This window comes from Streptomyces cellostaticus (assembly GCF_023630175.1).
GTDB lineage: Bacteria > Actinomycetota > Actinomycetes > Streptomycetales > Streptomycetaceae > Streptomyces > Streptomyces cellostaticus_A.
The window spans coordinates 56,919-113,041 of the sequence record NZ_JALLIN010000013.1 but is presented as its reverse complement, the minus strand read 5'-3'; the positions used below and the strand labels follow the sequence as shown (position 1 = coordinate 113,041).

Annotated in this window: 52 protein-coding genes (2 of these 52 cut by a window edge); 15 read left to right on the top strand and 37 right to left on the bottom strand. The window is 73.4% G+C overall.

Annotation, left to right across the window (positions count from 1 at the left end):
- Together MXD57_RS11055 and MXD57_RS11050 are read right to left on the bottom strand one after the other, a co-directional pair.
- On the bottom strand, positions 1–1,111 hold the 5' portion of the coding sequence (locus tag MXD57_RS11055; protein WP_250401180.1) for a hypothetical protein. 794 nt of this gene lie to the left of the window's left edge; only the first 1,111 of its 1,905 coding nucleotides appear in the window; it begins with the start codon at positions 1,109–1,111; its stop codon lies beyond the left edge, outside the window.
- A 62-nt stretch (positions 1,112–1,173) separates the two neighbouring features.
- The gene (locus tag MXD57_RS11050) at positions 1,174–1,692 is read right to left on the bottom strand and encodes a tetratricopeptide repeat protein (protein WP_250401179.1); all 519 of its coding nucleotides are present in this window, start codon (positions 1,690–1,692) and stop codon (positions 1,174–1,176) included.
- A 119-nt stretch (positions 1,693–1,811) separates the two neighbouring features.
- On the opposite strand from MXD57_RS11050, the gene MXD57_RS11045 reads away from it, so the two are divergent.
- Entirely contained in the window at positions 1,812–2,204 is a 393-nt protein-coding gene (locus MXD57_RS11045) for a hypothetical protein (RefSeq protein WP_250401178.1), read from the top strand.
- A 106-nt stretch (positions 2,205–2,310) separates the two neighbouring features.
- On the opposite strand, the gene MXD57_RS11040 is transcribed toward MXD57_RS11045, so the two are convergent.
- From MXD57_RS11040 to MXD57_RS11010, 7 genes are all read right to left on the bottom strand, one after another.
- Positions 2,311–3,870, bottom strand: a complete 1,560-nt coding sequence (locus MXD57_RS11040) for a DUF1996 domain-containing protein (protein ID WP_250401177.1) — start codon at positions 3,868–3,870, stop codon at positions 2,311–2,313.
- Between the two features lie 174 nt (positions 3,871–4,044).
- The gene (locus MXD57_RS11035; protein ID WP_250401176.1) at positions 4,045–4,698 is read right to left on the bottom strand and encodes a LuxR C-terminal-related transcriptional regulator; all 654 of its coding nucleotides are present in this window, start codon (positions 4,696–4,698) and stop codon (positions 4,045–4,047) included.
- Positions 4,683–5,954 carry a sensor histidine kinase gene (locus MXD57_RS11030; protein ID WP_250401175.1) on the bottom strand — a complete coding sequence of 424 codons (1,272 nt, stop codon included), beginning with the start codon at positions 5,952–5,954 and terminating at the stop codon, positions 4,683–4,685. Before MXD57_RS11030 ends, MXD57_RS11035 begins: the two co-directional genes overlap by 16 nt.
- 51 nt (positions 5,955–6,005) lie before the next feature.
- Positions 6,006–7,031: an NAD-dependent epimerase/dehydratase family protein gene (locus tag MXD57_RS11025; RefSeq protein ID WP_250401174.1), complete on the bottom strand. Its 1,026-nt coding sequence runs from the start codon at positions 7,029–7,031 to the stop codon at positions 6,006–6,008.
- A 141-nt stretch (positions 7,032–7,172) separates the two neighbouring features.
- Positions 7,173–8,204, bottom strand: a complete 1,032-nt coding sequence (gene glnII / locus MXD57_RS11020; RefSeq protein WP_250401173.1) for a glutamine synthetase — start codon at positions 8,202–8,204, stop codon at positions 7,173–7,175.
- Between the two features lie 352 nt (positions 8,205–8,556).
- Positions 8,557–9,270, bottom strand: a complete 714-nt coding sequence (locus MXD57_RS11015) for a septal ring lytic transglycosylase RlpA family protein (RefSeq protein WP_250401172.1) — start codon at positions 9,268–9,270, stop codon at positions 8,557–8,559.
- A gap of 114 nt (positions 9,271–9,384) precedes the next feature.
- On the bottom strand, positions 9,385–9,759 hold the full coding sequence (locus tag MXD57_RS11010; protein ID WP_250401171.1) for an arsenate reductase family protein: 375 nt from the start codon (positions 9,757–9,759) through the stop codon (positions 9,385–9,387).
- Positions 9,760–10,018: 259 nt separating this feature from the next.
- On the opposite strand from MXD57_RS11010, the gene MXD57_RS11005 reads away from it, so the two are divergent.
- Entirely contained in the window at positions 10,019–10,324 is a 306-nt protein-coding gene (locus tag MXD57_RS11005; protein ID WP_250401170.1) for a hypothetical protein, read from the top strand.
- A 106-nt stretch (positions 10,325–10,430) separates the two neighbouring features.
- On the opposite strand, the gene MXD57_RS11000 is transcribed toward MXD57_RS11005, so the two are convergent.
- From MXD57_RS11000 to MXD57_RS10980, 5 genes are all read right to left on the bottom strand, one after another.
- Positions 10,431–11,612, bottom strand: a complete 1,182-nt coding sequence (locus MXD57_RS11000; RefSeq protein ID WP_250401169.1) for a winged helix DNA-binding domain-containing protein — start codon at positions 11,610–11,612, stop codon at positions 10,431–10,433.
- A 68-nt stretch (positions 11,613–11,680) separates the two neighbouring features.
- Positions 11,681–13,339, bottom strand: a complete 1,659-nt coding sequence (locus tag MXD57_RS10995) for an alpha/beta fold hydrolase (RefSeq protein ID WP_250401168.1) — start codon at positions 13,337–13,339, stop codon at positions 11,681–11,683.
- Between the two features lie 56 nt (positions 13,340–13,395).
- Complete coding sequence (pspAB, locus tag MXD57_RS10990; RefSeq protein WP_250401167.1) at positions 13,396–13,980, bottom strand: PspA-associated protein PspAB; 585 nt, start codon at positions 13,978–13,980, stop codon at positions 13,396–13,398.
- A gap of 2 nt (positions 13,981–13,982) precedes the next feature.
- Positions 13,983–14,903 carry a zinc metalloprotease HtpX gene (gene htpX / locus MXD57_RS10985; RefSeq protein ID WP_250401204.1) on the bottom strand — a complete coding sequence of 307 codons (921 nt, stop codon included), beginning with the start codon at positions 14,901–14,903 and terminating at the stop codon, positions 13,983–13,985.
- Positions 14,904–15,066: 163 nt separating this feature from the next.
- Positions 15,067–15,324 carry an SCO2583/SCO2584 N-terminal domain-containing protein gene (locus tag MXD57_RS10980; RefSeq protein WP_250401166.1) on the bottom strand — a complete coding sequence of 86 codons (258 nt, stop codon included), beginning with the start codon at positions 15,322–15,324 and terminating at the stop codon, positions 15,067–15,069.
- Between the two features lie 272 nt (positions 15,325–15,596).
- Here MXD57_RS10980 and MXD57_RS10975 point away from each other — a divergent pair, with 272 nt between their 5' ends.
- Positions 15,597–15,833, top strand: a complete 237-nt coding sequence (locus tag MXD57_RS10975) for a hypothetical protein (RefSeq protein WP_250401165.1) — start codon at positions 15,597–15,599, stop codon at positions 15,831–15,833.
- A gap of 156 nt (positions 15,834–15,989) precedes the next feature.
- Here MXD57_RS10975 and MXD57_RS10970 read toward each other — a convergent pair whose 3' ends face one another.
- Positions 15,990–17,423: a right-handed parallel beta-helix repeat-containing protein gene (locus tag MXD57_RS10970; protein WP_250401164.1), complete on the bottom strand. Its 1,434-nt coding sequence runs from the start codon at positions 17,421–17,423 to the stop codon at positions 15,990–15,992.
- A gap of 340 nt (positions 17,424–17,763) precedes the next feature.
- Positions 17,764–19,173, bottom strand: coding sequence for a type I glutamate--ammonia ligase (gene glnA / locus MXD57_RS10965; protein ID WP_250401163.1), 1,410 nt, complete (start codon positions 19,171–19,173; stop codon positions 17,764–17,766).
- Between the two features lie 209 nt (positions 19,174–19,382).
- Here glnA and MXD57_RS10960 point away from each other — a divergent pair, with 209 nt between their 5' ends.
- Positions 19,383–19,850 carry an RDD family protein gene (locus tag MXD57_RS10960; RefSeq protein ID WP_250401162.1) on the top strand — a complete coding sequence of 156 codons (468 nt, stop codon included), beginning with the start codon at positions 19,383–19,385 and terminating at the stop codon, positions 19,848–19,850.
- A 136-nt stretch (positions 19,851–19,986) separates the two neighbouring features.
- Here MXD57_RS10960 and MXD57_RS10955 read toward each other — a convergent pair whose 3' ends face one another.
- The 4 genes from MXD57_RS10955 to lipB all read right to left on the bottom strand — a co-directional run bounded on the left by MXD57_RS10955 (position 19,987) and on the right by lipB (position 23,045).
- Positions 19,987–20,688 (bottom strand): DUF4191 domain-containing protein, encoded by a 702-nt coding sequence (locus MXD57_RS10955; protein WP_250401161.1) that lies wholly within the window; start codon positions 20,686–20,688, stop codon positions 19,987–19,989.
- 61 nt (positions 20,689–20,749) lie between these two features.
- Positions 20,750–20,947, bottom strand: coding sequence for an SCO2195 family GlnR-regulated protein (locus tag MXD57_RS10950; RefSeq protein ID WP_250401160.1), 198 nt, complete (start codon positions 20,945–20,947; stop codon positions 20,750–20,752).
- A gap of 228 nt (positions 20,948–21,175) precedes the next feature.
- Entirely contained in the window at positions 21,176–22,141 is a 966-nt protein-coding gene (gene lipA, locus MXD57_RS10945; protein WP_250401159.1) for a lipoyl synthase, read from the bottom strand.
- Between the two features lie 106 nt (positions 22,142–22,247).
- Positions 22,248–23,045 carry a lipoyl(octanoyl) transferase LipB gene (gene lipB / locus MXD57_RS10940; RefSeq protein WP_250401158.1) on the bottom strand — a complete coding sequence of 266 codons (798 nt, stop codon included), beginning with the start codon at positions 23,043–23,045 and terminating at the stop codon, positions 22,248–22,250.
- A gap of 240 nt (positions 23,046–23,285) precedes the next feature.
- Between lipB and MXD57_RS10935 the strand changes: the two genes are divergently transcribed.
- Complete coding sequence (locus MXD57_RS10935; RefSeq protein ID WP_250401157.1) at positions 23,286–24,752, top strand: regulator; 1,467 nt, start codon at positions 23,286–23,288, stop codon at positions 24,750–24,752.
- Between the two features lie 172 nt (positions 24,753–24,924).
- On the opposite strand, the gene MXD57_RS10930 is transcribed toward MXD57_RS10935, so the two are convergent.
- Positions 24,925–26,292, bottom strand: coding sequence for an NAD(P)/FAD-dependent oxidoreductase (locus MXD57_RS10930; RefSeq protein ID WP_250401156.1), 1,368 nt, complete (start codon positions 26,290–26,292; stop codon positions 24,925–24,927).
- Between the two features lie 215 nt (positions 26,293–26,507).
- Positions 26,508–27,401 carry a TIGR01777 family oxidoreductase gene (locus MXD57_RS10925; RefSeq protein ID WP_250401155.1) on the bottom strand — a complete coding sequence of 298 codons (894 nt, stop codon included), beginning with the start codon at positions 27,399–27,401 and terminating at the stop codon, positions 26,508–26,510.
- 220 nt (positions 27,402–27,621) lie between these two features.
- Between MXD57_RS10925 and MXD57_RS10920 the strand changes: the two genes are divergently transcribed.
- Positions 27,622–28,104: a GNAT family N-acetyltransferase gene (locus MXD57_RS10920; protein ID WP_250401154.1), complete on the top strand. Its 483-nt coding sequence runs from the start codon at positions 27,622–27,624 to the stop codon at positions 28,102–28,104.
- Between the two features lie 221 nt (positions 28,105–28,325).
- Here the strand turns inward: MXD57_RS10920 and MXD57_RS10915 are convergent, their stop codons facing one another.
- Positions 28,326–29,519, bottom strand: coding sequence for a MarP family serine protease (locus MXD57_RS10915; RefSeq protein WP_250401153.1), 1,194 nt, complete (start codon positions 29,517–29,519; stop codon positions 28,326–28,328).
- 202 nt (positions 29,520–29,721) lie between these two features.
- Between MXD57_RS10915 and MXD57_RS10910 the strand changes: the two genes are divergently transcribed.
- Positions 29,722–30,549 carry a peptidoglycan recognition protein family protein gene (locus tag MXD57_RS10910; RefSeq protein ID WP_284505365.1) on the top strand — a complete coding sequence of 276 codons (828 nt, stop codon included), beginning with the start codon at positions 29,722–29,724 and terminating at the stop codon, positions 30,547–30,549.
- Positions 30,550–30,595: 46 nt separating this feature from the next.
- On the opposite strand, the gene MXD57_RS10905 is transcribed toward MXD57_RS10910, so the two are convergent.
- The 8 genes from MXD57_RS10905 to MXD57_RS10870 form a co-directional block, all read right to left on the bottom strand.
- On the bottom strand, positions 30,596–31,114 hold the full coding sequence (locus MXD57_RS10905; protein WP_250401202.1) for a DUF4240 domain-containing protein: 519 nt from the start codon (positions 31,112–31,114) through the stop codon (positions 30,596–30,598).
- A gap of 56 nt (positions 31,115–31,170) precedes the next feature.
- Positions 31,171–32,157 carry a helix-turn-helix transcriptional regulator gene (locus MXD57_RS10900; RefSeq protein ID WP_250401152.1) on the bottom strand — a complete coding sequence of 329 codons (987 nt, stop codon included), beginning with the start codon at positions 32,155–32,157 and terminating at the stop codon, positions 31,171–31,173.
- A 78-nt stretch (positions 32,158–32,235) separates the two neighbouring features.
- Positions 32,236–34,938 (bottom strand): pyruvate dehydrogenase (acetyl-transferring), homodimeric type, encoded by a 2,703-nt coding sequence (gene aceE, locus MXD57_RS10895; RefSeq protein ID WP_250401151.1) that lies wholly within the window; start codon positions 34,936–34,938, stop codon positions 32,236–32,238.
- 273 nt (positions 34,939–35,211) lie between these two features.
- Positions 35,212–35,835, bottom strand: coding sequence for a GntR family transcriptional regulator (locus MXD57_RS10890; RefSeq protein WP_250401150.1), 624 nt, complete (start codon positions 35,833–35,835; stop codon positions 35,212–35,214).
- Between the two features lie 177 nt (positions 35,836–36,012).
- A complete protein-coding gene (gene sucB, locus MXD57_RS10885) occupies positions 36,013–37,788 on the bottom strand; it encodes a 2-oxoglutarate dehydrogenase, E2 component, dihydrolipoamide succinyltransferase (RefSeq protein WP_250401149.1) in 1,776 nt (591 codons plus the stop codon).
- A gap of 62 nt (positions 37,789–37,850) precedes the next feature.
- Positions 37,851–39,239, bottom strand: a complete 1,389-nt coding sequence (lpdA, locus tag MXD57_RS10880; protein WP_250401148.1) for a dihydrolipoyl dehydrogenase — start codon at positions 39,237–39,239, stop codon at positions 37,851–37,853.
- Between the two features lie 282 nt (positions 39,240–39,521).
- On the bottom strand, positions 39,522–41,048 hold the full coding sequence (locus MXD57_RS10875) for a leucyl aminopeptidase (protein ID WP_250401147.1): 1,527 nt from the start codon (positions 41,046–41,048) through the stop codon (positions 39,522–39,524).
- A 731-nt stretch (positions 41,049–41,779) separates the two neighbouring features.
- Positions 41,780–42,565 carry an adenosylcobinamide-GDP ribazoletransferase gene (locus tag MXD57_RS10870; RefSeq protein WP_250401146.1) on the bottom strand — a complete coding sequence of 262 codons (786 nt, stop codon included), beginning with the start codon at positions 42,563–42,565 and terminating at the stop codon, positions 41,780–41,782.
- 91 nt (positions 42,566–42,656) lie between these two features.
- On the opposite strand from MXD57_RS10870, the gene MXD57_RS10865 reads away from it, so the two are divergent.
- Positions 42,657–43,421: a hypothetical protein gene (locus MXD57_RS10865; RefSeq protein ID WP_250401145.1), complete on the top strand. Its 765-nt coding sequence runs from the start codon at positions 42,657–42,659 to the stop codon at positions 43,419–43,421.
- Positions 43,422–43,522: 101 nt separating this feature from the next.
- On the opposite strand, the gene MXD57_RS10860 is transcribed toward MXD57_RS10865, so the two are convergent.
- The 3 genes from MXD57_RS10860 to cobT are packed head-to-tail and all read right to left on the bottom strand — an operon-like array spanning position 43,523 to position 47,418.
- Positions 43,523–44,236 carry a hypothetical protein gene (locus MXD57_RS10860; RefSeq protein WP_250401144.1) on the bottom strand — a complete coding sequence of 238 codons (714 nt, stop codon included), beginning with the start codon at positions 44,234–44,236 and terminating at the stop codon, positions 43,523–43,525.
- Between the two features lie 13 nt (positions 44,237–44,249).
- Positions 44,250–46,256, bottom strand: a complete 2,007-nt coding sequence (locus MXD57_RS10855; protein WP_250401143.1) for a phosphatidylglycerol lysyltransferase domain-containing protein — start codon at positions 46,254–46,256, stop codon at positions 44,250–44,252.
- Between the two features lie 55 nt (positions 46,257–46,311).
- Positions 46,312–47,418, bottom strand: coding sequence for a nicotinate-nucleotide--dimethylbenzimidazole phosphoribosyltransferase (cobT, locus tag MXD57_RS10850; protein ID WP_250401142.1), 1,107 nt, complete (start codon positions 47,416–47,418; stop codon positions 46,312–46,314).
- A 133-nt stretch (positions 47,419–47,551) separates the two neighbouring features.
- Here cobT and MXD57_RS10845 point away from each other — a divergent pair, with 133 nt between their 5' ends.
- The gene (locus MXD57_RS10845; RefSeq protein ID WP_250401141.1) at positions 47,552–48,556 is read left to right on the top strand and encodes a class I SAM-dependent methyltransferase; all 1,005 of its coding nucleotides are present in this window, start codon (positions 47,552–47,554) and stop codon (positions 48,554–48,556) included.
- Positions 48,557–48,716: 160 nt separating this feature from the next.
- Here MXD57_RS10845 and MXD57_RS10840 read toward each other — a convergent pair whose 3' ends face one another.
- A complete protein-coding gene (locus MXD57_RS10840) occupies positions 48,717–49,919 on the bottom strand; it encodes a bifunctional adenosylcobinamide kinase/adenosylcobinamide-phosphate guanylyltransferase (RefSeq protein ID WP_250401140.1) in 1,203 nt (400 codons plus the stop codon).
- An 80-nt stretch (positions 49,920–49,999) separates the two neighbouring features.
- Between MXD57_RS10840 and MXD57_RS10835 the strand changes: the two genes are divergently transcribed.
- On the top strand, positions 50,000–50,212 hold the full coding sequence (locus MXD57_RS10835; RefSeq protein ID WP_143639167.1) for a hypothetical protein: 213 nt from the start codon (positions 50,000–50,002) through the stop codon (positions 50,210–50,212).
- A 177-nt stretch (positions 50,213–50,389) separates the two neighbouring features.
- Here the strand turns inward: MXD57_RS10835 and MXD57_RS10830 are convergent, their stop codons facing one another.
- Both MXD57_RS10830 and MXD57_RS10825 read right to left on the bottom strand, forming a co-directional pair.
- A complete protein-coding gene (locus tag MXD57_RS10830; RefSeq protein ID WP_250401139.1) occupies positions 50,390–51,103 on the bottom strand; it encodes a methyltransferase domain-containing protein in 714 nt (237 codons plus the stop codon).
- Positions 51,104–51,210: 107 nt separating this feature from the next.
- The gene (locus tag MXD57_RS10825; protein ID WP_250401138.1) at positions 51,211–51,837 is read right to left on the bottom strand and encodes a DUF3043 domain-containing protein; all 627 of its coding nucleotides are present in this window, start codon (positions 51,835–51,837) and stop codon (positions 51,211–51,213) included.
- Positions 51,838–52,117: 280 nt separating this feature from the next.
- Between MXD57_RS10825 and MXD57_RS10820 the strand changes: the two genes are divergently transcribed.
- The 5 genes from MXD57_RS10820 to MXD57_RS10800 form a co-directional block, all read left to right on the top strand.
- Entirely contained in the window at positions 52,118–52,909 is a 792-nt protein-coding gene (locus MXD57_RS10820) for a PspA/IM30 family protein (RefSeq protein WP_199210260.1), read from the top strand.
- 34 nt (positions 52,910–52,943) lie between these two features.
- Positions 52,944–53,222 carry a PspA-associated protein PspAA gene (gene pspAA, locus MXD57_RS10815; protein WP_250401137.1) on the top strand — a complete coding sequence of 93 codons (279 nt, stop codon included), beginning with the start codon at positions 52,944–52,946 and terminating at the stop codon, positions 53,220–53,222.
- Positions 53,223–53,462: 240 nt separating this feature from the next.
- On the top strand, positions 53,463–54,683 hold the full coding sequence (locus MXD57_RS10810) for a sensor histidine kinase (RefSeq protein WP_250401136.1): 1,221 nt from the start codon (positions 53,463–53,465) through the stop codon (positions 54,681–54,683).
- Positions 54,680–55,357, top strand: a complete 678-nt coding sequence (locus tag MXD57_RS10805) for a response regulator (RefSeq protein ID WP_250401135.1) — start codon at positions 54,680–54,682, stop codon at positions 55,355–55,357. Before MXD57_RS10810 ends, MXD57_RS10805 begins: the two co-directional genes overlap by 4 nt.
- Positions 55,358–55,516: 159 nt before the next feature.
- Positions 55,517–56,123: the 5' portion of an efflux RND transporter permease subunit gene (locus MXD57_RS10800; RefSeq protein ID WP_250401134.1), read on the top strand. Its footprint extends 2,492 nt past the window's final position; the window shows 607 of its 3,099 coding nt (coding positions 1–607); it begins with the start codon at positions 55,517–55,519; its stop codon lies beyond the right edge, outside the window.

The following is a 56,123-nucleotide window of genomic DNA, read 5'->3' as shown; positions in this document are numbered from 1 at the left end:
CGACCCGGGCGAAGTCCAGGGCCGCGCCCACGGTGCCGTCCCTGGGCTCGGCGTAGCGGGCGATGCGCAGCCCGTCGTAGAGGATCACCACGCGCGCGCTGTCCACCTCGCCCGCGTACAGCAGTTGGGGCGGGCCCGCCGGACCGCCGGTCTGGGTGCCCGGGGTCGCCGAGACGCGGACCGTCCCGCCCGGCCGGGCCCAGACGGCGAGCGCGCGGCGCAGCAGCGACCGGTCTCCGGTGAGGGTGCCGCGCGCCGGCCACACGGAGAAGTCGGAGCGGGCGGAGGAGCGCCAGGCGGCCGGGCCGATCCGGACCAGCTTGCCGGGATCCAGGGCGGCCTCGGCGGCCGGGTTCTCCGCGTACAGCGGCGCGGCGGCGCCGTCGGGGCCCCAGCCGCCGCCCGGCAGGGTCACCAGCGCCCCGCACACCGCGAGCGCGGCCGCCGCGGCGAGCGCCGCCTTGGTGTGCTGGCGGCGGCGCACCAGGTCGGTGGGCCTCGCCTGCAGCGAGCAGGGGTCGAACTCCGGCGACCAGAGCAGGGCGTCCTGCGTGGGTACCCCGTTGGCCTCGGACAGCGCGGCGCCGGGCTGGTCGACCCCGGCGGACGCGAGGATCCCGCGGACGGCGGAGTCCGGCAGCCGCTCCAGACCGCGCAGCACGTACGCGGCGCGGGCCGGGCCGGACAGGACGGACAGCCGCTCGTCCAGCGCGAGTTCGTCGGCCCCGCCGGAGCGCGGGAACAGCCTGAGACCCCACACCCGGGGGAGCGGCGGGGACAGCCGCGGCCGGCCCCCACGGGTGCGGGCCGCCGTCAGCGCCGTGCGCACGACCTCCTGACGGACGAACACGTACCCCGGGTCGCCGTCCCGGCCGGCGGACTGGGCCGGGATCACGGGCTTGCGCCGGCGGCCGCGGGGCAGGGCCCGCTGGACGAGGGCGTGTGCCGTCAGCACCCGGCGGCTGCGGGCGAGGCCGGGTGGCAGGATCAGGTAGGCGAGGCGGACGAGCCGCGGGTAGTGCTCGACGAGCGCGGCCTCGGCCTGGTCGACACCGACGTCGGGACCGGCGGCGTTCTTCGTGTGTCGCGGGGCTACATGCTGTGACTGCACAACCCGGTGAACGAGCGAGCTGTCGGCAGGTCACCGCCGGGCGGGCGGCTCGCCCGGGTGGCTCACTCCTCCGGTTCGACCAGCAGGCGCGCGTAGTTGGCCATCGACCGCTGGTAGCGGGGCAGATGCGGGGCGAGGGCGCCGAGCACCAGGGACAGTCCCTCGCGGTCGCGGCCCAGGCCGGACAGGCACAGGGCCAGACAGGCCCGCACCGCGTCGTCCAACTCGTCCGACGGGCCGTCGAGTTCGGGGGTGAGCAGGGCCACGCCCTCCTCCGGGTGCCCGGTGTTCCGCAGCGAGCTGGCGAGCTGGATCCGCGTCCGGCGGCCCCGGTAGCCGTCGAGGCCGCGCGCCAGCGCCTCCCGGTACAGCGGCACCGCCCGGTCCGAGTGGCCGGTGGAGTCCCAGGAGCAGGCCTGCTCGAACGGGCCCAGCGGGCTGTCCTCCGGAAGCTCGGCGACGAGCTTGTCGATCAGGTCGCGGAACTCCTGCGCTCGCTCCTGCGGATAGTCGTCGAAGGAGGCCCAGGCAGCGGTGACGCGGTCTTCCCAGTCTTGGTTCACCGCGCCACCCTCGCACACGTGTGCCCGTCGCCGCGCAGGATTTGAGCGCACCGGGCCCCGCGGCCGTATCCGTTGGTCGGGGGGTCCCGTTCCGGGGCTCCGAGCGGCATGCTGGGGCCCACAGGACCGGAGGAACGATGAGGTTGACACGTGCGGTGCTCGGTGCCGCGGCCGTACTGGCGCTGGCGGGCTGCGGCACGGGCGGGGAGGCCGAGAAGGTGCCGCCCGCCGCGAGCGGCAGCCTGGAGAGCCTGGCGGCCGAGGTGCGGTGCAAGCCGAACATGCAGACCGACGCCGACGAGATCCGCCAGGCCATCTGCCGCAACGGTGACGGGAGGTTCATCCTGGCCACCTTCGCCACCGACCGCGGCCAGCGCGAGTGGATCAACGACGCCAAGGACTACGGCGGCTACTACCTCGTCGGGCGCAAGTGGGTGGCCGTCGGCGACGACGGCGTCGTCCGGGCGCTGCGCGGCACGCTCGGCGGCGATGTGGAGATCGGCACGGACCACCGCGCGCACGCCGGCTGAGTCCGGCCACGCGCACGCCTGCCGGGTCCGGCCACGCGGACACGGCGAAGGCCGGTGGCGGGAGGGACCCGCCACCGGCCTTCTTCCGTCCACGCGTGTCAGGGGATCACGCGCAGTTCTGACCGCGGTTGACACAGTTCGCGATCTTGTTGGCCAGGCCGCCGGTCGTGACGCTGATGAAGTCGTCGTGATCGGTGGCCGCCTTGTGCAACTGCTCGGGGAAGCCGTCCACGGCGTACGCGTTCTTCACCTGACCGTTCTGGATGGTCGGCGGGGGGACGTCGTACACCAGGCGCATCGTGAGCTGCGGAATGGCCTTGAAGCCGTTCTGGCAGTTGCCGTTGGCGTCGGCGAAGGCCACATGGGTGCGGTGGTTGGCGCTGTCCGCGTTCTGCCCGTCCCAGCAGCTCTGGAAGGCGAACGAGCGCACCACCTTGCTGCCCTGCGGACAGATCGGGTACTGCTCGGTCAGCTGCACCTTGTTCTCGAAGCCGGTGCAGCTCCAGTGCGCGTTGGCGTTGGCCAGACCGTTGGTGGTGGTCTTGGCGTCACCGGTGATGATCCGCAGGAACTGCGGCATCGCCACGACCTTGCCCCGCGGGCTGCCGACGTACTTGATCTGGGCCTGCTGGGCGGTGAGGATCTTGCCGACGTTCCCCTCCTTGCCGCCACCGTCCCGGTTCTGGTCGAACTCCTGGGTGCCGTCCTGCAGCCGCAGTACGGGCCAGTAGTAGGCGGAGCGGTCGTTCTTGTTCCGGCAGCTCGACGCGCCCTGCAGGAAGTTGTCGTTGCTGGAGAACGCGTTGATCTTCTGGTTGCCGACGTAGTCGTGGGTGTGGTGGGCTCCGTTGGTCACGCCCGGGGCCACGATCACGTTGTCGGTGTTGAAGTTCTTGTTCGCGTTCACACCGCAGCGCGTGGTGAACGTGCCGGTCGACGCGTTGCGGGACTTGCGGGGCTTGGCCTTGACGTTCGCCTGGACCTTGGTGATGTCGACGAAGTCGGCCGCGGCGGGGCCGTTGCCCGCCTGCCCGCCGTTGTTCTGCTGCTGCCCGTTGTCGCCCTGCTGCTGACCGCCGTCCTGCTGCTGGCCGCCGTCCTGTTGCTGCCCGCCCTGCTGCTGGTCGCCGTTCTGCTGCTCGCCGCCCTGCTGCTGTCCGCCGTTCTGCTGCTGTCCGCCGGTGGTCTGGTCGGCGCTCTGCGCCGTGCAGGTGGCCAGGGTGTTCAGGTCGCCGGGGGCGGTGCCGCCGACGCGGGTGATCTCCAGCCTGATGCGGTCCAGGATGGCCTTCCGCCGGTCCTGGAGCGGCTGCAGGATGGAGTTCTGGACGAAGCTCGTGTCTCTGGTCTGGGCGTCCCGCGTGGTCGCCAGACGCTGGTAGGCGTCGGTGATCTGGCGGTCGAGGGTGGACAGCTCCCCGGCGACCTCGCCCCGGGCCCGGTACGGCACGTTGGTCAGCTTCTGGCCCACGTCCGGGCACGAGATCGTCGCGACCTGCGCCGAGGCGGCCTTGGTCTGGTTGCCCCCCCACGACCGGTTCGACTCGTGCGCCGAGGCGTAGAAGTTCGCCCAGACCAGCCCGCCCCCACCGAGCGCTAGGGCCGCCGATGCGGCTATGGCCTTGGTGGCCAGCGGCGTACGGCGTTTTCGTGTGTTGCGTCCCATGGAACTCCTCTGACTTCCTTGCGGGGCAGCATCGAGGCGCCCGACAGGAGTGAAGCGGCGCCCTTCCATACGGACGCCGCCCCGGAGGTGTTCACCAGTCTCCCGAATCAGTCGGGGAACGCCGGGTGTCAGGGGTCTCAAATGGACCGTGACCAGGGGTAGTTGTCCTCCGCGTCAGCGGCCGCGATCGAGGTGGGCCAGCACCGCCAGCACCCGCCGGTTGTCGTCGTCCGACACCTCGAGACCCAGTTTGGCGAAGATGTTGGAGGTGTGCTTGGCGATGGCCCTCTCCGTCACGACGAGCTGGCCGGCGATCGCCGCGTTCGAGCGGCCCTGCGCCATCAGCTCCAGCACCTCCAGCTCGCGCGGGGTGAGACGGCCCAGCGGATGGGCGTCGGCCGCCCGCCGCGACAGGAGCTGCTGGATCACCTGCGGGTCCATCGCCGTGCCGCCGGCGGCCACCCGCCGTACCGCGTCCACGAACTGGCCGGCGTCGAACACGCGGTCCTTCAGCAGGTACCCCACCGCGCCGGTGCCGTCGGCCAGCAGCTCACGCGCGTAGAGCTGCTCGACGTGCTGGGACAGGACCAGCACCGGCAGCCCGGGCCGCTCCCGCCGGGCCCGCAGCGCGCACTGCAGGCCCTCGTCGGTGTGCGTGGGCGGCAGGCGTACGTCGACGACGGCCACGTCCGGCTTCAGCTCCGCGAGGGCGCGGTCGAGTTCGGGGCCCGACTCGACGGCCGCTACGATCTCGAAGTCGTGGGCCGCCAGCAGCCGGACCAGTCCGTCGCGCAGCAGGAAGAGGTCTTCGGCTAGGACAACGCGCACGGGAGCTCCATGGTGACCAGGGTGGGACCGCCGACGGGGCTGCTGACGGCCAGGACGCCGTCGAATGTACCCAGCCGCCGCTCCACCCCGGCCAGCCCGGATCCCGCGCCGACCACCGCCCCGCCCCCGCCGTTGTCGGTGACCGTGATCCGCAGCGTGCCGCCGGCGTGGTGCAGGTCCACCCAGAGCCGGTCGGCGCCGGAGTGCTTGACCGCGTTGGTGAGCACCTCGCTGACCGCGAAGTAGGCGGCGGACTCCACCGGCGCGTCCGCCCGACCGGGCAGCTCCACGGACACCTCGCTCGGCAGCGGCAGCCGCAGCGCCAACGCCCTTACCGCGTCACCGAGTCCGCGCTCCGCCAGCACCGGCGGATGGATGCCCCGGACCAGGCCGCGCAGTTCCTCCAGGGCCTCCACGGAGTTGCGGCGGGCCTGGCCCAGGAGCAGCCTGGCCTGTGCCGGGTCCTTGTCGAGCAGCGTCTCGACGGTCCCGAGGTCCATGCCCATCGCGACCAGCCGGGCCTGGGCGCCGTCGTGCAGGTCCCGTTCGATGCGGCGCAGTTCGGAGGCCGAGGTGTCCACGGCGTCGCGCCGGGTCTCGGTCAGCACCCTGACCCGCTCGGCGAGTTCGCGCCGGTCCGCGCCGAGGAAGGCCCGGGTGAGGCGGAAGTGGGCGGTCAGCAGGCGCGGCGCGAGGTGGTAGGCGGCCACCAGCAGGACCGAGGCGGTGGCGGCGGCGGCGAGCGCGGTCGGCTGGTCGGTGACCGGCACGAAGCCGTACCAGTAGGTCCGGCCGTCCGCGAGCACCCGCCACAGGCCCGCGGCCACCGCGAAGCCCTCGAACGGGTAGAGGCACAGCACGGCGGGCAGCAGCGCCGTGACGAAGCCGGCCGTCATGTCCACCGGCAGCCACACGAGGTCCCGCCGCACCTGCCGGTCACCGAGCATGGTGAGGGTGCGCCTCCAGGGGTTGGCGCCGGCGGGCACGGGCCGGTACGCCGACGTGATCGGCACCCCGCCCCAGTCGGCCGCGAGCCGGCGCCGGGTGTCCGCGACGTCCCGTACCCCGCCGAGGATCCAGGGGGTCGTGACGACGCCGACTCCGATCGGTACGAGGGCGAGGGAGACGAGGGTCAGCGTGAGGCACAGCACCGTGACGGGCAGCATCGCCACGGCCAGTACGAGCCCCCGTACGGCGGCGAGTGCGGCGTCCCGTGCCCGCGCGCGCACCGCGCCGCCCTGCGTGTCGGTAGTCATGCGGCCAGTCTGGCCGACCCCCGGGCGGGGGTCACTGGCCCGAAGCCCCGGTCAGGGGGTGGTGCCGGATACACCCCGGGCCGCGGCGAGCACCCTCGCCTCGACCTCCGGGTCGACGCCCTTCACGGTCCGGTCCGGCCGCTGCGGGGCGACGCCCCCGACGCCGGTCAGCCACCGCCAGGTGTCCGTGACGGTCTCGTCCACGGGCCGGCACCGCAGTCCCGTGGCCAGGGCCCGGGAGACGTCCGAGCGGTGCACTGCGTCGTACATCTCGCCGTCCGGTGGCACCCACACCGGCAGCCCGGTCCACGGCTCGATCCCGGCGTCCAGGATCGACCGCGGTTCGATCCAGCGCAGTTCGGCATCCGCGGCGGTCGCCCGGAGGCACGCCTCCAGCAGGTCGCCCATGGTGGTCGCACCCGGCGGGCCGACCAGGTCGTACGGGCCGCCGAGCGCCCGCTCGACCGCGCGGAGCGTCCAGTCGGCGAGGTCGCGCACGTCGATGTACTGCACGGCCAGGTCGCGCGGACCCGGCGCCAGGACCGGGCCGCCGCGGGAGATCCGGTTCAGCCACCAGGGCAGCCGGCCCACGTTCTCGTACGGGCCGAGGATCAGCCCGGCGCGCACCAGCAGCGCGTCCCCGGCGCCGAAGGCCTCCACGGCCGCGAGTTCGCCGCCCCGCTTGTCCCGCGGGTAGTCGGTCGCCCCGGCGCCGGCCGCGGCGCCCTCGACCAGCGGGGCGTCCTCGCGGCCGCCCCTGGGCCAGGGCCAGGCGTACACGGACCGGCTGGAGACGTAGACGTACCGCCCGGCGCGGCCGCGCAGCAGCCGCGCCGCGTCCCGGACCGCCCGGGGCGCGGCCGACCAGGTGTCGACCACCGCGTCCCAGGTGCCGTCGTCGCCGGCGAGGGCGGCGAGCCCGCCGGGCGCGGTGCGGTCGCCGCGCAGCGACCTCACTCCCGCGGGGGGCGCGTGCCGCCCCCGGTGGAAGACCGTCACCTCCCAGCCGCGTGCGAGCGCGGCCTCCACGACGGTCCTTCCCACGAACTCCGTTCCGCCCAGCACCAGAAGTCTCATACCGGTGAGCCTGCCCGGCGCCGGCCCGGAGGGGGAAGGGCCGTCTGCCGAGGGCAGAAGGCGCGGCCCGGTCCCCGGTGGCCGGGCGCGCCGAAGGGGCGCCCGCCGTCCTGGCGCGCGCCCCTCGGGAAGCGGTGCGGATCAGACCTGGCCGGCCTTCTCCAGCGCGGAGCAGCAGGTGTCCACCAGCAGGCGGGTCACCACGTACGGGTCGACGTTGGCGTTCGGGCGGCGGTCCTCGATGTAGCCCTTGCCGTCCTTCTCGACCTGCCACGGGATGCGGACCGAGGCGCCGCGGTCGGACACGCCGTAGGAGTACTCGTTCCACGGGGCGGTCTCGTGCAGGCCGGTGAGGCGGTCGTCGATGCCGGCGCCGTAGTTCTTGACGTGGTCGAGCGGCTTGGAGCCCTCACCGAGCGACTCGCACGCGGTGATGACGGCGTCGTAGCCCTCGCGCATCGCCCTGGTGGAGAAGTTGGTGTGCGCGCCGGCGCCGTTCCAGTCGCCCTTGACCGGCTTGGGGTCCAGGGTGGCGGAGACGCCGAAGTCCTCGGCCGTGCGGTACAGCAGCCAGCGGGCCACCCAGAGCTGGTCGGAGACCTCCAGCGGGGAGAGCGGGCCGACCTGGAACTCCCACTGGCCGGGCATGACCTCGGCGTTGATGCCGGAGATGCCCAGGCCCGCCTGCAGGCAGTTCTCCAGGTGCGCCTCGACCACGTCGCGACCGAAGATCTCGTCGGCCCCGACACCGCAGTAGTAGCCGCCCTGCGGGGCGGGGAAGCCGCCCTCGGGGAAGCCCAGCGGACGGCCGCCCTCGAAGAAGGTGTACTCCTGCTCGATGCCGAAGACCGGCTCCTGCGCGGCGAACCTCCCGGCCACCTCGGCCAGCGCGGCACGCGTGTTGCTCGGGTGCGGGGCCATGTCGGTGTCCAGGACCTCGCACAGCACGAGGACGTCGTCGCCGCCGCGGATCGGGTCCGGACAGGTGAAGACCGGCTGGAGCACGCAGTCCGAGGAGTGCCCCTCGGCCTGGTTGGTGGAGGAACCGTCGAAGCCCCAGATCGGAAGGGATTCGAGACCGGCCGGAGCACCCGTGATGATCTTCGTCTTGGAACGCAGCTCGGCCGTCGGCTCGGTGCCGTCGATCCAGATGTACTCAGCCTTGAAGGTCACGGGGCCACATCCTTCGGGGGTGGGTCGGGCGCACTCGCGGGTGCTCGTGGCGCCGCGGCACCGGGGCGCCGCGTCGATCTGCGCGGCAGCCTGTCAACAGGCGGTTTCCCGTCCATTGCCCGGATGTGAACCCGGTGTTACCCGCTGCTTCCGCGTCCCGGCCCATGCCGTGAGGCGGCCCGTGGTTGCGTACGACAGGAGCCCGGCGGGACGCCCGACGGGCCGCGACGGGCCGGCCGGCCGGGTACGCCGCCTGTTCCTCCTGCACCCGGCGTCCTGCTCCGCCGGGTGCGAGGCGGCGTACCCGTCGCCCTGCCGGTGCCGTCGCGGCCCGCGCCTCACCGGTGGGGCCTCACCCCACCTTCTCGATGAGTGCGCGGCGGATGAGGAACTTGCCCGGCTCCCTGACCTGTTCGAAGGCGGCGTTGTTCAGCAGCGCGCAACTGCCGGAGACCGAGGTGACCTTCACCGTCGTGGACTTGTCGTTGTCCAGGTTGGTGACCTTCAGCGTCGTGCCGGCCGGGAACTGGTTGCTGGACGCGGCCGGTGCCCCGCCCTCGCCGGAGAGCGTGACGGTCGAGCCCTGGCACACCTGCTGGCCCGAGGCCGCGGCGCCGCCGGCGCCGTTTCCGCCGGCCGCCGGGTCCGAGGGCTGGGCGGACTGCTGCGCCCCGCCGGCCTGTGCGCCGGCACCCTGCTGTGCGTCGCCCTGCCCGCCGCCCTGCGCCCCCTGGGAGTCCTGAGCCGACTCCCCAACGGTGCATCCGGCGGCCTTCTGCTGGACCTCGATCTGTTTGACGACGGCCTCGCGGTTGGCGATCCGGGCGGCCGACTGCGCGTCCGGGTTCGCCTTCTGGTCCGCGATGAACCGGTCGTTGTTGCCGTGGGCCGTGGCCAGCCCCTGGCACACCGTCGAGTCCCCGGCGGACAGCGTCCGGGCGTTCTGCGGGCTCTGCGCGGCGTTCGAGGTGGACGCCAGCGCGAAGGCTCCGCCGCCCGCCACCGCCGCGGCGCTGACGAGCAGCGCGAGCTTCTTCTTGGTGCTGAGAGTTCTCCTGCGCGACATGCGCGCCTCCTGAAGAGGTAGGGGAGCGTACGCCGCTATGTACGGGATCCCGAACAGGGTTACTCAGCGGTCACCGCCGTTCTTCCAAGTAACCTGCGTCACAACGCTGTTGAGCTACTCTCGGCGCCTGCTCCGGGACACCGCCTCCCGCACGGCCTCCGCCGAGCGGCCCACCAGCGCGGTTCCGTCGTCCGCCGTGATGATCGGCCGCTGGATCAGGCCGGGGTGCTCGGCGAGGGCCGTGATCCACCGGTCCCGCGCACTGACGTCCCGCGCCCAGTCCCCGAGCCCCAGCTCCTCGGCGGCGGCCTCGCGGGTGCGGGTGATGTCCCACGGCTCGAGCCCGAGCCGGCCGAGTACGGCCCTGATCTCGTCCTCGCCGGGCACGTCCTCCAGGTAGCGGCGGACGGTGTAGTCGGCGCCCTCGGCGTCGAGCAGGTCGAGGGCGCCGCGGCACTTGGAACAGGCCGGGTTGATCCAGATCTCCATGCGGCACACCGTACGCGAGGAGCCGGCGCGGCCCCGCTGCGCCGCGACCCCGGAGCGAGGAGCCTGTTCGATTTTCAGTGGCCTCGGCCGCACCTTCGGAAGCAGTGGTGACGGCATCACAAATTCCGCTCTCACCAGCGCATTTGAGCTTCCTTCGGGCTGCCCGAATGTCAGTGGCGGGCAGTAGGATGGGAGCAGTGTTCGAGGGAATCGCCGGAGCTCTTCCGATGGGTTCCCTGACCGCGACAGGAGGATGCCCGTGCCCGCTGCCGCCCTGAGGCCCACGCCGTTGCCGACCCAGTCCACCGCCAGGCGCGCCGTCCGGCTCGACTCGCCCTACGCGCCGACGGAGAAGCGTCCGCTGCCCGCCGGGCGGCCCCGCGAGTGGTACGTCCGCCACAACCGGCGCCTGAAGGCCATGCGCCTGGCCATAGCCCTGCTCGACACCGGCGTCTACCTGCCGAACCAGGCCCACGACGAGGAGATCCGCGGCACCGCCGAGCGGATCGGCCTGCACCCGCCGTCGGCCGCGACGTGCCACCTGGTGCGGGCGCTGATGCGGTAGGGCCCGTCAGGGGCGCCCCGCGATTCCGGCACGGTCCGCCGGGCGGGCCGTGCATCCCGGTGCGAACCGGGACCGGGTGCCCGGCCGGAGCCGGGCACCCGGACCGTCAGGCCGACAACTCCCGCTCCAGTGGGGTCCGGAACCGCGGGGTGACCCGCGTCGTGCCCAGCCATCCGCGCAGCCGCTCCGCCTCCTGCGCCACCACCGGCTCCGCCTCCCGGCGGACGCCGCCGTCCGCGATCCGCCAGACGATCCCGCCGTCCGCGCGCTGGGCCCAGCCGCCCACCACCCGGCCGTTCCACCACACGGTCGGGCCCACGTTGCCGCTGCGGTCGAAGAGCTGCGGGCGCAGTTCGTCGGGCAGGTACCAGTCGCGCTGCCGCCAGGCCATGGCCGTCGGGTCCAGTGCCGGCAGCAGAGCCGCCCAGGGCCGGCCGGGAGCCGCCACCGGCTCCAGGTCACCGGCCGCGACGAACCCCGTGCCCTCGTCCAGGGCGACCTCGTGCGCTCCGGCGGTGGCCAGGGCACGGCGCACCTCGGTGACCCGCCAGCCGGTCCACCACTTCAGGTCCGCCTCCGTGGCGGGCCCGCAGACCCGCAGCCAGCGCTCCAGCAGTCCCGCCCGCGCCCGCACCGGGTCCAGCTCCGGGTGCGGGGGCGCCGGTGCCCAGCGGAACAGGCTGGACGTCCAGGAGCCCCGCGGCCGGCCGCGGACCACCTTGCCCTCCACGCCGAGCACCCGCAGCAGCCGCGAGGAGACCGTGTGCACCCCTTCGTAGCTCTTGCCCGCCGCGTACACGAACTGTTCGCGCAGCCGCGGCTCGTCCGCCGTCAGCTCCGCCGCCGTCGCCTGGCCGCGCCGGGCCAGTGCCGCGAGCAGGGACGCCTCGACCTCCGCCAGCCAGGCCGCGTCCGGGGCCCCCGCCCCGGCCATGTCCTTGACCAGTGCGGCCCGTTCCCGCGCGGCCACCGTGAGCCCCGTCGACGCGTGCACGACCGCGGCCAGCTCCGCGGGGAACACGAACACCGTGTGCCGCATGCCGTGCATACGGACCAGTGTCCGTTCCTCGTACAGCGCCCGTTCCGTCTCCGGCACCGCCTTGGCCGCGTCGGCGAGCCGCGCCGCCACCGCCAGGTACACCGTCGCCGGGTCCGTGCCGTGCAGGGCCACCAGGGAGGCGGCCACCTCCTCGGGGGCCGCCGCCCGCGCCCCGCCCGCCAGACGGTGGCGCAGCGCCAGCCGCGCCCGCCGCTCCGCCGTACCGATGTGCCGCCGTCCGTCACCCATGCCGACCTCCCCGTCGCCCACCGTGCCACCCCTCAGCATGCTCGCCGGCAGCCGCCGGCGCCCGCGACTCAGCCGTACCGCTCCATCAGCCCGCCCACGTACGCCGCCAGCCGCCCGCCCAGCACCTCCGGCGTCAGATCCGTGCGGCCCAGCTCACGCCAGGGCCCGGCCAGCTTCGCCGCGTCCGGGGTGTAGGCCAGGGCGTCGAGCAGCCGCCAGTACAGGTGGTCCGGCCCGTCCGCCAGACCGTGGCCGCCGTGCCGCTCGTACCGGTCCCGGAAGGCCAGTCCGTGCCCGGGGCCGTGCAGCAGGGCCAGCGCCGTGGAGCAGTGGGCGACGTCCAGGTCGGCCGGACCCCAGGAGGCCTCCACCCAGTCGACGACCCCGCTCACCCGGAGTCCGTCCCCGGCACCCGTGAACAGCACGTTGCCGGGGTGGTAGTCGCGGTGCAGGAAGCGCCCGCGGTACGGCGGCGGGTCGCGCCGGATCACGTCCACCGCCCGCTCCCACAAGGCGCCGCCCGGCGTCCGCGTCCGCTCCGGCGAGGTCCACGCCTGGTACGGGCGCGGGCGCTGCGCCGGCTCGACCGCGTGGATGCGGACCAACTGGGCGGCGAGCAGGTCCAGCCGCCGGTCCAGGAACTCGCCGTCCGTGTCGTCCACCCGCACCAGACCCGGCATCCGGGTCATCAGCAGGCTGGGGTGGTCGCAGTGCTCCCCGGCGGCGTCCACGGCGACCAGGGCCGGGGCCGGCACACCCTCCCGCCCGGCGAGCAGGCCGAGCATCGCCGCCTCCCGGGACAGCAGCCCCGGGGCGTGCCGTCGGAAGAACGGCCGCACGAAGGTGCGCAGCACCAGTTCCTCCCCGTCGTCCAGGGTGAGCCCGCGTATCTGCGCGGACCAGCCCCCGGACAGCGGACGGGAGTCCACGACCCCGCGACCCCGCGGCAGCCGCTCGGCCACCCAGCTCCGGGTCGCCGTCCAGCCGCCGTCCTCGAGCCCGCCCAGCAGCGCTGCCGCCAGGTCGCGCCGGTCCTCCGCGTGGTCCTGGAACCACAGGCCCAACCGATGCTGGGCGTCCGGGAGTTCGAGCCGGGTGTACTGGGCGCGTGCCGACAGCGCGTCCTGCACCGCCGCCGTCACCTCCGGCGGGATCACGTCGTCCGTGCCCGGTACCGCCAGCACCGCCCGCCCCTCGAAGGTGCGCAGCACCTCGAACGCGGGGGAGGTCCGCCAGCTCCCGGGTGTGCGGATGATCGCGCTGAACCGGCGGTCACCGTCGCCGAAGGGCTCGTCCCAGGCCGACGGCGCGTACACGGCGGGCGCGCACAGGCCCACCGCCGCCACCCGCCGCCCGTAGTGCCGGACCAGGTCCGCGACCGTCTGGCCGCTCATGCTGAAGCCCACCAGTACCAGCGGGTCGTCCGCCGGGGCGTGCGCGTCGATCACCGCGACCGCCTGCGCGAACCGTCGCCGCAGGCTCGACTCCGCCAGTCTGCCGGTGCTTTCGCCGTGCCCCGAGAAGTCGAAGGCCAGTGCGCGCGCGCCCTGCCCGGCGAACTCGGCGAGCAGCGGCAGCAGCCGTTCCTTGTCGCCGTTGCCCGCACCGTGCAGGAGCACGGCCGTCGCCCGTCCGGGCGGACCGGCGCTCACCCCGCTGATCCGCTCACCGTCGTACACGTGCACGAAGTGTTCGTACTCACCTGGGGACGCGCCGGGTTCGCTCATACGCGCCATTCACTCACAGCCGCCGGACCGCGGGGGCGCCGAGGGGAGCCCGGTCGTCACAGGCCGGGCGCGCCCCACACCGGGAACCACCGGCCGAGATCCGGCTCGATCCGCAGGTCACCGGTGAGCGCCGCCTTCACCCGCAGCTCCAGCTCGCCGTCCCGGCGTTCGGCGACGCCGGGGAGCGGGGCGAAGGGGAAGAAGGTGCCGCGCTTGTAGAGGTAGACGAGGGCCAGCCGGCGGCCGGCGTCGTTCGTGAAGGAGGCCAGGGAGCACAGGAGCTGGGGGCCGAAGCCGTTGGCCTCCAGGGAGGTGTTCACCGCGTGCAGGTCGGCGACCAGCTCGGGAAGCCGGTCGGGCGGCCGGCGGGAGACCAGCCAGGAGTAGCCGAACCCGTCCCGGGTGAGTTCCACCGGGCTTCCCGCCCGGTCGGCGTCCGCGTCGAGCAGCGCCAGGATCTCGCGGTGGGTCTGCTCGAAGGCCGCGCCCTCGACGGTGGCGAAGCACACCGCTCCGACGCCGGCCGGGGTGAACCCGGCCGCCGCCTCGAGCGTGATCGCCGCCGAGGGCAGCGCGAACAACTGGTCCAGGTCGGGCGCGACCGGCTTCGTACGGCCGAGCAGGATGTCCAGCAGCCCCATGCTCAGCCCGCCTTCCCCGGAGCGGCCGCCTCGCCCAGCTCGGCGGAGATCCGCCCGAGCTGGTCGAGCCGCTGCTGCAGGGTCGGGTGGGTGGAGAAGAACCGCTCGACGCCGGGTTCCCTGCCGGTCGCGGGTGTGAAGTAGAAGGCGTTGAAGGCCTGGGCCGTACGCAGGTCCTCGGTCGGGATCCGGGCGATGTCCCCGGAGACCTTGGTGAGCGCCGACGCCAGCGCCGAGGGCCGGCCCGTCAGGAGTGCGGCGGCCCGGTCGGCCGCCAGTTCCCGGTACCGGGACAGCGCCCGGATCAGCAGGAAACTGATCGCGTAGACGGCCGCGGAGACGGCCAGCACGGCGGCGAGGACGGCGGCCGTGTTCTGGTCCCTGCGGCCGCCGCCGAGGACCTGCGAGTAGAAGGCGAACCGCACGATCAGTCCCGCGATCACCCCGAGGAACGACGCGATGGTGATCACGGCGACGTCCTTGTGCGCCACGTGCGACAGCTCGTGCGCCAGTACGCCCTCCAGCTCGGCGGGCTCCAGCCGGCGCAGCAGCCCGGTGGTCACACAGACCACGGCGTGATCGGGGCTGCGTCCGGTCGCGAACGCGTTCGGCATGCCCATCTCGGAGACGGCGACGACCGGTTTCGGCATGTCCGCGATGGCGCACAGCCGGTCGACCACGGCGTGCAGTTCGGGGTACTCCTCCCGCTCCACGACCCGCCCGCGCATAGCGAACATCGCGATCCGGTCGGAGAACCAGAACTGCGCGACGAACATCGCCCCGACCACCGCGACGACCAGCAGCCAGGACTTGAGCAACACGATCAACGCGGCGACGAAGGCCACGTACAGCAGTCCGAGCAGGAACAGCGTGACCGTCATCCGAACGGTCAGCCGCCGATCGCTGCGGAAGCGGCTCTGCATCTTGCACCACCCCACGGTCAGGCACTCGTCCCGCTCTCCAGTGTGCACCTGCGGGTACCCCTGCGGGGCACCTGGAACAGACTGTTCACGCAGCGTGACGGACTGGAGCCGTTCCAGTGAGGGGTGGCGCCGTCGCGGACCTTGACCGACGTGGCGCCAGGCCCTAGTAGGGCGAGTGCGTCTGTGCGTAGCCGAGCAGGACTATCACCGCGGCGACGCAGCCGAGGACCACGACCGTCGGTATCCACGAGGACCGGCGTGGTTTCGAGCGCTCCGGATCGGCGCGGAAGGGCGCCGGGTCCGGCGGGTTCTCCTTCCAGCGGGCGGCGAGCATACGGGCGCGGGCCGAAGGCTCCTTGTGCTCGGCCGAGCTCGCCCACCTGTGATCGAACTCCTTCTCCCAGTCGTCCTGTTCGGACATCCCCGTGCCACCTCTCTCGTCGGACAGAGCCAGGGTGATGATCCCCCGGGAACAGGAGCCGTGGGAAGCGGCAAAGGTTGCCCGGGATGCTGGGTGACCGGCTGACGGCTAGCATCGAGAGGAGAAGCCGCACTGCGGGCTGCGTCATGGTGACGCCCTGCTACGACACTCGTGCGGCACGCCCTACGACCGCGCCGGACTCTCGCTCCGAGGCCGCGGCCATCCGACTCGTGCCCGGAAAGCCGCACGAGGGGTGGAAGGAAGGTGGATCCATGAAAGCACATCGCGCGAGGCGTCTCGCCGCACTGTCCGCCGCCGGCGTTCTCATGGCCGGCGGGGCCGTCGTCACCTCGGCGGCAAGCGCGTCGGCGGCAACCCCGGACCACGTCACCCAGGTCAACACCAACCGGAGCTGCTACTGGTGGGGCCACTGCTTCGACCGGAGCGACTTCTTCCGCAACAACTTCAACAACGGCGGAGTGCCGGTCGTCATCGTCGTGGTGAGCTGACGGACACACGGCGGAGGGCCGCCACCCGGACACGTTCCGTACGTTCCGGGTGGCGGCCCTCATCGCGTAACCCCGGGGGGATACGCTCCCCGCGCCCTCGTACCCGGCCGCGGGGCCGGGCCGCTCATCCGGGCGCGGCCGCGGTGACGGCGCCGGTCAGTTCGTGCAGTGGTAGACGGGGGAGACGCCGCTGCCGGTGCAGTTGCTGGGCGTGTTGTTGGTGATGGCGGAGTCACGGAAGACGGTGAACTGCCTGTCGGTGTAGACACCGCCGGTGGTGTTGGCGCTGTTCGAGGTGACCTTGGTCTTGATGAGCTGGAGATTGCCGCGGGAGTTGGCCGTGCTGCCACTGGTGGTGTTGTAAATTCCGCCGCCCTGCGACGCGCTGCCGGTGGCCTTGTTACCGGTGACGCGGACGTCGTTGAGGACGAGCGAGTAGGAGTTCCAGATTCCCGCGCCGTGTCCCGAGGGGGCCGTCACCGTGTTGCCGCTGACCGGGGTGTCGGTCAGCGCGGCGACCCAGGTGGACCGCAGTCCGCCGCCCTCGGTGAGGGCCGTGTTCCCCGTGATCTGGCTGTCCCGGAGCGTGAGCGCCCCGAAGTCGGTGTACACGCCGCCACCGCGTGCGGAGGTGTTGCCCTTCACCTTGACCTTGTAGCCTTCCAGCCAGGCATCGTTGTAGAGGCCGCCACCACCGCCCGTGTCGGTCCTCGTGGTGCTGTTGTCCTCGACCCGGGTGTCGCGCAGGACCACCTTGCCCTCGTTGTACACGCCGCCACCGTAAGCGGTGGCGGTGTTGTTGGTGACGGCGCAGTCGTCGAGCCAAACCTCCCCTTCCTCGACGGCGACGCCGCCACCGAAACCGAAGTTGGTCGTGGCGGTGCTGTTGCCGTCGATGGTGGTGTGGTCGAGGGCCGCCGTCCCGCCTTCGAGATACAGTGCCCCACCCTCGATCAGCGTCTGGTTGTTGTTCAGCCTGGAGTTCTTGTTGACGGTGAGCTTGCCGATGTTGTAGATGCCCCCGCCGGAGCTGTTGGAGCTGTTGTCGGTGACGCTGGTGTGGGTGAGGGTGGTGCGGCCGAAATTGGCGATCCCCCCGCCGCTGTTCGTCGTGTCGGTGTTCCCGGTCACGGTGGAGTCGTGCAGCGTCAGCTGGGCGCCGCGCTGCACGTAGATGCCGGCGCCGTACAGCCCGCCGGTGGTCAGGCTGCCGCCCTTGACCGTGAGGTCGTACGCGTTCAGGTCGCCGTCGGGGGCGGCCACCTCGAAGATCCGGAAGGGCCCGTCGCCGGTGCGTTCGATGGTGGCGCCGTTGCCCTTGATGGTGATCCTCTTGGTGATGACCGGGAGGCCGTCGGCGGTGCTGTCGTAGGCGTCGGTGAGCTGGTAGTCACACCTCTTGGACAGGCTCAGGGTCCCGCCGCCGTTGGCGTTGGCGGTCTCGATCGCGCTGATCAACGCGGTCGTGCTGCAGGCCACCGGGGTGCTGTGGCCGTCGTCGCCGCCGTGGCCGACCGCGGCGGCCGGGGTGGCGGCGCCGGCCAGGAACACGGCGGCGGCGATGGACGGTGGAGCGAGATTCAGTCTCACGCGGACTCCTCGTGTGGGAACGACACGCCCGGGCTCCGCATGGACTGTCGACGCACCGGGCCGGTGAGCATATAAACGCGCCACCGGTCATACCGGCTTCTGACACACCGCTTGACCTGGCACGACCACTCGAACGCCCGGCGGCCTGACGACACCGGCGGAGCCGTCGCGCATCGTGCGCGCAGAAGGCCGTCGGTCGCGTGTCAGGACGACGCGGCCCGAGCACACCCGGGGACCGGGAGGCCGAAAAGCCGCTGGCCGGCTCTCCCGTGCGGGAGAGCCGGCCAGCGGCCCACGGACGGCCCAGGGGAGCGGAGGTCCGCTCTGACCTGGGGCGATATCACACGTCGAAGTACAGCTCGAACTCGTGCGGGTGCGGACGGAGCTGCAGCGGCGCGATCTCGTTCGAGCGCTTGTAGTCGATCCACGTCTCGATCAGGTCCGGCGTGAAGACGTCGCCCTGGAGGAGGAACTCGTGGTCGGCCTCGAGGCGGTCGAGGACGGCGCCGAGCGAGGTCGGGACCTGGGCCACGTTGGCGTGCTCCTCGGGAGCCAGCTCGTAGAGGTCCTTGTCGATCGGCTCGGCCGGCTCGATCTTGTTCTTGATGCCGTCCAGGCCCGCGAGCAGCAGCGCGGAGAACGCCAGGTACGGGTTGCCGGAGGAGTCGGGGGCGCGGAACTCGACGCGCTTGGCCTTCGGGTTCGAGCCGGTGATCGGGATGCGCATCGCGGCGGAGCGGTTGCGCTGCGAGTACACCAGGTTGATCGGCGCCTCGAAGCCCGGCACCAGGCGGTGGTAGGAGTTCACCGTCGGGTTGGTGAAGGCCAGCAGCGACGGGGCGTGCTTGAGGATGCCGCCGATGTAGTAGCGGGCGGTGTCCGACAGGCCCGCGTAACCGGCCTCGTCGTAGAACAGCGGGTCGCCGTTGCTCCACAGCGACTGGTGCACGTGCATGCCCGAACCGTTGTCGCCGAAGATCGGCTTCGGCATGAAGGTCGCGGTCTTGCCGTTCTTCCAGGCCACGTTCTTCACGATGTACTTGAAGAGCTGGAGGTCGTCGGCGGCGGCGAGCAGCGTGTTGAACTTGTAGTTGATCTCCGCCTGGCCCGCGGTGCCCACCTCGTGGTGCTGGCGCTCGACCTTCAGGCCGGACCGCTCCAGCTCCAGGGAGATCTCGGCGCGCAGGTCGGCGAAGTGGTCGACCGGCGGGACCGGGAAGTAGCCGCCCTTGTACCGGACCTTGTAGCCGCGGTTGTTCTCCAGGGCGCCGGTGTTCCAGGCGCCCGCCTCGGAGTCGATGTGGTAGAAGGACTCGTTCGCGCCCGTCGCGAAGCGGACGGAGTCGAAGACGTAGAACTCGGCCTCGGGACCGAAGTACGCGGTGTCCGCGATGCCGGTCGAGGCGAGGTAGGCCTCGGCCTTCTTCGCCACGTTGCGCGGGTCACGGGAGTACTGCTCGCCCGTGATCGGGTCGTGGATGAAGAAGTTGATGTTGAGCGTCTTGTCCCGGCGGAACGGGTCGACGCGTGCCGTGGACAGGTCGGGGCGCAGGGACATGTCCGACTCGTGGATGGCCTGGAAACCGCGGATCGACGACCCGTCGAAGGCCTGCTCGTCGGCGGGGTCGAACGCCTCCGCGGGCAACGTGAAGTGCTGCATGACGCCCGGCAGGTCGCAGAAACGGACGTCGACGAACTTGACGTCCTCGTCCGCGATGAACTTCTTGGCCTCGTCGGCGTTCTGGAACATCCAGCTCCTCCTACTCCCGACCATCCCGCCGGGGTGGTAGATCGTTGGTGCGGCCCGTGCGGTGGCACACGCTGCGTTCGACCCTAGGGACGGGTGATTTCTCGGGCGTGACTCATTTGTTTCGCAGAAGTTAACCGGCTACCCCACCACCCTAGCCCCGACACACCCCTGTCCGCCCTGCCCGAATCCGGGCGCAGTACCGTGGACGGGTGAACAACAGGCAAGCAATGGGATCGTGGCTCTCCGGGCCGCGCGCGGCGCTGGAAGACGCCGGCGCCGACTTCGGATACCGGGGCGAGCAGCTCGGTCTGCCCGAGGACGGGCCGAACTCGATCGCCCGGCCCGGCAGGCGCCTGGGCGCCCTGGCCGTGGACTGGGGCCTGTGCGTGTTGATCGCATACGGCCTGATCACGCACGGCAACAGCCCCGCGACCAGCAACTGGGCCCTGCTCGTCTTCTTCGTGATGAGCGTCCTGACGGTGGGCACGATCGGCTTCACGCCCGGCAAGCGCCTCTTCGGCATCCGGGTCGTGGCCCTGGAGACCGGCACCGTGCACCCGGGGCGCGCGCTGCTGCGGTCGGTCCTGCTCTGCCTGGCGATCCCCGCGCTGATCTGGGACCGGGACGGCCGCGGTCTGCACGACCGGCTCGCGAAGACCGTCGAGGTCCGCCTGTAACGCCCCCGGCGCCCCCGTCCGTGGCGCACCGTCACGGACGGGGGCGCCGTCACGTCACGACGAAGGGCCGTCACGTCACGACGAAGGGGGGCGCCCGGACCAGGTCCGGGCGCCCCCCTTCGTCGTACGAGAAGTCCTAGCGGGCCTTCGGCCCGCCCTTCGGCATCCGCATGCCCTTGGGCATCGGGCCCTTCGGCATCGGCATGTTGCTCATCAGGTCACCGAGGGCGCGCAGCCGGTCGTTGGTGGCGGTGACCTGCGGGCCGGTCAGCACGCGCGGGTACTTCAGCATGGTCGTGCGCAGCTTCTTCAGCTCGACCTGGCCCTCGCCGGTGCCGACGATCACGTCGTGCACCGGGACGTCCGCGACGATGCGGTTCATCTTCTTCTTCTCGGCGGCCAGCAGGCTCTTCACCCGGTTCGGGTTGCCCTCCGCGACCAGCACGATGCCCGCCTTGCCGACCGCCCGGTGCACCACGTCCTGGCTGCGGTTCATCGCCACCGCCGGAGTGGTCGTCCAGCCCCGGCCGACGTTGTCCAGCACGGCCGCGGCGGCGCCCGGCTGGCCCTCCATCTGCCCGAAGGCGGCCCGCTCGGCCCGGCGGCCGAAGACGATCGCCGTGGCCAGGAATCCGAGCAGCAGGCCCAGGATGCCCAGGTAGTACGGGTGGCCGATCAAGAAACCGATCGCGAGGAAGACACCGAAGGTGCCGATACCGACAGCCGCGAGCACAAGACCGAGCTTCTTGTCGGCCTTGCGGGTCATCTTGTACGTGAGGGCGATCTGCTTCAGTCGCCCTGCGTTCGCGGCGTCCGCCGCGTTTTCCTTCCTCGCCATGCCACGAAGTCTACGTGGCCCGGGGAGCGCCCACGACGGCAGTGCCCACCGGGGAGCGGGTTCAGGGACGGCCGGCGGCCCGCTCGAGCACGCGCTGCGCCTCGACCCGGTCCTTGGCGCGGCGGCGGTCCTCCAGGACGGAGTTCCAGGCGTTGCGGCGGGCGGTGCGCTGCCCACCGCTCATGAGCAGGGACTCGACGGCGCGGAGCGCGTCGGTGAAGGACGGAATGGGTGTGGCGCGAACGGGCGCGGCCTGCATGATCGGAGTCCCCTTCGTCACTGGTGGGATACGGGGCGTGATACCAGAGTCACTGATTGGTGTTACCAGGGCGTGACCGACCGGTCAAACGCCCGTGAAGCCTTGATGTGGAGCCCCGGAACGCCGACGCGGCCCCGGCACCGCCCTCATCTGCGAGGACGGCCGGGGCCGCGTCGACTCGGCCATTACTGGCCAGTAGTAACTTGTGCGTGAATTCACGCGCTCGGCTCACATGGCCTGGGCGGCGATGTAGGAGCCCCGCTTCTCGACGGCCATCCGGTAGAGCCGGCCCGCACGGTAGGACGACCGCACCAGCGGACCGGACATCACCCCGGAGAAGCCGATCTGCTCGGCCTCCTCCTTCAGCTCGACGAACTCCTGCGGCTTCACCCAGCGGTCCACCGGGTGGTGGCGCACGGAGGGGCGCAGGTACTGGGTGATGGTGACCAGCTCGCAGCCGGCGTCGTGGAGCTGCCTCAGCGCCTCGCCGACCTCCTCGCGGGTCTCGCCCATGCCGAGGATCAGGTTGGACTTCGTGACCAGGCCGAAGTCGCGGGCCTCGGTGATGACCTTCAGGGAGCGCTCGTAGCGGAAGCCGGGGCGGATGCGCTTGAAGATGCGCGGCACCGTCTCGACGTTGTGCGCGAACACCTCGGGCCGGGACTCGAAGACCTCGGCGAGCTGCTCGGGGACCGCGTTGAAGTCGGGGGCGAGCAGCTCGACCTTGGTCCGGCCGCCCTCCCGCTCCGCCGTCTGCGCGTGGATCTGGCGCACGGTCTCCGCGTACAGCCAGGCGCCGCCGTCCTCCAGGTCGTCGCGGGCGACGCCGGTGATGGTGGCGTAGTTCAGGTCCATGGTGACCACGGACTCGCCCACGCGGCGCGGTTCGTCGCGGTCGAGCGCCTCGGGCCTGCCGGTGTCGATCTGGCAGAAGTCGCAGCGCCGGGTGCACTGGTCGCCGCCGATGAGGAAGGTCGCCTCGCGGTCCTCCCAGCACTCGTAGATGTTCGGGCAGCCGGCTTCCTGGCAGACCGTGTGCAGGCCCTCGCTCTTCACGAGGTTCTGCATCTTCGTGTACTCGGGACCCATTTTCGCCCGGGTCTTGATCCACTCGGGCTTGCGCTCGATGGGGGTCTGGCTGTTGCGGACCTCCAGGCGCAGCATCTTGCGTCCGTCGGGTGCGACTGCGGACACGACCGGCTCCCTGTGACTTCGATTCCTCGGCGTACACCAGGGTACGCCCGTATTTACTGAGCCCTGCCGCCGAGGCCGACCCCGGGGCCGCAGGGCGCATTCCGGATCAGGCGGAGGCCTTCTCCACGACACGCGGCTTGAGGTCCGCGTTCTGCAGCACGTCCCGCAGATGCCGTTCGACCACCGGCAGGACGTCCTCGACGGTGATGTCCCGGCCCAGTTCGGCGGCGAGCGAGGCCACGCCGGCGTCCCGGATGCCGCAGGGGATGATCCGGTCGAACCACTTGTTGTCGGGGTTCACGTTCAGCGCGAACCCGTGCATGGTGACGCCCTTGGCCACGCGGATGCCGATGGCGGCGATCTTGCGGTCCTCCCGGCGCTGGCCGGCGTTGGACGGCGCGTACTCGGGGCCGTCGAGCCGGGGGTCGAACTCCTCGTCCGTCAGGCGCGGGTCGAAGTCGAGGGAGAGTCCGCCGAGCGAGGGCCGCTGCTCGACCGGGTCGCCGAGCACCCACACGCCGCTGCGGCCCTCGACCCGGGTGGTCTCCAGGCCGAACTCGGCGCAGGTGCGGATCAGGGCCTCCTCGAGGCGGCGCACATGGGCCACGACGTCCACCGGGCGGGGCAGCTTCTGGATCGGGTAGCCCACGAGCTGGCCGGGTCCGTGCCAGGTGATCTTGCCCCCGCGGTCCACGTCGACGACCGGGGTGCCGTCCAGCGGGCGCTCGCTGTCCTCGGTGCGGCGGCCCGCCGTGTAGACCGGGGGGTGCTCCAGCAGGATGACGGTGTCCGGGACCTCGTCGGCGAACCGGGCCGCGTGCACACGGCGCTGCTCGTCCCACGCCTCCCGGTACTCGACGGCGTCCGCGCCGAACCCCATGCGGACGAACCGCAACTCACTCACGGCAAGCGCCTCCCTCAAGCGGACCGGTGTCAGGCGCGTGGCGCGCCCACGCCACTGTACGACCGTCCGGTGTACGTCAGCTCTGAGGGCAATCCTCACACGATCGGATGAATGAACCGGGAACTGTGCGGTCGTCTGCTCACTCTCCGCTACATTCGCGCCGTCCATGAGGCCATAAGGGCTGCTCACCGGCAATCCGGGTACTTCAGCAGAGCCGTAAGGCAGGAGAACGCACCGCAGATGACGGATCGACCCGCGCAGCGCACCCCCAACCGCCAGCTCGCCGCGCTCATCGCAGAAGCGGGGTTCTCCAACGCGGGTCTGGCCCGTCGCGTCGACCAGCTCGGCCTGGAGCACGGGCTGGACCTCAGATACGACAAGACCTCGGTCACCCGCTGGCTGCGCGGCCAGCAGCCCCGGGGGACCACACCCGCGCTGATCGCCGAGGTGTTCACGCGTCGGCTCGGACGCCGGCTCACGGCCCAGGATCTCGGCCTGGACGCCTGCGCGCCGGTGTACGCCGGGCTCGAGTTCGCCGCCACCCCGGAGGAGGCCGTCGACATCGTCAGCGGTCTGTGGCGCAAGGACTCCGGCAGCCACGCCGAGCTGCGCAAGATCGCCTTCACCCCGGCCGGTCTCGTCGTGCCCAGCCGGGACTGGCTGATCGGCAAGGCCGACGACCGGGTGGCCCGCGATCCGGTGCCCCGGGTGCCCGCCCAGGGCCGCCCGGCCGCCGCCAGGAGCCGGCTGGAGGGGGTGCCCGCCCCGGCCCGGCCGCGCGGGCAGGTCGAACGGGCGCCCGGCCACCGGGTCACCGGCGGCGACATCGCCGCCCTGCGCTCGGTCGGCGAGCTGTTCCGCACCCTCGACGACGCCTACGGCGGCGGCCACGCCCGGCAGGCCCTCGTGCGCTACCTGGAGCACGAGTGCGAGCCGCTGCTGCGCGGCGCCTACGACGAGCACACCGGGCGGCGCCTGTTCGCCGCGTCCGCCGACCTCACCCGGCTCGCCGGCTGGACCTCGTACGACATCGCCGCGCACGGGCTGGCCCAGCGCTACTTCGTGCAGGCCCTGCGGCTCGCCCAGGCGGCCGGCGACCGCTCCTACGGCTCCTACGTGCTCGTCACCATGAGCCGCCAGGCCGTCTACCTCGGCCACGGCAGGGAGGCCGTGCAGCTCGCCCGGGTGGCGCAGCAGGGCGTCGGGTCCAGCGCCCCGCCGGTCGTGCAGGCACTGCTGCACGCCGCCGAGGCCCGGGCGCACGGGGTGCTGGGCGAGGTGCGGGCGTGCACCGGGGCGCTGGTGCGCGCCGAGCGTGCCCTCGACGCGGTCCGGCCCGGGGACGAGGTGCCGTACTGGGCCCGGTTCTTCGACGAGGCGCAGCTCGCCGACGAGTTCGGGCACTGCCACCGCGACCTGCAGCAGTTCCGGGCGGCGGCGCAGCACGCCGAGCGCTCCCTGCAACTGCGCGCCCCCGCCTACGCCCGCAGCCGCCTGTTCTGCCGGATCGTCCTCGCCACCGCCCGGCTCGGCCTCGGTGAACTCGACCAGGCGTGCGCGCTGGCGGCGGAGGCCGCAGGCCAGGCGGCCCAGATGCGATCGGTGCGGGCCGTCGAGTACGTCCGGGACTTCGAGCGGCGCCTGGAGCCGTACCGGGACGCGGCTCCCGTGCGGGGCTACCGGGAGAAGGTGGCCGCGTTCGGTTGAGGGGGCGGCGCACCGGGGCGGATGCGCCGGGTCGTCCCCCGGCCGTGTCCGCGAGGTTTCGTCGTTCGCCCGGGGCCGTCGCCGCGCCGTCCGGCGTGTGCTCCGGGGAGCGTGCCGGGCGGCGCGGCGCAGGTCTGACGCCGCGGACACGGCCCAGGGGCCGTGCGGTGGGTCAGGCGGCCCTGGGCAGGGTGGGCGCGGGATCCGACCGGTGCATCGAGCCCGCAGCGCCCAGGTCCGCGAGGACGGCCGCGGCCGCCCGGTGGGCCGAGTGCAGGGCGCCCTGGACGGTGCCCGTGTCGCGGTGGTCGCCGCAGACGTACAGGCCGGCCAGCAGCCGTACCGGCCGGCGCAGGTCGTGCGGGGGGCGCATGGCCGGCACCGCCTGCGGGGTGTGGTGCACCGCCAGCGTCTCCCAGCGCCGGGTCGAGGTGCCGTACAGCCGGGCCAGATGGATGCGCACGGCCGTGTCGATCCCGTCCGGCGGGGTGCCCAGCACGGTGGAGGAGATCAGCACCCGGCCGGCCGGAGCCCGGCTCGGGTCGACGTCGCTGAGTACCGCCGTGTGCGCGACCGGCCCGCCGCGGTCCGCGTCCAGCAGCAGCGAGCTGCCGGTGGCCAGGGCCGGCGCCGGGTCGTCCGTGGTGTGGTGCAGGACCGTCACCGGATGGAAGTCCGGCACCCGGAGGCCCGGCAGCAGTTCCGCCGCGGCCCGCGCGTCGGTCGCCAGCACCACCGCGCGGCAGCGGATCTCGCCGTGCTCGGCGGTGGCCACCGACGTCGTCGAGACCGAGGTGACCCGCACCCCGGTGCGCACGGTGCCGTGCGGCAGCGTCTGGGCCAGCAGCTCGGGCAGGGCCTCGGCGCCGCCCTCCGGCACGCACAGCCGGCCGCTCGCGAAGGCGTGCAGGGCCAGGTCCGCGCACCGGCTGGACGTGGACAGCTCCGGGTCGCACAGCAGCGCGGCGAGCAGCGGGCGCAGGAAGCCCTCGATGGTGCGGGCCGGGACTCCCCGGGCCGCGAGCGCCTGCGCCGCCGGCAGTTCGGGCCGGGACAGCAGGCGCTCGACCGGGGTGGCGGCGATGCGGCCCAGCGCGGTGCCGAGCCGGGCCTGGTCGACGGCGCCGCCGACCGGCGCGCCGGCCCGGCCGGGCGGCCCGGCCGCCGGTCCACGGGGGGCGCTTGCCAGGGCGCGCACCACGTGAAGTGCGCTCCTTGCGCTCCCTGCGGACGCCGGTGCGCCCGCGCGGTGCGTGCGCCCGTCGCGATGCAGCAGCACGCCCGGCGCGAACCGGCGCACGGCCAGTGCGCCGAGCCCCGGTGTCACCCGGAGTTCGGGATACGACGTGGACAGCAACTGCCCTATGCGGTCGAGCCGGAAGCCGTCGACCTTCTCGGTCGACATGCGGCCGCCCACCCAGGGGGCGGCCTCCAGGACTGCGGTGGTTACTCCTGCGCTGGTGAGCCGGTGAGCCGCCGAGAGTCCGGCGATCCCGGCTCCCACGATGACGACGTCCACCTGGTACGCGGGCTCAAGCACGAGGCCCCTCCTGTGGTTGCGCGGCCGGTGGAGACGTCATGCCCCCAACAGGCCCCGGGGATACCCGAGTTCGGCTTGAGGTTAGGTCCCTGGCCGGTCAGGGGTGGTCCGCGCATCGACAGGGCACGGTCGCACGACGGTCGCATCCGGTCACAAGAGGACTCAACAGAACACACGAGACCGCGGAGGAACGCCGGAGAGTCCCTGATCGCCGGTCAGGCCGCGCGGATCGCGTCCTCGATGCCCGGGAACGCGAACGTGAACCCCGACTCCAGCAGCCGCTTCGGCAGCACCCGCTGACTGCCCAGCACGTCCCCGGCCATCTCGCCCAGCGCCGCCCGCAGCACCGGCTCCGGCACGGCGAACAGGGTGGGCCGGTGCAGCACCCGTCCCATCGCCTCCGTGACCTCACGGTTCGTCAGTGGCTGCGGCGCCGTCAGGTTGAACGGCCCGGACGCGGTGCCGTCGTCGATGAGGTGCCGGATCGCGGCGACCTCGTCGTGCAGCGCGATGTACGACCAGTACTGCCGCCCGTTCCCCAGGCGCCCCCCGAGCCCCGCCTTGAACAGCGGGAACAGCCGGCCCCAGGCCCCGCCGCCCCGCGCGACCACCAGACCCGTGCGCAGGAACACCGTGCGCACCCCCGCCTCCCGCGCGGGCGCCGCGGCCTCCTCCCACTCCACGCACAGCGAGGGCAGGAAGCCGTCACCGGGCGGCGCGTCCTCGTCCACCGCACGGTCACCGGTGTCGCCGTAGATGCCCATCGCGCTGCCGCTCACATACACCCGCGGCGGGGTGTCCAGCGAGGCCACCGCCTCCGTCAGCGCGGCCGTGCCGAGCACCCGGCTGTCCCGGATCAGCCGCTTGTACTCCGGCGTCCAGCGCCGGTCGCCGATGCCCGCCCCGGCGAGGTTGACCACCGCGTCACAGCCGGCCAGCCCGGCCGCGTCCACCTGCTGCCGCTCGGGGTCCCAGCGGACCTCGTTTCCGTCCCGGGGCGCGCGGCGGACCAGGCGCACCACCTCGTGCCCGTCCGCGGTCAGGGACCGCACCAGGGCGCTGCCGATGAGACCGGACGCACCGGCCACCGCGATTCGCGAACGTTCCATGCGCCCATCCTTCCCCGCCGACGCCGTTCCTCCCCGGCCCGCTCGAGGACTGTCCCGCGATCCCCGGCGGGCGCACGACGACGGCCGCGGCACCTCGCCGCGTCGTCGGCCCGCCCGAGGACGCCCGGTACGAGGACGACCCCCCGCCCCGCTGCGCGCCGCATCCGACGCCGTGCGCCGACCCACCGGGGACCGCGGGACGGCCCTTAGGGTGACCTCCATGCCGTCCATACGCATCGCCCTGCCCGCCGACGAGGAGGCGCTGGCCCTTCTCGACCGGGCGGCCTGGTCCCCGCTGCACGCCGTACTGCCCGCACCGCGGCCTCCGTACCCGCCGTTCTTCGACGAGCACCACCGGCCCGGGGACTACCTCGTCGCCGAACTGGACGGGCGCATCGCCGGCTACATCCGCCTCGTCCCGCCCACCGCGCTGCCCGCCAACGCGCACGTCCGCCAGATCCAGGGCCTGGTCGTCTCCGGCGAGGCCCGCGGCAAGGGCGTCGGCGGGGCGCTGGTCCGGGCCGCCGTCCAGGAGGCGCGGGCCCGGGGCGCGCGCCGCCTCACCCTGCGCGTGCTCGGCCACAACGCCCCGGCCCGGCGGCTCTACGAGGCCCAGGGCTTCGCGGTCGAGGGCGTGCTCCCCGGGGAATGGCTGATCGAGGGCGCGTTCGTCGACGACGTGCTCATGGGACGCGCCGTCTGAGGCCCCGCCCCGGGGCGGTCCCGGGCCGTGCGCCACGGGCACCGTCGGCGAGTCCCGGCTGTCCGGCGACGCCGTGCGCGCCCTCCCGCCGCACCGGGCCCGGCCCGAGCGCATCCCGTGGGGGACTCGGGGCCCGGCACGCCCCTGGCCTCCGGCCCGGGGAGCCCGGAGCCCGCTCGTGACGCCGCGGGCCACGCCCTGCGGGAGTCCGGCGACAGGGCCTACGACGTGACGAGGTGCCCGGTGTCGACCGGCGCCGTGGCCGTGGCCCCGCTCGCGGCGTCGCCCGCCACCTCGTCCGCCGTCAGGGCGTACCCCGTCTCGCCGTCCGAGGTGGAGCGGGCGAAGACCACGCCGAACACCCGGCCCTCGGCCGACAGCAGCGGCCCGCCGGAGTTGCCCGGCAGGACCGTCGAGCGGATCGAGTAGATCTCCCGGGTCACCGTACGGGTGCTGTAGATGTTCTGCCCTCGCGCCCGCACCCGGTTCGCCACCGTGGCCGCCTGCAGGTCGAGGCCGCCGTCCTGCGGGTAGCCCGCGACCACCGCCGGTTCGCCGCGCACCGCGCTGTGGTCGAAGCGCAGCACCGGCGCGCGCAGCCGCGGCACGTACAGCACCGCCACGTCCCGGTCCGGGTCGAAGAGCACCACCCGGGCCGAGTAGGCCGGCCCGACCCCGCCCACCCGCACGCTCGGCTGGTCGATGCCCGCCACGACGTGCGCGTTGGTCATCACGTGGCGGGCCGCGTACACGAACCCACTGCCCTCCCGGCCCTCGGTGCCGGAGGCGCCCTCGATCTTGACCGAGCTGCGCCGGGCCGCGCTCGTCGCCGCGGACGTGACGTTGTCGCCGGTGGGCCTGGCCACCCGGGCCGTCGACTCGTTCTCGAACGGGTTGAAGACCTGCGGGAAGCCCGCCTCCGTCAGCGCGGACGTGGCCCGCGAGAACCACACCGGGGTGGTCGCGGGCATCGTCCCCTGGACCGCGCCCAGCACCGCCGAGTTCCGGATCGCCGCGGTCACCGCCGGCGAGGAGGAGGCGCCCAGCACACTCGCCGCGACCCAGGCCACGATCAGCACGGCGGCCGAGTTCGCCACCGCGCCCCCCGCCCCGTCCGCCACCCGCAGCGGACCCCGGCCCTCCCGGTCCAGCTCCCGCCGCAGCCGCAGCGCCGGCCGGGCCGCCAGTTCGTGTCCCACCACCCCCGGCACCAGCACGGTCAGCACCGCCAGCACGGTCGCCGTCGCCGATCCGCGCGCCGCGAGCCCGGTCACCCACGGCAGCACCCACACCCCGACCGCCGCGCCGCCCACGAACCCGGCCAGGGACAGGCAGCCGGCCACCAGCCCGCGCCGGTAACCGGACGTCGCGTACACGACGACCACCAGTGCGAGCACCAGGTCGAGCAGGTCCACGGAGCCGCCTTTCTCTCGGACCCCCTGAGATACGGACCGGGCGGCCCCGGTGATCAGTCACGCGCGTGCGTGAGCGGCCACCCGGACCGCGAACCGGCCACGTGTGCGTATATCCCCAGAAACGGCCTGGACAAGGACGATGGTTCCACCAGGTGGCACACCCCACATCGCGAGCCCGGCGCGGCGCGCGGACAGTGGGACCATGCGCGTCCCCCGAAGGGCACCGGGAACACGCGGACGACGGCCCGCCCACGTCCCCGGTGCCGTGCTGGTGCTGCTCGGCTGCCTCCCCGGCCTCACCGCCGTCCTCGCGCTGGCCCTGTGCGCCCGAGGCGTCGAGAGCGCCGCCCCGGTCCGCCTCGCCCGGCCCGGCGCGGACCCGGCGGCCCCGGCACACCACGCCGCCCGGCCGCGCATCCTGCCCCGATCCGTCTGGCTGGACCCGGCCGCCGCCCCGCGCAGCCAGCCGCCCCCGCGCTACGACGACAAGGTGGTCGCCGTCTTCGTCCACCACACCGACTCGCCCAACCGGTACGACTGCGCCGATTCGCCCCGCATCATCCGCGCCCTGTACGCCGGCCAGACCGGCGGCCGGAGCTGGGACGACATCGGCTACAACTTCCTCGTCGACCGCTGCGGCACCATCTACGAGGGCCGCGCCGGAGGCGTGGACCGCGCGGTCACCGGCGCCCACACCCAGGGCTTCAACCACCGCACCGCCGGCATCGCCGCCCTCGGCACCTTCACCGCCGGTGTGACCGTCCCGCGGGCCATGACCGACGCGATCGCCGCCCTGGCCGCCTGGAAGCTGGGCCTCGCCGACGTCGACCCGCGCGCCCGGGCCCACCTGGTCTCCAGCAACGGGCACAGCCGCTTCAAGGCGGGCACCGCCACCACCCTGCCCGCCGTCGCGGGCCACAACGAGGGCTACATGACCACCTGTCCCGGCGCCGCCCTGACCGCCCGGCTGCCCGAGATCAGGCGGACGGCGGCCCGGCTCCAGGGGAGGACGCCCGCGGCGGACCCGTAGCCGGCCCGTGATCCGCTCCGAGCCGCGCGCCCCGACACGGGCCCCGCTACTCCTTGAAGCGCTCCCACAGCCGGGGGTAGCGCTCGGCGAGCACCCGCTCGTTCTCGAAGGCGACCGCGGTGCCCTCCGGCTCGGCCTGCGCGGGGGCGATGCCGAGGTCCGGGGCGACCGTGCCGGTGAGCTGCTCGTACGCCTCGTCCGCCGCGTAGCCCAGCTCCTCGCCGTCCCCGTCGACCTCCTCGTCGAAGTCCTCCAGCAGGTCGGCCAGGGAGTCCGGGTCGTGCAGGGCCCCCTCGAAGACCTCCCGGCCCTGGCCGATCAGCCAGCACCGGAAGTAGTCGAACGCGTCGTCGCTGGCCCCGTCCAGCAGGACCCAGGCGGCACCCCACAGGTCCCAGTGGTAGGCCCGGTTGTACCGGGCCTCGAAGTGACGGGCGAAGTCCAGGACCTGCTCCGGGTCCAACTGGAGCAGCCGTTCCACGAGCAGGTCCGCCTGCTCCTCGGGGTCGCCCTCGGCGGACTCGCGGGCCGCGTCGATCAGCTCCCAGAACTCCGTCTCGTCCATCACGGCACCAGCATCGGGCCTCCACCGGTGGGGCGCACGTGGAGTGCGACGGATCGTTATCCGCCGTCCGCGCGCCCGTAGCGCGCGGCGAGCCGGGCCGCGTCCGCCGCGAACCGCTCCCGCAGAGCCGCCGGCGCCAGCACCTCCGCCTCCGGCCCCAGCGCCGTGAGCTGCTCGTGGGCCACCTCCTCCGACTCCACCGCAACGGTCACCGTCGTCCATCCCCCGGCGTCCGGCTCGCCCGCGGCCGCGAGCGCCTCGCGCGCGGCCACCGGGTCCACGGCGTACGGCAGCCTGCGCGCGCCCGCGGCGGACAGCCGCACGACGACCGCGGCGCGCAGGATCGACCGGGCGAACCGCTCGGCCTGACCGGCCCAGAACGACGGCAGATCGAAGTCCGGCACCCGGTCGAAGCGTGCCTCGAGGGCGGACACGGCGCCGAACCGGTCGATCCGGTAGGTCCGGAAGGCACCGTCGCCGGCCACGCGCGCGCACAGATACCAGACGCCGGCCTTCAGCACGAGCCCGTACGGCTCCAGCTCCCGTTCCACCGGTCGTTCCCCGCGCCGGTACACCGCACTGATCCGCCGGTCGGACCACACCGCCTCGGCGATCGGCGGCAGCGCCGCGGGCGTCCGCGGCTCCCTGAACCAGGCGGGCGCGTCCAGGTGGAACCGCCGGGCGGCGCTGTCCGGGGCGTCCCGCAGGGAGGGCAGCAGTGCGGCGGACACCTTCAGCCGGGCGGCACAGGCCGCGTCCTGCAGCCCCATCTCCCGCAGCGCGCCCGGCACCCCGCTCAGGAACAGCGCCTCGGCCTCGGTGCGCGCCAGGCCCGTCAGCCGTGTCCGGTACCCGCCGACCAGCCGGTAACCCCCGGCCCGCCCCCGGTCCGCGTAGACCGGTACGCCCGCCTCCGACAGCGCCTGCGCGTCCCGGGTGACCGTCCGCTCCGAAACCTCCAGCTCCCGCGCCAGTTCGGCGGCGGTCATGGAGGGCCGGGACTGCAGGAGGAGCACCATCTTGATGAGGCGGGCGGCACGCATGGCCCTCATGATGCCGGGGGCCACCGACAGCGGAAGGGGTACGGCGACCGCCGTACCCCTTCCGGAAGAAGCCGCCGGCTACAGCCCGTACTTCTCGCGGGCCTCCTTCACCGCCGCCGCCTTGACCTCGCCGCGCCTGGCGAGCTGGGCGAGCGCGGCGACGACGATCGACTGGGCGTCGACGCCGAAGTGGCGGCGGGCCGCCTCACGGGTGTCGGACAGGCCGAAGCCGTCCGCACCCAGCGAGGACCAGTCCTGCTCCACCCACTGGGCGATCTGGTCCGGGACCTGGCGCATGTAGTCGGAGACGGCCAGCACCGGGCCCTCGGCGCCCTGCAGCGCCTGCTGGACGTACGGCACCCGCTCCTCGCCGCGCAGCAGGGCCGCGTCGGCGTCCAGGGCGTCGCGGCGCAGCTCGGTCCAGGAGGTCGCGGACCACACGTCGGCGGCCACCCCCCACTCCTCGGCCAGCAGCTTCTGGGCGTCGAGGGCCCAGTGGATCGCCGTGCCCGAGCCGAGGAGCTGGATGCGCGGGGCGTCGGCCGGGGCGGTCACGCCCGCGGACTCCGCCGTGTTGAAGCGGTACAGGCCCTTGACGATGCCCTCGTCCACACCGGGGGTGCCCGGCTTGGCCGGCTGCGGCAGCGGCTCGTTGTAGACGGTCAGGTAGTAGAAGACGTTCTGGTCCTCGTCCGGCTGGGCCTCGCCGTACATCCGGCGCAGGCCCTCGCGGACGATCACCGCGACCTCGTAGGCGAAGGCCGGGTCGTAGCTGAGCGCGGCCGGGTTGGTGGCCGCGATCACCGGGGAGTGGCCGTCGGCGTGCTGCAGGCCCTCGCCGGTCAGCGTCGTGCGGCCCGCCGTGGCACCCACCAGGAAGCCGCGGCCGAGCTGGTCGCCGAGCTGCCACATCTGGTCGGCGGTGCGCTGCCAGCCGAACATCGAGTAGAAGATGTAGAACGGGATCATCGCCTCGCCGTGCGTCGCGTACGCGCTGGACGCGGCGATGAAGTCGGCCATCGAACCGGCCTCGGTGATCCCCTCGTTGAGGATCTGGCCGTTCTCGGCCTCCTTGTAGTACATGAGCTGGTCGCGGTCGACCGGCTCGTACGTCTGGCCCTTCGGCGAGTAGATGCCGAGGGAGGGGAAGAGGCTCTCCATGCCGAAGGTGCGCGCCTCGTCCGGGACGATCGGCACCCAGCGCCTTCCGGTCTCCTTGTCGCGGACCAGGTCCTTGACCAGGCGGACGAACGCCATGGTGGTGGCGACGTTCTGCGAGCCGGAGCCCTTGTCGAAGGCGGCGAAGGCCTTGGCGGCGGGGGCGGGCAGCGGGGCCAGCGGGTGGACGCGGCGGGCCGGGGCCGGACCGCCGAGGTCCGCGCGCCGCTCCTGCAGGTAGCGGACCTCGGGGGAGTCGGCGCCCGGGTGGCCGTAGGGGACCACGCCGTCGGCGAAGTCGCTGTCCTTGATCGGCAGGTCGAGCAGGTCGCGCATCGCCTTGAACTCGTCCACCGAGAGCTTCTTCATCTGGTGGTTGGCGTTCTTCGACGCGAAGCCGCTGCCGAGGGTGTGGCCCTTGACCGTCTGGGCGAGGATCACGGTCGGGGCGCCCTTGTGCTCGACGGCCGCCTTGTACGCGGCGTGGACCTTGCGGGCCTCGTGACCGCCGCGGGACAGGTGGAAGCACTCGAGGATCTTGTCGTCGCCGAGCAGCTTCGCCATCTCCACGAGCGCCGGGTCGGCGCCGAAGAAGTCCTGGCGGATGTAGGCGGCGTCGCGCGTCTGGTACGTCTGGACCTGCGCGTCCGGTACCTGGCGCAGACGGCGTACGAGCGCGCCGGTGGTGTCGAGCTGGAACAGCTCGTCCCAGGCCGAACCCCAGAGGGTCTTGACGACGTTCCAGCCGGCGCCGCGGAACTGGGCCTCCAGCTCCTGCACGATCTTGAAGTTGGCGCGGACCGGGCCGTCGAGGCGCTGCAGGTTGCAGTTGATGACGAAGGTGAGGTTGTCCAGTTCCTCACGGGCGGCCAGCGCGAGTGCGGCCGTCGACTCGGGCTCGTCCATCTCGCCGTCGCCCAGGAAGGCCCAGACGTGGGAGGCGGAGACGTCCTTGATGCCGCGGTTGGTCAGGTACCGGTTGAAGCGCGCCTGGTAGATCGCGGAGAGCGGGCCGAGGCCCATCGACACCGTCGGGAACTCCCACAGCCAGGGCAGCCGGCGCGGGTGCGGGTAGGAGGGCAGGCCGTTGCCGCCGGACTCCTGGCGGAAGTTGTCGAGGTGTCCCTCGTCGAGCCGGCCGTCGAGGAAGGCCCGGGCGTAGATGCCGGGGGAGGCGTGGCCCTGGATGTAGAGCTGGTCGCCGGAGCCGTCCCGCTCCTTGCCCCGGAAGAAGTGGTTGAAGCCGGTCTCGTAGAGCCAGGCCGCGGAGGCGAAGGTGGCGATGTGGCCGCCGACGCCGTGCTTCGCGCCGCGGGTCACCATGGCGGCCGCGTTCCAGCGGTTCCAGGCGGTGATCCGGGCCTCCGTCTCCGGGTCACCGGGTACGTCCGGTTCGGCGGAGGTGGGGATGGTGTTGACGTAGTCCGTCTCGAGGAGCTTCGGCAGCGCGACGCCGCCCGCCTCGGCACGCTCCAGCGTGCGCCGCATCAGGTAGGCGGCGCGGTGCGGCCCGGCCTCCCTGGCCACGGCGTCCAGGGAGGCCTGCCATTCGGCGGTCTCCTCCGGATCGCGGTCCGGGAGCTGGTCGAGCGCGCTCGGCTGGATGGCGTGGGGGTCGGTCATGTCGCCGCCTTCCTCAGTCGAAGGGGGTTCCCTCATCGGCAGGGGTTCGGGGGTTGCCCTCGGTCTTTGGCAGGACAGGGCAGGCGGACCTCGGTGGAGGTCCGCCGGAGACTCTAACTCCGTGATCGATGATCGATCAAAGGTTGGAGGGGGAAAACTTCTCGATATCGAGAAAGTCGGCACCCGGTGCCTCGGACGAGGGCACCGAGTGTCGCCTCTGGCGGGGGTTTTCGCAGGTGGGGTGGCGTCTGAGCGGGGGTGCGCTCGGCTGCGTCAGGCGCGCGGAGCGCAGCCCAGGACGTGGGCCTTGACCAGCTCGGCGATCCGGGGGTCACGGCGCTTGAACGCCTGGACCAGTTCCTCGTGCTCCTCCGCGTAACTCTGCTGGACCGTGCCCAGCCAGCGGATGGACAGCGCCGTGAACACCTCGATGCCCAGGCCCTCCCAGGTGTGCAGCAGCACCGAGTTGCCCGCCGCGCGGACCAGCTCCCGGTGGAAGCCGACCGTGTGCCGCACCTGGGCCGTGCCGTCGGCCGTGCGGTCGGCCTGGTACAGCGCCAGGACGTGCGGTTCCAGGGCCGAGCAGTCCCCGGCGAGACGGTCGGCCGCGAGCTCCGCCGCGATGGCCTCCAGGCCGGCCCGGACGGGGTAGCTCTCCTCCAGGTCGGCGGCGGTGAGGTTGCGGACCCGCACCCCCTTGTTGGGGGCCGACTCGATCAGGCGGAGGGACTCCAGCTCGCGCAGGGCCTCCCGTACCGGGGTCTGGCTGACCTCCAGCTCGGTGGCGATCCGCCGCTCGACGATGCGCTCGCCCGGCTGCCAGCGCCCGCTGACGATTCCCTCCACGATGTGCTCGCGGATCTGTTCGCGCAGCGAGTGGACGACGGGCGCGGTCATGGGGGCTCCTCCCAGGGGCTGACGATTAGACAATACGGCGGGTTCGCGCCACGGAGCGGGCGCGCGGGGGTGCTGGAACGCAGGTGAGACGAGGCTTACACGGCGCGCACCCCGACAAACGCGAACACCCCGCCCGGATCGCTCCGGACGGGGTGCCGCACTGCCTGAGCAGGGAGATCAGAGGCCGAGCTCGACCTCGAACTCGCCCGCCTCCAGGATCGCCTTGACCGCCGACAGGTAGCGGGCCGCGTCGGCGCCGTCCACCAGGCGGTGGTCGTAGGAGAGGGTCAGGTAGGTCATGTCGCGGACGCCGATGACCGTGCCCTCCTCGGTCTCGATGACGGCCGGACGCTTGACCGTGGCACCGATGCCGAGGATCGCGACCTGGTTCGGCGGCACGATGATCGTGTCGAACAGCGCGCCGCGCGAGCCGGTGTTGGAGATGGTGAAGGTCGCGCCGGACAGCTCGTCCGGGGTGATCTTGTTGGCGCGGACCTTGCCGGCCAGGTCGGCCGTGGCCTTGGCGATACCCGCGATGTTGAGGTCGCCGGCGCCCTTGATGACCGGGGTCATCAGGCCCTTCTCCGAGTCCACCGCGATACCGATGTTCTCGGCGTCGAAGTAGGTGATGGTGCCCTCGGCCTCGTTGATCCGGGCGTTGATGACCGGGTGGGCCTTCAGCGCCTGGGCGGCGGCCTTGACGAAGAACGGCATCGGGGAGAGCTTGACGCCCTCACGGGCGGCGAAGGAGTCCTTCGCCTTGCCGCGCAGCTTCATCAGACGGGTGACGTCGACCTCGACGACCGACGAGAGCTGGGCCTGCTCGTGCAGGGCCTTGACCATGTTGTCGCCGATGACCTTGCGGATGCGGGGCATCTTGACGGTCTGGCCGCGCAGCGGGGAGACCTCGAGCGCCGGGGCCTTCTTGGCGGCGGCCGGGGCGGCGGCGGGGGCCGGCGCCGCGGGAGCCTTCGCGGCCTCGGCGGCGGCGAGGACGTCCTGCTTGCGGATACGGCCGCCGACGCCGGTGCCCTTGACGTCGGCCAGGTCGACGCCGTTCTCGGCGGCGAGCTTGCGCACCAGCGGGGTCACGTAGGCGCCCTCGTCGGTGGCCTGGGTGGCCGTCGGCGCGGTCGGCGCGGCAGCCGGGGCGGCCGGGGCCGGAGCCGGAGCCGGGGCCGGAGCCGGGGCCGGAGCCGCGGGCTGGGCCGGTGCCTCGGCGGCGGGCTGGGCCGGGGCCGGGGTGGCCGGGGCCGGGGCGGCGGGAGCGGCCGGAGCCGGGGCCTCGGCGGCGGGCGCCGGGGCCGGGGCGGCCGGAGCCGCGGCCGGGGCGGCGCCCGGGGCGCCGATGACGGCGAGCTTGGCGCCGACCTCGGCGGTCTCGTCCTCGTTCACCACGATCTCGAGCAGCACGCCGGCGGCGGGCGCCGGGATCTCGGTGTCGACCTTGTCGGTGGAGACCTCGAGCAGCGGCTCGTCGGCCTCGACGGAGTCGCCGACCGACTTCAGCCAGCGCGTGACGGTGCCCTCGGTGACGGACTCACCGAGCGCGGGCAGGACCACGTCGGTGCCCTCGGCGCCACCGGCCGCAGCGGCCGGGGCCTCGGGGGCCGGAGCCGCGGGCTGGGCCGGTGCCTCGGCCGCCGGAGCGGCGGGGGTTTCGGCGGCGGGGGCCTCCTCGGCGGCCGGGGCCGGGGCGGCCGCGGGGGCGCCGGAGCCGTCGTCGATGACGGCCAGCTCGGCGCCGACCTCGACGGTCTCGTCCTCGGCGACCTTGATGGAGGCCAGCACGCCGGCGGCGGGCGAGGGGATCTCGGTGTCGACCTTGTCGGTCGAGACCTCGAGCAGCGGCTCGTCGGCCTCGACGCGCTCGCCCTCGGCCTTCAGCCAGCGGGTGACAGTGCCCTCGGTGACGCTCTCACCGAGCGCCGGAAGGGTTACGGAAACCGCCATGGTTTCGGTTGCTCCTTACGAATTGCGGAAAGTCTGTGTCGTCGCGCCCGTTGACCGAAGGCTCAGTCGTGGGAGTGCAGCGGCTTGCCGGCCAGCGCCAGGTGCGCCTCGCCGAGGGCCTCGTTCTGCGTGGGGTGGGCGTGGATGAGCTGGGCGACCTCGGCCGGCAGCGCCTCCCAGTTGTAGATCAGCTGGGCCTCGCCGACCTGCTCACCCATGCGGTCGCCGACCATGTGGACGCCGACGACGGCACCGTCCTTCACCTGGACGAGCTTGATCTCGCCCGCGGTGTTGAGGATCTTGCTCTTTCCGTTGCCCGCCAGGTTGTACTTCAGAGCGACGACCTTGTCCGCGCCGTAGATCTCCTTGGCCTTGGCCTCGGTGATACCGACGGAGGCGACCTCCGGGTGGCAGTACGTCACCCGCGGGACACCGTCGTAGTCGATCGGGACGGTCTTCAGACCGGCCAGACGCTCCGCCACCAGGATGCCCTCGGCGAAGCCGACGTGCGCGAGCTGGAGCGTCGGGACCAGGTCACCGACGGCGGAGATGGTCGGAACGTTGGTACGCATGTACTCGTCGACCAGGACGTAGCCGCGGTCCATGGCGACGCCCTGCTCCTCGTAGCCCAGGCCCTGGGAGACCGGGCCGCGGCCGACGGCGACCAGCAGGACCTCGGCCTCGAACTCCTTGCCGTCGGCGAGGGTGACCTTCACACCGTCCTGGGTGTACTCGGCCTTCTGGAAGAAGGTGCCCAGGTTGAACTTGATGCCGCGCTTGCGGAACGCGCGCTCGAGCAGCTTGGAGCTGTTCTCGTCCTCGACCGGGACGAGGTGCTTCAGGCCCTCGACGACCGTGACGTCGGCGCCGAAGGACTTCCACGCCGAGGCGAACTCGACGCCGATGACACCGCCGCCCAGGATGATCGCGGACTTCGGCACGCGGTCCAGGACGAGGGCGTGGTCGGAGGAGATGATCCGGTCGCCGTCGATCTCCAGGCCCGGCAGCGACTTCGGCACGGAGCCGGTCGCCAGCAGGACGTGGCGGCCCTGGACGCGCCGGCCGTCCACGTCGACGGAGGTGGGGGAGGACAGCCGGCCCTCGCCCTCGATGTACGTCACCTTGCGGGAGGCGACGAGCCCCTGCAGGCCCTTGTACAGGCCGGAGATGACACCGTCCTTGTACTTGTGGACCCCGGCGATGTCGATGCCCTCGAAGGTGGCCTTGACGCCGAACTGCGCGCTCTCGCGGGCCTGGTCGGCGACCTCGCCGGCGTGCAGCAGAGCCTTGGTGGGGATGCAACCCCGGTGCAGGCAGGTGCCGCCGACCTTGTCCTTCTCGATCAGGGCGACGTCCAGGCCCAGCTGCGCCCCGCGCAGGGCCGCGGCGTAACCACCGCTACCACCGCCGAGGATCACTAGGTCGAAAACGGTGCTGGCGTCGTTCGCCACGTCACGTCCTCCATGCATGTGCGCCTTGCGCCGATCTCCGATGACCGGCGGGCGGCTGGTGTCCGGCCGCTTGATGCTTCGGCCCTTCGGTGGGGGCCCTGTCCTGCCGGGCTCCATCTTTGCACTTGTTCGAGGCGGACGAGACGCGGGGCCCGAGTGTGAGACACCCCACGTACCCACGCAAACGCGGGCACGCGGGGGCGCGGCGCGGGGACCGGGCGAACGGTCCCCGCGCTCCGGCGGCCGCACCCCGAGGGTGCGGCCCGGGCTACCGGGCTTTCATCAGCCCAGGTCACCCGCCGCGGTCAGCTCGGCGAGCCGCACCAGGGTGCGGACCGCGGAACCGGTGCCGCCCTTGGGGGTGTAGCCGAACGGGCCGCCCTCGTTGAACGCGGGACCCGCGATGTCGAGGTGCGCCCAGGTGATCCCCTCGCCCACGAACTCGCGCAGGAAGAGGCCGGCGACCAGGCCGCCGCCCATGCGCTCACCCATGTTGGCGATGTCGGCGACGGGCGAGTCCATGCCCTTGCGCAGGTGCTCGGGCAGCGGCATCTGCCAGGCGGGCTCGCCGACCTCCTCGGCCGCCTCGTGCAGCGCGGTGCGGAACGCGTCGTCGTTGGCCATGATGCCGAACGTGCGGCTGCCCAGCGCCAGCACCATGGCACCGGTCAGCGTGGCGACGTCCACGATCGCGTCCGGCGCCTCCTGCGAGGCCGCCCACAGCGCGTCGCCGAGCACCAGCCGGCCCTCGGCGTCGGTGTTGAGCACCTCGACCGTCTTGCCGCTGTACATGCGCAGCACGTCGCCGGGGCGGACGGCGGAGCCCGAGGGCATGTTCTCGGCCAGGGCCAGCCAGCCGGTGACGTTGACCCGCAGGCCCAGCCGTGCGGCGGCGACGACCGCGGCGAACACGGCGGCGGCGCCGCTCATGTCGCACTTCATCGTCTCGTTGTGGCCGGCCGGCTTCAGCGAGATGCCGCCCGAGTCGTAGGTGATGCCCTTGCCGACGAGGGCGAGGTGCTTGTCCGCCTTCGGGTGCGCGTAGGACAGCTTGACCAGTCGCGGGGTCGCCGCCGAGCCGCCGCCGACGCCCATGATGCCGCCGTAGCCGCCCTTGACGAGGGCCTTCTCGTCGAGCACCTGGATCTTGAGGCCGTGCTCCTTGGCCGCGCTCTGCGCGATGCCGGCGAACGCCTGCGGGGTGAGGTCGTTCGGCGGCATGTTGATCAGGTCGCGGGCGCGGTTCAGTTCCTCGGACACCGCGACGGCACGGGCCACGGCACCCTTGTGGGCGGCGTCGCGCGGCTTGCCGCCGAGCAGCACGGCCTCGGCCAGCGGGGTCTTGCCGTTCTTGGCCCGGGCGTCCTTGGCGCTCTCCTTGTAGGAGTCGAAGGCGTACGCGCCGAGCAGCACGCCCTCACCGATCGCGCCGATGGCGCCGGGGCCGTCGGCGGGCAGCGCGAACGCGGCCTTGCGGGCCCCGGTCAGGGCCCGGGCGGCCACGCCGGCGGCCCTGCGCAGGGCCTCGGCGTCGTACCCGGCGTCCTTGTCGGGCTCCGCGCCCAGGCCCACCGCCACCACGAGCGGCGCCTTGAAGCCGGCCGGGGCGGGCAGCTTCGTCAGCTCACCCTCGGCACCGGAGGCACCCAGGGTCTCCAGGACGCCGGCCAGCCTGCCGTCGTAAGCCTTGTCCACGGCCTCGGCGCCCGGCGCGACGACGGGCCCCTTGGCACCCTTGGCGACACCGATCACGATCGCGTCGGCCCGCAGGCCGGGCGCCGCGGCGGTGCTGAGAGTCAGAGCAGTCACGGTGGTGAGATCTCGCTTCCGATGTGAAGTTGCTGTGGCCGAAGAGGGGTGGGTCGACCGGGCCCGACAGCCGACCCTAGGCCCAGTCCTGGAGGCAGGTGGCAACCGGGGCCTTCACCCTGTCGGCGAACACCCGGGACGAGACTACGCGCGTGCGCCCGTTCCCTCAGCCCTGCGGGTGGTCCCCGGGCCATGCCCTGGGGTAATCCCTCGGCCGCGCTTTCGGGTAATCCCTATCCCCGCGACAGGTCCGTGGTTCCCGGCCCGGTCGGCCATCTCGGCGGCCGAGGCGCCCCTGCGGGCCGGGAGGCGAGGGAGCGCGGGCCGGGGGGAGGCACCGTCCCCCGTGTTCACCGGGAAGAGGGGCGTCGTGGCCGCCCGTACCGGCACGGCAGCGGGAACCGACCCCCGGCCGGCGGCGCGTGCCGGGGCGTGGCTCCCGTCCGTTCCGGTAGGCGCGCGGATGCCGGGACCTGGTGCCGGGGCCGGGTGCCACGTCGGCCGAGGTTCGCCCCGCCGAGACGGGACGACCACGACCGGCGCGGCACCACAGGCCGTCCCGCGATCCCCGGCGGGCGCACGACGACGGCTACGGCACCTCGCCGCGTAGCCGGTTCGCCCGAAGGCGCCCGGTATCACCCGAGTGCGCATGGCCTGAGGGCGATCCTCCGCTTCGCGGCGCGCCGCATCCGACGCCGTGCGCCGACCCGCCGGGGACGACGGGACAGCCCTCAGCCGCCGAAGGACAGCACCACGAGGGCGCTCGTCGCGGCCGTCTCCGCGAGGGCGCCGAAGACGTCGCCGGTGACGCCGCCGAAGCGGCGGACGCAGTGGCGCAGCAGGAGTTCGGCGGCGGCCGGGGCGAGCGCCACCGCGGCCGCGGCGCGCAGGGCCCCGTACGGTCCGAGGGTCGCGCCCCAGGCGGCCGAGACGACCGTGACGGCGGCCGCCACGGCCAGCGCGCCGGGCACCGGCACCACCCCGGCCACCGCCGCGCCCAGCCCCTCGGGCCGGGCGGCGGGCACCCCGGTACGCGCCGCCAGGGTCAGCGCCAGCCTGGCCGCGACCGCCGAGGTCAGCGCGGCGGTGGCGCCCCGGGTCCAGGAGTCGCCCCAGAGCTGCGCCAGCGCGGCGACCTGGGCCAGCAGGACGAGCAGGAGGGTGATGACGCCGAACGGCCCGATGTCCGACCGCTTCATGATCCGCAGCGCGTCCTCGGCCGGCTTGCCGCTGCCCAGTCCGTCGGCGGTGTCCGCGAGCCCGTCGAGGTGCAGTCCTCGGGTCAGCACGGCCGGTACGGCCACCGTGGCCACGGCGGCGAGCAGCGGCCCCGCGCCCAGCAGGAGCAGACCCAGCCCCAGTCCGGCCGCGCAGGCGCCGACGGCCAGTCCGGCCACGGGGGCGCCGAGCATGCCGGCGCGGGCGGCCTCCCGGTCCCAGCGGTGCACCCGGACGGGCAGCACGGTGAGCGTGCCGAAGGCGAAGCGGAGGCCGTGGAGAGCGGGGGTCCTGGACACCGGCGCAGGGTACCGGGCCGCGGTCCGGCGCCCCGCGGGCGATCGGGCGAACGGCACGGAGGGACGGGACGATTGAGGGTAATGTGCGCACATGGGGCACTGGTGGGAGCGGAACATTCTGGAGCCGGGCAAGTTCCCGCTGCTGCTCGCCCTCGCCGCCTTCGTGGTGACCTTCGCCGTGACCCGGGTCATCACCCGGCTGATCCGGGCCGGCAAGGGGCCGTTCGGGAACGTCAAGGCGGGCGGACTGCACATCCACCACGTGGTCCCCGGAGTGGTGCTCACCGTCGTCGGCGGGTTCGGCGCGGTGGCCAGCGACCGCACCGGCGCCGGCGCCGCCCTGTCGGCCGTGGTCTTCGGGATGGGCGCGGGCCTGGTGCTGGACGAGTTCGCGCTGATCCTGCACCTCGACGACGTCTACTGGACCGCGGAGGGCCGCAAGAGCGTCGAGGCCGTCGTCCTCACCGCGGCCCTGGTGGGCCTGCTGCTCGCCGGCTTCGTGCCGTTCGGCGTCAACGACCTCTCGCAGCAGGAACTGCACGACCGGGGCAGTGCCGTCGCCACCATCGCGATGAACTTCCTCTTCGCGCTGGTCGCCCTGAGCAAGGGCAAGGCCCGCACCGCGGTCTTCGGCGCCGTCGTGCCGCTGGTCGCGCTCGTCGGCGCGGTCCGGCTGGCCCGCCCCGGCTCCCTGTGGGCCCGCCGCTTCTACGGCGGCCGTCCCCGCGCCCGCGCCCGGGCCGCCCTGCGCGCCTACCGCCACGACCGCCGCTGGTCCGGCCCCCGCCGCGCCGTCCAGGACTGGATCGGCGGCAAACCCGACTCCCGCCCGACCCGTCTGCCGGGCCCCCCATGAGCGCTCGGCGCCGGGCGGCACCGCCTCGGCGCCGCCCGGCGGCCGTGTTCCTCCGCCGGGCCGCCCGGGCGCGTCCGTGCCCCGGTGCCCGGGGCGGGGTCTCAGGGGCGGACCGGGGGTGGGGCGGTGGCGGGCTCGGGGGGTGCGGCGGGGACGGGGCGGTGGGTGTGGCGGTGGCGCAGGGCCGCGGCCAGGCAGAGGACACCGACGCCCATCAGGGCGGCCAGGTGCTCCTTGCCGGCCAGGTTCTCCTTGAGCAGCACCTCCACCACCATCGCCGCGGTCACCGCGCCCACCGTGGCATGGGCTCCGTAGCGCCAGGCCACGTACACGGCGAGGCCGACCACGGCCGCCGACGGGCCGGTGTCCACCACCCCCGCGTCCGAGGCGGGCAGACCGAACGGGGCGTGCGGGCCGAGGGCGATGCCGACCCGCGCGTACAGGGTCCCGGCAAGCGTGGCGACGTACGCGACCGCCAGCGTGCGCCGCCGGCCCAGACAGATCTCGGCGACCCCGAACACGAACAGGATCTGCGCGAGCGCCCCCCACACGGGCAGGTCGAGCGCCGGCACGAACAGCGACAGCGGCGTGCGGGACAGCGCCTGCCACAACGGGTCCTGCGCCCGCACCGCGCCCACGTCCTGCACGAACGCGTAGCCCCACGGCTGGTTCTGCGCGTACTGCAGCAGCGCGGTCAGGCACACCGCCCCCACGCTCATCGGCGCCGCCCGCAGCCGCCGTTCGCGCAGCCGGTCGCGCACGGCGACGTACAGCGGCCCCCACTCGGCGCGAGCCCAGCGGGCGAGCCTCTCCATCAGGCGTTCCTCATCAGGCGTTCCTCATCCGTGCGTCCTCGGGGGCCGGCGGTGCGGCCACTTCGGCGGTCCCGGCGGCACGGGGCCCGTCGCCGGGCTCCCGTCCGCCGAGCGGCGTCCGGCACGCACCGCTCCACGCTCGGCCCCGCTCGTGCGGGTGGACCGCCGTGCCGCGTCGCCGGACCGCCCGGTTGGCTCCGCCCGCCACGGGGGCGCTGCGGCGCCGGGCGAGGGCACGCACCGGACGCCGCGCTGCCCGCCCCGCGGGCGGACGGCCGGAATCCGGCGACAGGCCCCCCAGGAACCCCTCCGCCCGCGCCGACGCGAGGCCGATGCGCAGCAGGTCCGCGCTCTTCTCGAAGAGCAGGAACCGCGGTTCCCAGATGGGCCGGTACTTGGCGTTGGCGCGGTACAGCGACTCGATCTGCCACCAGCGGGAGAAGAAGCTGAGCAGCGACCGCCACAGCCTCAGCACCGGACCGGCACCGAGGCGCGCGCCACGTTCGAAGACCGAGCGGAACATCGCGAAGTTCAGCGAGACCTGTGTGATCCCGATCTCCCGGGACCGCCGCAGCAGCTCGATGACCATGAACTCCATCAGCCCGTTCTCGGAGTCCCGGTCCCGCCGCATCAGGTCCAGGGACAGCCCGTGCGGCCCCCAGGGCACGAAGGAGAGCAGCGCCCGCAGCCCGCCCTCGGCGTCCGTGCACTCCAGCATCACGCACCGGCCGTCCGCGGGGTCCGCCAGCCGTCCCAGTGCCATGCTGAAGCCGCGCTCGGTGGCCCCGTCCCGCCAGTCGTCGGCGCGCTCCACCAGGTAGGCCATCTCCGCCGCCGGGATGTCCTCGTGCCGCCGGATCCGTACCCGGTACCCGGCCCGCCGCACCCGGTTGTGCGCCTGCCGGACGGTCCGCATCGCCCGCCCCTCGAGGGTGAACTCGGCGACCTCCACGATCGCCTCGTCGCCGAGTTCCAGCGCGTCCAGGCCGTGCCGGGCGTAGACCGTCCCCGCCTCCTCGCTCGCTCCCATCACGGCCGGGATCCAGCCGTGCGCCCGCGCCTCGGTCAGCCACGGCGCGATGGCCCCGGGCCAGGCCTCCGGGTCGCCGAGCGGATCGCCGGAGGCGAGGCTGACCCCGCCGACGACGCGATAGGCCACGGCCGCCTTGCCGGTGGGCGACCACACCACGCTCTTCTCCCGGCGCAGCGCGAAGTAGCCGAGCGAGTCGCGCTCCCCGTGCCGCTCCAGCAGGGCCCGCAGCCGCTTCTCGTCGTCCCCGGTGAGCGGGTCCACGGCGCGCCGGGAGCGGAAGGCGGCGTAGAACACGGCGAGGACGAGCGCCGTGCTGAGCACGTTGACGGCCACGTTGGCCCAGTTGGGCGGGGCGATCCCGGGGAAGCGGCTCTCGTCGGCGGCCACCGAGACCAGCCGCAGCGTGCCGTAGAGCCAGCGCCCCGGGAACGTCGAACGGGCCGCGTCGGGAGCCTGGTTGGTGACCGTGACCAGCACCCCGGCCAGCAGCGAGGCCAGCAGGCCGCCGCCCACCGCCACGGTCGCGGCCAGCCGCGGGTTCGAGCGGTCGCCCTTGGCGTAGAACTCCCGCCGGCCGGCCAGCAGCGCCCCGGTGAAGAGGGCCGTGAGCGCCAGGGAGATCCAGTTCTGCGCGTACTGGCGGATCTCCGGGAACGCCATGGCGAAGGCGAACAGGGCGAGGAACGACCCGCTCAGCACCAGGTTCAGGATCCATGCGGCCCGCTTGCGGCGCCGCATGGTGATCGCCAGGAAGGTGGTGAACACACCCGAGGCGAAGCCGGCGGTGAGCAGATACGGCGTGAAGAGGTTCTCCTGGTTGTGCCGGCGCACGTCCTGCCCCAGCGAAACCCACACCGCGCTCAGGAAGTTGACGAAGGCGACGGCCCGCAGATACCAGACGGCGAACGCGGCGGCCCGACGGGAGGCACCGCCGGACCGCCGCTCCGGTCCGGCCTGCTGGTCCACGTCATTTCGGGCATCTCCCATGAAAGGGGATCATATGTGTGCCCTTGCCGTGAACCGTGCAGCCGATCGCGACCGGCTACTCCTTCGGCCCCGGCTCCCGGTCCCTCTCCGGCCCGGCCTTCTGGTCCGTCCCCGGTTCCGGCTTCTCGGGCAGTTCCGCGGCCAGCGCGGCGGCCGCGCGGACGAGCGGCAGTGACAGCAGCGCCCCCACGCCCTCGCCGACCTTCACACCCTGCTCCAGCAGTGGCTCCAGTGCCATCCGGTCCAGCGCCTTGGCCTGCCCCGGCTCCCCGCTGTCGTGCCCGGCCAGCCACCAGTCCGGCGCCCGGAACGCCACCCGCTGGGCGACCAGCGCGCACGCGGCGGACACCACGCCGTCCAGGATCACCGGCAGCTTGCGCACGGCGCACTGGAGCAGGAACCCGGTCATCGCGGCCAGGTCGGCTCCGCCCACGGCCGCGAGGAGCTGCAACTGGTCCCCGAGGACCGGCCGTGCCCGCCGCAGCGCGTCCCGGATCGCCGCGCACTTGCGCATCCACACCAGGTCGTCGATCGGCAGCCCGCCCCGCCCGGTCACCACGGAGGCGTCGGTCCCGCACAGTGCCGCGATCAGTACCGCCGCGGCCGTGGTCCCGCCCACGCTCACGTCGCCGAGCACCACCAGGTCCGTCCCCGAGTCGGCCTCCTCGTCGGCGACCGCCACGCCGGCCCGGAACGCCGCCTCGGCCTCGTCCGCGGTGAGCGCGTCCTCGATGTCGATACGTCCGCTGCCGCGCCGCACCCGGTGCCGCACGACGTCCTGCGGGAAGGCCTCCGGCGGGCAGTCCAGAGCCATGTCCACCACCCGTACGGGGACGTCCAGCCGGCGGGCGAGCACCGCCACCGGGCTGCCGCCCTCGAGCACCGCCCGCACCAGCCGCTCGGCGCCGCCCGCCGGCCGCGCGGAGACGCCGAGTTCCGCGACGCCGTGATCGCCGGCGAAGAGCACCACGCGCGGCCGTTCGACCGGCCTCACCGGCACGGCGCCCTGCGCGGCGGACAGCCACTCGCCCAGCTCGTCCAGCCGCCCGAGCGACCCGGGCGGCACGATCCGGAGCTCGCGCCGGGCCTCGGCGTCACGGCGGACGCCCCCGTCCGGCCGCTCGATCAGATCGGTGAAGTCGTCCAGTTCAAGGCTGCTCATTCGCCGAACAGTACCGGCAGCGCACGAGCGTTCCGGCGCCACGTCGCCACCCCGCGCCGACGACGTCTTTGCGCCCGGGATGGGTATCCCATACGTTCCGTTTTGACGCGGAATGTCGCACTGGGAGCCGTCCATGCAGCCCTCGCTCGCCACCACGCAGATCACCGAGCCCCACGACCCCTTCCTGGAACCGCGCCGCGCGGACTGCCCCTGGTGCGGTTCCGGGTGCCTGCGGACCCGGCTGCGCGCCCCCGACCCGCTGCGGCAGCGGCCGGGCACCCACGCCCTCGACGTGTGCGGCGAGTGCGCGCACGTCTTCCAGAACCCCCGGCTCACCGCCGAGGGATTCGCCTTCTACCACCGGGACTTCTACGAGAGGCGGCTGGAGGAGTTCGCCGAGCGCCTCCGCTCCGCCCGCACGGTCCGCCGCCGCCGGCGCGCCGCCGCCCACGCCCTGTCGGCGCTGCCCGAACCGGAGAGCTGGCTGGACGTGGGCACGGGGTACGCCGGCTTCCCCGAGGCGGCGAAGGAGTTCTTCCCGTACACCAGCTTCGACGGCCTGGACCCCACGGCCCGCGTCGAGCAGGCCCTGCTGGACGGCCGCGTCGAGGAGGCCCACCGCGGCTACCTGAGCACCCCCGGCACGGCCGCCCGCCTGCGCGCCCGCTACGACGTGGTCAGCATGTTCCACCACCTGCAGCACGCCCCGGAGCCCCGTGCCGAACTCCGCGCCGCCCTCACGGTCCTGCGCCCCGGCGGCCACCTCGTCGTCGAGGTCCCCGACCCGCGCAGCGCGTTCGCCGCGCTCCTCGGCAGGTGGTGGTGGTCCTACGGCCAGCCCCGCCACCTGCACCTGCTGCCCCTGGCCAATCTCCGCGCGGAGCTGGAACGGCAGGGCTGCACGATCCTCGTCACCGACCGCAGCGCCCCGCACGCCCCCTACGACCTGTCGGCCGCCCTCGCCCTGGCCGTGTCCCACACCCACCCCCTCCTGCGGGCCGCGGCGGCCCCGCTGACCGACCTGGCCTGGGCCCTGGACCACACCCTCGCCCCCCTGATCCGCCACACCCCCTTCTCCAACGCCTACCGCGTCGTGGCCCGCAAGAACGAGGACGACGCCGGCCGGCCGCCGCCCTGAACGGGCGCGCCCGCACCGGGACATCGGGCCGGACAACCGCGGGCGACCGCACCGCCGGCCGCCGGGTGCCCGCGCCCGGGAACCGATCCGCCCCGGAGTCCGGGCGCCCGCGGTCGGCCCCGGCCCGCCCGTACCGCACCCCGTACCGCCCCGGACGCCCTCAACCGCGGAGCACCACCGCCTGCCCCGCCACGACCAGCAGCACCTGCTCGCACTCGGCCGCGAACGCCGCGTTCAACCGCCCCAGCTCGTCCCGGTACCGCCGTCCGGAGGCGGTCGCGGGCACGATCCCCGACCCCACCTCGTTGGACACCGCGACCACGGTCCGCCGGGCACCCCGCACCGCCGCCGTCAACTCCCGCACCCGCGCGCGCAGCGCCTTCTCCCCGCCGCCCGCCCACTCCGCGTCGTCCCACGCCCCGACGGAGTCCATGACGTCCGTCAGCCACAGCGACAGACAGTCGACCAGCACCGGCGGCCCGTCCTCGGCCAGCAGCGGCACCAGGTCCGTCGTCTCCGCCGTGCGCCACGACCCCGGCCGCCGCTCCCGGTGCGCGGCCACCCGCGCCGCCCACTCGGTGTCCCCGCCGCGGGTCCCGCCCGTGGCCACGTACAGCACGTCCGGGAAGGCCTCCAGCCGGCGTTCGGCCTCCACCGACTTGCCCGAGCGCGCCCCGCCGAGGACCAGGGTCCGGCGCGGCACGTCCGGCACGTCCTCGTACGAGCCGACCCTCAGCGTCGTACCGTCCGGTACCGCCCGCGCCCCGGCCGCCGCCAGCCGCCGCCGCAGCTCCGCGCCCCCCGGTGCGTCGTGGTCGAGGTGCACGGCGACCACGTCCGTCGTCGGGTCCACGCAACCCACCGCCCGCAGCCGGGCCAGCGCGTCCGGGCGTCCCACGACGTCGGCGAGCACCATCCGGTACGACTCCGCCGTCGCCTCCTCCAGGCCGGCCGGCGCCCCGCCCGGCGGCAGGTACAGCAGCCGCTGCCCGTCCGGACCGGTCACCGCGTACCCGGTGCCGCCGGCGTCCATCGCCACCGCCCGCACCCGATGCCCCGTCAGCAGTGCCAACTCCCGGCCGTCCGGCACCCGGCCGGGCTGCGGCACCCCGGCCGGAACCTCCACCGCCGGCCCGTCGTGCGGATGCGACAGCAGCACCTGCCGCACTCCGCCCAGCGAACGCCCCGACCGCGCGGCCGCGAACGCCGCGCCGGGCGTCAGATCGAGCAGCAGGGCCCCGTCCACGAGCAGCGCGGTGGCCGCCCGCGCCTCCGGCCCCAGCGCGGTCGCGCAGACGGCGCAGGGACAGTCGGGGCGGGGCAGTCCCGCGGGGGCACCGGTGCCGAGCAGAGTGACTTCCACGGACCGATTTTCACCCGTCCAGGCAGGTCTTGCGCTTCCGGCTAGTCTTCCGGGGCAGAGTTGGATCAGAGGAGGCCCATATGACGGCATGGACGTGGCGGTTCGAGAAGGCCGACGGGACGGAGGTCCAGCCCGCGGTGCAGCCGGAGGAGTTCACCACCCAGGGGGACGCCGAGTCCTGGATCGGTGAGCACTGGAAGGCGCTCCAGGAGGGCGGCGCGGACCAGGTGCGCCTGTTCGAGGAGACCAGCGAGATCTACGGCCCGATGAGCCTGCACGCCGAGGCGTCGTAGACCGGCCGGTGGGTGAGGGGGGCCTGTCACCACCCTCCTCACTGCTCACTGCTCGCCCGGCGTCACCTCCACGGTCCTCGCCGAGCCGTCGCGCCGGAAGGTCAGGCGGATCCTCCGCCCCGCGAGGCACCGCACCGGACGCCGCGAGCCTTCCGGCAAACCCTTGCGGTCACAGCACTAGCCGCGCACCCCGCACAGATGCAGCAGTGCCGCGACCGAGCGGTAGGGGTCCGTGCGGCCGGCCCGTTCCTCGGCCGCCAGCAGGGTCTGCAGGTCGTCCGGGATCTCCCCGTCGTCCACCGCCGTGTCGGTGAAGACCCGTACGCCGTACCAGGCGTGCAGCGGGGCGGCGATGCCGGCCAGGGTCGCGGTGAGGGCCGACAGCCGGTCTGCCCGCGCACCGAGGCCGAGGCGGAGGGGGTTCCCCGCGTTCGACTCCGTCCGGGAGCGGGGAAGGCAGGCGGTGGTACCGAAGGCGGCCAGCGCCCCCGGCCAGTCGCCGGTCAGGCCCGGGCGCATGGCGAGGGCGTCGCCGTTGCGCACGAGCAGGGACAGCAGCCCGCCCGGCGCGAGCATCCGGGCCAGTCCGGCCACCAGCGGGTCGGGCTCCGCCACGTACATCAGTACGCCGTGGCACAGTACGACGTCGAAGCTGCCCGGCAGGAAGTGCACCCCGGTGTCCCGGCCCTCGCCCTGCACCAGGCGGACCCGCTCGCGGATGCCCTCGGGCTCGTCCGCCAGGGCCCGGCGCGCGGCCGCGATCACCGTCGCGTCCTGCTCGACACCGGTCACCTGGTGACCGAGCCGGGCCAGCCGCAGCGCCTGTGAGCCCCGGCCCATCCCCACGTCGAGCACCCGCAGCCGCCGCCCGAGCGGGAACCGCCCGGCCATCTGCTCGTCGAGCTGCCGGGCGACCAGCTCCTGTCGTACGACGTCACGCAGCCCGCCCGGCCTGTCCAGCCAGGCCTGGGCCGCACCCCCGGTGACAGCCTCTGCGCTCAGGGCCGCTCTCCGCGCTTGACCTGCGGCTTCGGCAGCCGGAGCCGGCGCATCTGCAGTGAGCGCATCAGTCCGTACGCGACCGCGCCCCGCCGGTTCTGGTCGGGGAAGCGCTCGGCGAGCCGCTTCTTCAGCCGGAAGCCGCTGATCACCGCGTCCACCACGATCAGCACGATCACCACGGCCCACAGCCACAGCGCCAGCGCCTGGATCGAGGGCACCCGCACCACGCTCAGCACCAGGATCACCACGGCGAAGGGCAGGAAGAACTCCGCCATGTTGAACCGCGAGTCCACCCAGTCGCGCGCGAACCTGCGGACCGGGCCCTTGTCGCGGGTCGGCAGGTAGCGCTCGTCGCCGCCGGCCAGGGCCTGCCGCTGCCGGTCCAGCGCCTGACGGCGCTCCTCGCGCTGGCGCTTGGCGGCGTCCTTGCGGGTCGTCGGCGTGTTGGCGACGCTGCGGCGCTGGGACTGGGCCTCACTGCGCTTGGGCGTGGGCCTGCCCTTCGGGGCCTGCGGGTCACGGGGCTGCTTGGAGAAGTTCACGGCCGCCTTGTCGGCGGACGCCTTCTCTTCCTTGGCACGGCTACGGAACACAAAACCCAAGGGTACGGGCTGCACCGGCATGGACCCCAGCCCGGCCGGGAACGATCCGGCAACACCGGACGTCTGTAGGGGGACAGAGGGGATGTCGCGGACGCTTCACCAGGAGGTCACCGGGAGGGCCCGAACAGGCCCGACCCGGGTGTCACCTACTCCTCACGCCGGAGTGGAGCCGTCCGCAGTCGTCCTTGGGGATGAGCGCATCGTTCCCCGAACAGTGCGGTAATGGAGTCAGGGCCCGTACTGTGGGTTCTGTCGGTGGATCGGTGAGCTGGAGTCCGTCAGAAGGGGGCGCGCGAAGCCCATGAGCGGTGTCATGAAGCGTATGGGGATGATCTTCCGCGCGAAGGCGAACAAGGCCCTTGACCGGGCCGAGGACCCGCGCGAGACCCTCGATTACTCGTACCAGAAACAGCTCGAGCTGCTGCAGAAGGTGCGCCGCGGGGTCGCCGACGTGGCGACCTCCCGCAAGCGTCTGGAACTCCAGCTCAACCAGTTGCAGCAGCAGTCCACCAAGCTGGAGGACCAGGGGCGCAAGGCGCTCGCGCTGGGCCGCGAGGACCTGGCCCGCGAGGCGCTGTCCCGCCGCGCCGCCCTCCAGCAGCAGGTCACCGACCTCGAGACACAGCACTCCACCCTCCAGGGCGAGGAGGAGAAGCTCACCCTCGCGGCCCAGCGGCTGCAGGCCAAGGTGGACGCCTTCCGGACGAAGAAGGAGACCATCAAGGCCACCTACACCGCGGCCCAGGCCCAGACCCGCATCGGGGAGGCCTTCTCCGGCATCTCCGAGGAGATGGGCGACGTCGGCCTCGCCATCCAGCGCGCCGAGGACAAGACCGCCCAGCTCCAGGCCCGGGCCGGCGCCATCGACGAACTGCTCGCCTCGGGCGCCCTCGACGACCCCTCCGGCATGGCCAAGGACGACATCCAGGCCGAGCTGGACCGGCTCTCCGGTGGTACGGATGTGGAGCTGGAACTGCAGCGCATGAAGGCCGAGCTGGCCGGGGGCTCCCCGCAGCAGGCCATCGAGGGCGGCACGGGCCAGGCGCAGTCCCAGCAGCAGCCGCAGGACACCCCGCGCTTCGACAAGCAGTAGGGCGGCGCAGGGGTCCCGAGCCGAGGAGGCCGACGTGATCGTACGGATCATGGGGGAGGGCCAGGTGAAGCTGGACGACGCCCACTTCACCGAGCTGAACAAGCTGGACGACGAACTCCTCGTGGAGATGGAGGGCGGCGACGGGGCGGGCTTCCGCCGCACGCTCTCCACCCTGCTGGACGCCGTCCGCCGCCTCGGCACCCCGCTCCCCGACGACGCCCTGGATCCGTCGGACCTGATCCTCCCGTCGCCGGACGCGACGCTGGAGGAGGTCCGGGAACTCCTCGGCGACGACGGCCTGATCCCGGGCTGAGCCCCGGGGCGGCCCGGAGCGGCGAAGTCCCGGGACCGGGCGGTCCCGGGGCCGGTCCGCACCGGTCGGCCCGAGCAGACGCGAACGCCGACGAGAACGCCGACGCGGGCGTCGGGCACGCGCGGCCGACGCGGGGCGTCCGGCGGTCGTACGGGCCACGGACACCGCTCGACGGTCGGCGGCGGGTGCGCCGCTCCTCGCGTGTTCCGGCCCCCCGTCCGGCCCCGTACTGTTCAGCGGGTGAGCACTCTCGAACGCGCCCGGTGCAGCCTCAGGGCCCACCCCCTCGCGCTGGACGCGGCCATCGCGGCGGGCGTGCTGGCGTGCATGGTCGCCGGCTCCTTCGCGGTGCCCCGCGGCGCGAACGGCGTCACCTGGGGGATGCGCACCCCGGACCCGCTCGGCCTCGTCCTGATGGTGCTCGCCGCCGCCGCGCTGGTGCTGCGCCGCCGCTTCCCCAAAGGCGTTCTCGCCGTCACCGGCACCATCTCCCTGGTCGAGTCGCTGACCGGGGACCCGCGCGCCCCCGTCGCGATGGCCGCCGTGGTCGCCCTGTACACCGTCGCCGCGACCACCGACCGCACCACCACCTGGCGCGTCGGCCTGCTCACGATGACCGTGCTGACCGCCGCCGCGATGCTCGCCGGCCCCCTGCCCTGGTACGCCCAGGAGAACCTGGGCCTGCTCGCCTGGACCGGCATCGGGGCCACCGCCGGGGACGCGGTACGCAGCCGCCGCGCCGTCGTGCAGGCCATCCGGGAGCGCGCCGAACGCGCCGAGCGCACCCGTGAGGAGGAGGCCCGCCGCCGGGTCGCCGAGGAGCGGCTGCGCATCGCCCGCGACCTGCACGACGTCGTCGCCCATCACATCGCCCTGGTCAACGTGCAGGCCGGAGTCGCCGCGCACGTCATGGACCGGCGGCCCGACCAGGCCAAGGAGGCGCTCGCCCACGTCCGCGAGGCCAGCCGCAGCGCCCTCGACGAACTGCGCGCCACCGTCGGCCTGCTGCGCCAGTCCGGGGACCCCGAGGCGCCTACCGAGCCCGCCCCCGGCCTCAGCCGCCTCGACGACCTCGCCGGCACCTTCCGCAGCGCCGGACTGCCGGTCGAGGTGGCCCGCACCGATCACGGCACCGAACTCCCGGCCGCCGTGGACCTGGCCGCCTACCGGTGCATCCAGGAGGCCCTGACCAATGTCCGCAAGCACGCGGGCACCTCGGTCAGGGCCGAGGTCAGCGTCGTGCGCGTCGGCGGGAACATCGAGATCACCGTGGTGGACGACGGCGCGGGCGCGGACGGTGAGCCCGGCGACGGCGGCGGCCACGGGCTGCTCGGCATGCGGGAGCGGGTCACCGCCGTCGGCGGCACCCTGACCACCGGGCCCCGCCACGGCGGCGGCTTCCGCGTCCATGCGATCCTGCCGGTCACGACCCGCACGACGGCTCCGGGGGAGACCGCATGACGATCCGTGTCCTGCTCGCCGACGACCAGGCCCTGCTGCGCAGCGCGTTCCGGGTGCTGGTCGACTCCGAGCCCGACATGGAGGTGGTGGGCGAGGCGTCCGACGGAGCCGAGGCGGTCCGGCTGGCCAAGGAGCGCAGCGCCGACGTCGTCCTCATGGACATCCGGATGCCCGGCACGGACGGCCTCGCCGCCACCCGCCTGATCGGCGCCGACCCCGCCCTCGCCCAGGTCCGCGTGGTCATACTGACCACCTTCGAGGTCGACGACTACGTGGTGCAGTCGCTGCGCGCCGGAGCCTCCGGCTTCCTCGGCAAGGGCAGCGAACCCGAGGACCTGCTGAACGCGATCCGGGTCGCCGCCGGCGGCGAGGCGCTGCTCTCCCCGGCCGCCACCAAGGGCCTGATCGCCCGCTTCCTGGCCCAGGGCGACGACGACGGCCGCGACCCCGCCCGCGCCGCGCGGCTCGGCGCGCTCACCGGCCGGGAGCGCGAGGTCCTGGTGCAGGTCGCCGGCGGCCACTCCAACGACGAGATCGCCGAACGCCTCCAGGTCAGCCCGCTGACCGTGAAGACGCACGTCAACCGGGCCATGGCCAAGCTGGGCGCCCGGGACCGGGCCCAGCTCGTCGTCATCGCCTACGAGTCGGGCCTGGTACGTCCGAGGATGGACTGACCTCCACCCGCGTCTACTGCGCGCGGAGTAGGAACCGGATAAGGAAATGGACCTGGGGGCTACGGAATCGCCCTCCGGTATGGCCCAGGGTGGTCGGGTGGGCGCTCGTCCGCGTCCCGCAGCAGCTTCTGCCGCTCACAGAAGAGAGACCCCTGACCCATGTCCTGGCTGTCGAGATTCAGCCTCGCCCAACGGGCCCTGATCGGCCTGATGTCGCTCATCGCGCTCGTCTTCGGGCTGATCGCGATACCGCAGATCAAGCAGCAACTGCTGCCCACCATCGAACTGCCCATGGTCTCGGTCATCGCGCCGTACCAGGGCGCGTCGCCCGACGTCGTCGAGAAGCAGGTCGTCGAGCCCATCGAGAACAACCTCCAGGGCGTCGACGGTGTCACCGCGGTCACCTCCACCGCGAGTGAGGGCCACGCGGTGATCATGGCGTCCTTCGACTACGGCAACGACACCGAACGGCTCGTCTCCGACGTCCAGCAGGCCGTGAACCGGGCCCGCAACCAGCTTCCGGACGGTGTCGACCCGCAGGTCGTCTCCGGCTCCACGGACGACATGCCGACCGTGGTCCTCGCCGTCACCTCCGGCAAGGACCAGCAGGCCCTCGCCGACCAGATCGGCACCACCGTCGTACCGGCCCTGAAGGAGATCGACGGCGTCGGCCGGGTCCAGGTCACCGGCGCGCGGGACCTGCAGGTCGCCGTCACCCCGAACGACGCGAAGCTGGCGAAGGCGGGGCTCACCCCCGCCGCCCTGG

Coding starts and splice junctions, on each gene's coding strand:
- MXD57_RS10825 (WP_250401138.1), bottom strand. CDS start 51,837: ATGCCGGTGCAGCCCGTACCCTTGGGTTTTGTGTTCCGTAGCCGTGCC.
- MXD57_RS11015 (WP_250401172.1), bottom strand. CDS start 9,270: ATGTCGCGCAGGAGAACTCTCAGCACCAAGAAGAAGCTCGCGCTGCTC.
- MXD57_RS10910 (WP_284505365.1), top strand. CDS start 29,722: ATGCGCGTCCCCCGAAGGGCACCGGGAACACGCGGACGACGGCCCGCC.
- aceE (WP_250401151.1), bottom strand. CDS start 34,938: ATGACCGACCCCCACGCCATCCAGCCGAGCGCGCTCGACCAGCTCCCG.
- MXD57_RS10980 (WP_250401166.1), bottom strand. CDS start 15,324: ATGTCCGAACAGGACGACTGGGAGAAGGAGTTCGATCACAGGTGGGCG.
- cobT (WP_250401142.1), bottom strand. CDS start 47,418: ATGAGCAGCCTTGAACTGGACGACTTCACCGATCTGATCGAGCGGCCG.
- MXD57_RS10900 (WP_250401152.1), bottom strand. CDS start 32,157: ATGCGTGCCGCCCGCCTCATCAAGATGGTGCTCCTCCTGCAGTCCCGG.
- MXD57_RS11010 (WP_250401171.1), bottom strand. CDS start 9,759: ATGGAGATCTGGATCAACCCGGCCTGTTCCAAGTGCCGCGGCGCCCTC.
- MXD57_RS10950 (WP_250401160.1), bottom strand. CDS start 20,947: ATGCAGGCCGCGCCCGTTCGCGCCACACCCATTCCGTCCTTCACCGAC.
- MXD57_RS10935 (WP_250401157.1), top strand. CDS start 23,286: ATGACGGATCGACCCGCGCAGCGCACCCCCAACCGCCAGCTCGCCGCG.
- MXD57_RS10920 (WP_250401154.1), top strand. CDS start 27,622: ATGCCGTCCATACGCATCGCCCTGCCCGCCGACGAGGAGGCGCTGGCC.
- glnA (WP_250401163.1), bottom strand. CDS start 19,173: ATGTTCCAGAACGCCGACGAGGCCAAGAAGTTCATCGCGGACGAGGAC.
- MXD57_RS11030 (WP_250401175.1), bottom strand. CDS start 5,954: ATGACTACCGACACGCAGGGCGGCGCGGTGCGCGCGCGGGCACGGGAC.
- MXD57_RS10855 (WP_250401143.1), bottom strand. CDS start 46,256: ATGGGAGATGCCCGAAATGACGTGGACCAGCAGGCCGGACCGGAGCGG.
- sucB (WP_250401149.1), bottom strand. CDS start 37,788: ATGGCGGTTTCCGTAACCCTTCCGGCGCTCGGTGAGAGCGTCACCGAG.
- MXD57_RS10925 (WP_250401155.1), bottom strand. CDS start 27,401: ATGGAACGTTCGCGAATCGCGGTGGCCGGTGCGTCCGGTCTCATCGGC.
- MXD57_RS10845 (WP_250401141.1), top strand. CDS start 47,552: ATGCAGCCCTCGCTCGCCACCACGCAGATCACCGAGCCCCACGACCCC.
- MXD57_RS10820 (WP_199210260.1), top strand. CDS start 52,118: ATGAGCGGTGTCATGAAGCGTATGGGGATGATCTTCCGCGCGAAGGCG.
- htpX (WP_250401204.1), bottom strand. CDS start 14,903: ATGCAGAGCCGCTTCCGCAGCGATCGGCGGCTGACCGTTCGGATGACG.
- MXD57_RS10830 (WP_250401139.1), bottom strand. CDS start 51,103: ATGGCCGGGCGGTTCCCGCTCGGGCGGCGGCTGCGGGTGCTCGACGTG.
- MXD57_RS10805 (WP_250401135.1), top strand. CDS start 54,680: ATGACGATCCGTGTCCTGCTCGCCGACGACCAGGCCCTGCTGCGCAGC.
- MXD57_RS10835 (WP_143639167.1), top strand. CDS start 50,000: ATGACGGCATGGACGTGGCGGTTCGAGAAGGCCGACGGGACGGAGGTC.
- MXD57_RS10975 (WP_250401165.1), top strand. CDS start 15,597: ATGAAAGCACATCGCGCGAGGCGTCTCGCCGCACTGTCCGCCGCCGGC.
- MXD57_RS11045 (WP_250401178.1), top strand. CDS start 1,812: ATGAGGTTGACACGTGCGGTGCTCGGTGCCGCGGCCGTACTGGCGCTG.
- MXD57_RS11000 (WP_250401169.1), bottom strand. CDS start 11,612: ATGGGTGACGGACGGCGGCACATCGGTACGGCGGAGCGGCGGGCGCGG.
- MXD57_RS10905 (WP_250401202.1), bottom strand. CDS start 31,114: ATGGACGAGACGGAGTTCTGGGAGCTGATCGACGCGGCCCGCGAGTCC.
- MXD57_RS10890 (WP_250401150.1), bottom strand. CDS start 35,835: ATGACCGCGCCCGTCGTCCACTCGCTGCGCGAACAGATCCGCGAGCAC.
- MXD57_RS10995 (WP_250401168.1), bottom strand. CDS start 13,339: ATGAGCGAACCCGGCGCGTCCCCAGGTGAGTACGAACACTTCGTGCAC.
- MXD57_RS10955 (WP_250401161.1), bottom strand. CDS start 20,688: ATGGCGAGGAAGGAAAACGCGGCGGACGCCGCGAACGCAGGGCGACTG.
- pspAB (WP_250401167.1), bottom strand. CDS start 13,980: ATGGGGCTGCTGGACATCCTGCTCGGCCGTACGAAGCCGGTCGCGCCC.
- MXD57_RS10865 (WP_250401145.1), top strand. CDS start 42,657: ATGGGGCACTGGTGGGAGCGGAACATTCTGGAGCCGGGCAAGTTCCCG.
- MXD57_RS11040 (WP_250401177.1), bottom strand. CDS start 3,870: ATGGGACGCAACACACGAAAACGCCGTACGCCGCTGGCCACCAAGGCC.
- MXD57_RS10860 (WP_250401144.1), bottom strand. CDS start 44,236: ATGGAGAGGCTCGCCCGCTGGGCTCGCGCCGAGTGGGGGCCGCTGTAC.
- MXD57_RS11025 (WP_250401174.1), bottom strand. CDS start 7,031: ATGAGACTTCTGGTGCTGGGCGGAACGGAGTTCGTGGGAAGGACCGTC.